We start from the raw sequence: 52422 nt of genomic DNA on the forward strand, positions 1-52422 counted from the left end.
GAAAGTGTCATAAACTCACACAGTTTCACATTTGCAGCCCGTAATTTCTGGGGTTAAAGGCCAAAAATGTGAGCCTTTCCGGCGGCGTGGTTATCTGACCCAGCCTTTTCGATGCCGCCTCCTCCCCCATAGTCACTACCGAGTAGCCACCAAGCCTGCATCCGCGGACTGCAGCTTGCCGTCAACCATCTCCACGATTCGGTCGGCACCGTGGAGCTGCCCCAGGTCGTGGGTGATGTACAGGGTGGCCACACCCATCTTCCGCGTCACATCCATAATCAGTCGCGTCACCGCCCCTGCACTCTTCTGATCCAAAGCCGCGGTCGGTTCGTCGACTAGCAGCACTTCCGGCTCATTCATCAGTGCGCGCGCAACATTGACGCGTGCCTGCTGACCACCGGAAAGCTGGCTCACGCGACGTTCTCCCAGCCCAGCCAGTCCGACTGCCTCGAGCAATTCATCTGCGCGCTTCTCCGCTTCACGACGGCCACCCGCGGGCCACCCGAAAACACGGCCCAATCGCCGCATTGCGATGAGCTGCTGCTTGACCGTCAGCGCTGGCAGAAGATTCGGCTGCTGGAAAACGATGCCGATGTGTTCGCGACGAATCTTGGCAGCATCCGCGCCGCGAGCGCTCAGATCAATGGCCTTCCTTTCCGCACTCTCGTCCGCGCCTGCACCGTTCGCGTCCTGCTTGTTGGAGTACAGCGTGACATGTCCGGTATCGGCACTCTTCAAACAACCTGCGATGGTCAACAGAGTCGACTTGCCGGAACCCGATGGTCCGACCAGTCCCACTACCTCGCCTGCCCGGATCTTCAGCGAGATGTCATCCAAAATGGTGCGTTTGTTGTCGCCATCTTGGACGGTCAGCGAAATGTTCTTCAGAGCGAGTGCCACGGGAGCCTGGTTGTCGATGTAGGTAGTCATTTTGTCCTGAATTCCTCAATTCCTCAGTTGAAGGTTGTGCATGATTAACGCGATGTGAGTGTTCTGTGGGAAGCCGCCGTGCTAGGCCGTACTAACGAGCCACTACGCATTCGCCAATGCGGTGGTCGGATCGACGCGGAATACCGGCACCAGTGCCAGCAGCGCACCAACTACGCCGGTCACGGCCAGAATGAGCCCCGGCACGACGGTCGTGGAAGCATCGACCACAATTGGCATGACGTCGCCGCTCTGCAGAGCCCAGCCCGCCGCTGCAGTCACCGCAACACCGCCACCGACTCCGATTGCCAGCACGGCCAGGACCTGCGCCAGAGAGTCAGCCACCAGCACGGAGCGGGACGCACCGAGCGCCGAGGAAATGGCCACACCACGCAGTCGTTGAACGGTCCACACGGTGAAGAACGCGCCTACCACCAGCGCAGAAATCACATACAGCATCGAGGTCATCGCGTTCAGCGAGGTCTGCTCACCCTGGTAGGAAGCCGACAGGTTATTGCGCTCGCCGTCGCGCAGAATGGTTCCTTCCGAGACATTCGGCAGCTGCGCCGCGGACTCGTCGACAACCATCGCCGCTGGCACCATCTGCCCCGGCGTCAGGTCTTCCATCACGCCGCGCCCGGCATAAATGACCGCTTGGTGGTCCAACCACTTATCTCCCGCCACGCGCGCAACGGTGGCCTCGTGCTCGCCCATCGCGCCAGACAGGGTCAGCGAGTCACCTTCCGCAATGGCGGTTTCACTGACGCCGTCGGTGACGGCCACCTGGTCGTCGTTAAGCGAAAAGTCGGAGATGACGGTGACGGGCGTTTCATCGACGCGCGCACGACTGACGTAGACATCGCGGACATTTGCGCCGTTGTCGCTCGCCCATGTCTGGACGCTCTTTCGCGCCGTCTCGCCGATGCTTGACGACGACAACGACGTAGCCCCCTCGGAGACGACGACGGCATCGTTTTTGCTGTAGACCTCGTCAAGTGCGGAGACGGACTGGGCGGACAGGCCTGCAGCCAAAGCCGAGAGGAACGTGACCATCACAGCAATCATCCCGACGGTGATGGTGATCAGTGCGGCACGGCCTGGAGCGGCTCGAAGTTCTTTCATTGACTGGTACATATTCATTATGGTCGTGGATTCAAAGGCGGATTTAATCGCCATGGAGGTTGAACTTCGTCTCCAACTTTCGGTTGATGTTGACAATTCCGGCTCGTCAGCGGTGTTTTGGCAGGCGGAACTGCCCTAAGCTCGAGAGCGTGGATACTCCTGAGACTCTGAACCGCAGCTGGCAATTACTGCGGTTTGCCCTGGATGTTTTGGTGCTGGTGCTGCTGGCGGTATGCGTGGTTCCGGATCCGCAGTGGCGAATCATCACCTATGCGGCGTGCTTTCTAGCGGTGTACATCGCAGGTTCCATTGGGCCGATTGGGCGGGCTCGGCATGGCAACGTAGCCAACGAGGTCGCGCTGACTAAGCCGCGTGGCCTGCTGTTGGGCTGGCTTGTGATTCTGCTGCTGTGCTGGGCGGCGTTGGCGTTTGCAACGCTGGATGCCTCGTTCCTGGTTTTCCCACTGTTTTTCGTAATTCTGCAGGTAACCGGCGGTCTTACGGCCGTAATCATGGTAGCAGCGACAACGGCGACGGCAATTGGCGCTATCGCTATTCATACTCCGCTGACATTTGGTGGTGTCCTTGGCCCCATTCTGGGCGGGACGTTTGTACTTACGGTGGGGCTGGGGTTCCGGCTCCTGCAGAAGGAGACTATCGAAAAGACCAAGGCGCTGGAGGAGCTCTCAGCCGCCCGCGCCCACTCGGAAGCACTGTCCCGTCGTGCCGGTGAGCTGGACGAACGCGCACGCCTCGCAGCCGATATTCATGACACCGTGGCGCAGGGGCTTTCCTCCATCCAGCTGCTACTGCATTCGGTGGAGTCCCGCATGAAAAGTGCTTCCACTCAGCATGACCAGACCTCGGTGGATTCGCTACAGCTCGCCCGCAAGGTTGCGGCCGACAATCTCGCCGAGACCCGGCGCATCATCGCAGCACTTCAGCCGGCTCCCCTCGAAGGCGCAGACCTATCCGGCGCGTTGGAGAAAGTCTGCTCCTCCACGGTGCTGGGCGATGCTGTCAGCTTCTGCGTCGACGGCACACCCACGCGGCTGCCGGCCACCGTCGAAGCAACCATCATCAGGGTGGCCCAGGCGAGCTTGGCGAACGTCGTCAAGCATGCACACGCCACGCGTTGCCGTGTCACCCTGACCTACCAGCCCGACGAGATTCTGCTCGACTGCGTCGACAACGGCATCGGCTTCGACCCCACCGCACCAACTAACGACGACAGCGTGGGGATCGCCAACGCGCGCCGACGCGTAGAGAAGCTCGGCGGCACCTTCACCATCGAGTCGGAACCGGGGCGTGGCTGCGGTGTCAGCGTCAGCATCCCGCACGAGCTCGCCTCTTAAAGTCCCGCGCCTGGTATGCAGGTAGGAAACGACCATTCACATCACCCGAGGAGTTAGCCAGGTGACCAAGCCCATCGGAGTCCTCATCGCCGACGATCACCCCATCGTCCGCGCTGGTCTTCGCGCAGTCGTTGAATCGGCGCCGGATATCGTCGTGGTTGGCGAGGCGGCCAGCGGTGACGAGGCGGTCGAGAAGGTGCGCGCATCGCTTGACGACGACTCTTGCGACCACATCGATCTGGTACTCATGGACCTTCGCTTTGGTGAGGCCCCTGGCACTGCTACCCGCGCAGGCGGAGTTGATGCCACCGCAGCCATCCGCGCACTGGCCGGGCGCGGCGCAAAGGCTCCAGAAGTGTTGGTGGTGACCAATTATTCTTCGGACTCCGATGTGCTCGGCGCTGTCACCGCAGGCGCAGTTGGTTATCTGCTGAAGGATGCCGCTCCGGAGGAGCTCATCGATGGTATCCGTCGTGCCGTTCGCGGCGAGACCGTGCTGAACACACAAGTGGCCGGGCGCTTGATGGGTCGGATGCGCAACCCCAATACAGCACTAACCCCGCGCGAACTCGAAGTGCTCGAGTTGGTCGCGCGGGGTATGTCGAATAGAAAAATTGCAGAACAGCTGGTGCTCACCGAAGCGACTGTGAAATCGCATCTGGTACATATTTTCACCAAGCTAGACGTCAGCTCCCGCACCGCGGCTGTTGCTCGGGCGCAGGAGCTGGGAATGTTGGGTGATTAGGAAACGGACTAACCCGCGTGGCTTAAATGATGGCCTCACTTAGAGGACATGGACTACCAAGAGCTGGTCTCGTCGGCGTTGCCCTTCTTCCAGGTCTCCCACGGGATGTTCCAGTCACCGAGTCCATCAACACCGGAGAGCGTCTCACCAATCGTATTCTTCACAATCACGATGTCACCGCGCTTAGTGTTGTCCAGGAACCACTTAGCGTTGGCGTCAGTGACGTTGATGCAGCCGTGAGACTGGTTGACGCTGCCCTGTGCCCACGTTGACCACGGTGCACCGTGGACGTAGATACCGGAGTAAGACATCTGCGTTGCATAGTTAACCGGCGTGACGTAGCCACCGTTTTCCAGAGACAGGCCGTAGGTACGAGAGTCCATCACCATGGTCTCGTTGCGATCACCGATGATGTACTGGCCATTCGGAGTCGGGTGAACATTCGACCCCATAGAGATAGGCATGGAGTTTACGACTTCACCGTTCCTCTTAATGACCATGGTCTTCGTCGCGTCATCAGCGATAGCAATGACTTCATCACCGATAGTGAAGCTGGTTTCGGCGGACTCCGCACCGTACATATCGTCACCAAGATCCGTGCCGTAAATATCGGACTTCACGGTAACCTTGGTCCCCGGCTTCCAGTACTCCTTTGGACGCCAGCGCACCTCACTGTTATTCAGCCAGTAGAAAGCGCCTTCCACCTTAGGCTCGGTGGTCACCTTAATTGCTTCCTCAGCAGCCTTGCGGTCCGAAATACTCGCGCTGAATTTCACAGCAATAGTCTGACCGACACCCACGGTGGAACCATCCAGCGGGGACAGGTAACCATTTACCTGAGAAGTCGGCTCGACGGTGGTGAAAGAAGTAGCCAGCTTTTCTGTGCCCGAGGTGGCGTTAATCTCATAGGTCTTTGAGTAGCCCAGGGGTTCTGCAGTGGTCCACTTGGTACCACTGGAGTCGAGCTTGCCCTTGACCTCTTTGCCCTCAGGGTTGGTCATAACAACCTTGTCCAGGCGATGTCCCTCTTCCACCTGAACCGAAATCGGGTCAACCACCGAAACATCGGTGGCGTCGTCCTTCACACTGGCGACAAGACCAACGTCTGGCTTCTCCGCCTCTTGCTGCTCGGCATTATCTCCGCCGACGGTACAAGCAGCTAGCGAGATGGTGGTCGCAAATGTCACCACCGCCATCGACAGGCGCTTAAAAGATTGCCGCATGATCGTGCTTCACTCCAACAGTGCAATTATTAAGTAGTAAGTCCCGGGGACACACTGCGACACACAGCGGAGTCCTGCTACAGCCCCTGGTGCGCCCTCGAAAAAGGTCAGACTGCCCTGCAGCGGCACTAGCCACCGATAAAACGCTCGCCCTAACTGAAAAGCCTTATTGACTGCCCAATCGCAGTCATCAACCCCTCACAGGGCGCAGCACGCAAAGTAGCCCAACGGTTCCTACAGTTAACCCTCTGGAAAATTGCTGTGCAACCCCAAAAAACCGGGGCACTTCAACCGACCTGGGAAAACAGCGCCCCCTTGAAGCTGCGTTACCGAAAAGTAATCAGTTCGCTATTCAAAAGTGCCACCGGACGCTTCCGGACGTTACTGAACACTGTCGAACGTAACTCCGACATCTATGCACACTCCCAACGTCGATGGCATTGATACAGGCCCTACCCCACTTTGAGGATTTCCAAACTTTTTTTGAACTTTTTTCAAACGGTTGCGCAAAACCTTTCAAAAAACATGCAAAAACATCAATTCAAAAACAGCATCTGACCAGCCGATTTTACAAACAATCAGAAACCTGGTTATATATCTTCTCGTTGCCGGCGAGGAGCTCACACAGAGAGCACCAAGCAGGAAACAGTAAGCGCCATTAGCTCAACTGGCAGAGCAGCTGACTCTTAATCAGCGGGTTCGGGGTTCGAGTCCCTGATGGCGCACAAAAGCCCAGGTCAGACAGTGTTTTTGCTGTCTGGCCCTTGGTGTTTTTAGAGGTAACTCCCTGTTCAGGGCGTTTTTCACAATAGCATGCCCAGGGTACATTAATCGCCCGTGTACCCCGGGAAATGACCTCTAAAGGGCACACATTGGGCACGAATTGGGCACAAAACTTCGGTAGTTTACGACTACTGAAAAGCGGACGATACCAAGCTCGGTACACCGCACCGGACGGTAAGCGGTACAGCTCCACGTTTCCGGACAAACTAAGCGCGCTCGCATGGCTAGCCGAAAACAAGAAGGCGATCGACCTAGGCGCTTGGGAATCACCAAACACCGAAAAGGAAACTGTCCCTACTGTCGGTGAGCTAACACACCACTGGCTCCAGCTAATCGCGCCGGGCGTACGAAACACCACGCTCCGGGCTTACAAGGAAGTAGTTAACCTCCGAATACTAGGGCATGAGCGGCTTGCCTCTACCCCGGTGGATAAACTAACCCCTCGCAAGGTTGCCGCGTGGTGGCAGGACACCGTAGAAGCTTTTCCCGATACCGCTTACCGCAATCACCGGGCGTATCAAAAGCTCCGAACAATCATGAATCTGGCTGTCGAATACGGCTATCTCACTTCAAACCCGGTTCACGTCAGGGTTGCGTCTCGCAAACCGCAAAGTAAGCGGAAGGAACTGCCAACCACTGAACAGTTTCGGGCAATCTTGGAACACGTTCCACACCGCTACCGGCTCATTACGGTGTTGTGCCTGTTCCACGGCCTTCGGTTGGGAGAAGCCCTAGCCCTGCACGGCAAACACGTCTTTCCGGACAAGGTGATAATCGAAGGAACCCTAGCCAGGGTGCCTAACGGCAAAGGTGGTGTGAAGATGGAACTCCACCCGCCCAAAACACAAGCGGGCTATAGAACCGTACCGATCATGCCAGAGTTTCAGCACATCATTACCGAGCATCTAGCCACGTATCAGCCACGCCCGGAGGGCTACGCAACAGAGACCGACAACGGTGCTGTGGTGTTTGATACGTCGTACAGATCAATCTTCTATCGAGCCAAGGATAAAGCCGGGATTGAAGACGATCTCACGCCCCACTACGGGCGTGTGTACCTTATCACCCGGCTTGCTGAAGCCGGGGCCACTCCAAGGGAGATTGGTTTAATCCTCGGTCAAGAAGACGTGTCCACCATCGTGAACACGTACATGAGAGCTAGGCAGCGGCGCGCTAATGCGCTTATGTCTTCGGTGAATCTAGAAGACTAGGAGAGACAACCCAGCCCGCCCAAGCGGGCCGGTCTCTCCACTACTGTTTCCTCTGGTAACTGTAGGGATCCTCCGGGGACTCCGCTTATTGCTTCGCCCCCTACGACGGTAACAACCGGCTCCGGTGTTGGGCACCTACGCCGGGAACGAGTTAGACCAACGGAGGCTTTAGAAGCCTCCTTAGAGAAACAACCAAGCACAGAAACAATCACGACCGGGGCTGTTCGCCCCTTTTCAAGGCCCCTAAAGGGCCTCTTATCGTGACCGGGCGGCAATAAGCCGCCCTTTGGTTTCTTCACTCCTCCTAAGAAGGGAGGCCGTAAGCCTCCCGTTAAAAGGAATACTTGCACGGGGTGAGCCTCCATAGGGGGTTCAAAATGCAAAATGCAACCCTGTGACCTGCGGATATGTAAAAAAGTTGCACACGAGTTTGTACATTAAAAATGCAACTCTACACCGCCTCCCAGCTGCCTGTCTCCTCGTTCCACGCAAGCGACTCCGACCGATTCAAGATGTTTCTAATGGAGTCGGCTTTACGTTCGATACCGTGAACGCTCAATAACTGTTCTGTCACCCGACGAGCCGCCTCGGACTTGTTCAATCCCCGGGGTGCCTTCGTTGCAAGGTCACGTACTAGGGCATTTAAGTCTTTGGCCTGTTCACTGCGTTGGCGCTTCTTCGTGGACTCCTTCGGAACTTCGGAATCAACAACCAAGAAGCCGTGTTTATCCTTCACACAGTGAATCGGTTCAACCTCTGCATTATTGGCCTGGAACTCAAGAACTCGCTTAGGAGACTGCACGAGACCGCCCGGCGCGTTTAAAAACACTCTGGCCCGTGCGAACTGAGTTGCAGCCGCGTTCCCCGCCGGTCGCTTAATCTGCTTGCCTTCTTGCCTGGAATCTGTAGAGTGGCCCACCAACACCGTTGGGGCGTTAAACCTTGCTAGGTGCTCGTACAACCTTACCCAGCCTTCTCGGTAGTTGATTTCGCCCTCTACTAGGGCTGTGGCGTGGTCTACGACGACGAGACCGAAGCCGATCGTGTTTGCGTCCCCGGCTATGTCCTCCCAAGGCACCTCGGAGGTCGCTGTATCTAGTTTGCGGATATAGACCCGCTCCGGGTCTGTCCCCAGTGCGTCTAATCGCATCTTGTATTCCAGGTCGCTGCCTGCGTCGGTGGTGAGAATTAGAACGCTGTCTACTTTTTCGTAGGTGCGTAAGTTTAATAAGTCGGTGCCTTGTAAGGCTGCGTTAATGACTTGGGAAACGAAGAAGGACTTTCCCATCTTGGACATGCCGTAAACGTACGTGGTGCCCTGCTTGGCTAATGCCCCTTCGATAATCCAAAAGTCTTTGTGAGATACCTCTTGCATATCTCCGAGCCGCACGGCCCCCAGATTGTGAAGTGCTAGTGAGCGCTCTCCCAGGTCCGTCAGGTTGCCGTCGTTGTCGATGTAGTTGGTGATTGTTTTTCCTTTGGTAAGCCGGGGACTTGCAGCGATGCCCGCTGTAGTTTCCCCGGTGGTGGTGGTGTGACCGCTGTCCGGTCTAGCTCAGGATTGCCTTGGCCTCTTCTAGGCTCATCTCCCGTGGCGGCTGATCGCACCCGTTAGGCTCCCAGGTGACTAACTGTCCAGGGACATCGGGATTGCCGTTAGCGTCGGCTTGTGCAAAGCCGTCTACACAGCCCAGGTAACACGTTGTAGCTTGCAGGTGCTCCGGTGCTTTTAACACTGCGATATGCGCCGGTTGGTCTGCCTTCCATGTATTAAACACTGCACTACAGGGCACAAGGTTGCCCACCCGGTGCATCGACCCCTTTTTACTCAGCGGAACGATGTGCTCTAGGTGCCTGTAGGTCGCCCTGTTGCTGCTGTCCTGGGTCTGGAGAGTCACCCCGGTGTAGTAGCAATTCTCCGGGTCGTGGTTGCGTTGGTTCCGGAGGTGCTTTACTAGCTGTGGCTCGGTGACCCTCCACGCTTTACGCCCCATCGCCTTAGCCCGAGTGAACCCGTTTTCTAACGAGTACCCGAAGCCGTACCCGGACTTAGCCCGCTGCTTCGCTGCTGCGTTGGTGCACCGCTTACAACGGGACATAAACCCGCCTAAGCCCTTCTTGTCCTTCGTGAAGTTGTCTCCACAAAGCGCCAGAACATCGTTGCAAGCGTTGCAGACCCTTTTTCCCTGGAGTGCGTAGAACTCCTGTAGTTGCTTGACTTCTTTCTTAAGTCCCGTCATAATGTCCTTACTGCCTGTTGTGAGGCGATTGGCGCGGTGGCTAGACCGCGTATATTTCCGCATTACTTTGGTGTGCCTTTTTCTATAAATCCATACAATCCTCCCTTGGTTATCTACGTCACCGGGCGCGGTGGCTACACTGTTCAGTTCTTCAAACAACGATACCGAGATACAAAAATCCCAGCCCTACCATCTTACCGTAGGGCGTTTTGTCGTGTCAAAATATAAACCGGGGATTGTGAGGAACGTCACGTTCTATCGACCCTGCAACCCGTACACGGGAGGACACCCGCTATCACGTACGGTGCCCATGCACGGGGCGGGGATAACCCCCGTGGGCCACTACGACACCCGCCTTCTTCGACTCCGGTGGATTGTCCAGCCTCACTACACAACACACGCCGCCATGCTCGCCCCCCGCTGTATACAGACCCTAGGCGCGCGCCACACCCTTGCGTGTAGTCCTGCCTACCTCTAAGCCCCTAGACCTGCCCGGCGCGCCGGGCCTGCCTGCCCAGCTACCTCCTAACGCCCGGACACCCTACAGCGGGGCGTGCCACCTCTAGACCCCCGGCATACCCGGGGGCTGCCCCGGAGACTGCCTGCACACCCTCCGGGTGCCCCGTACTAGGTAGCCACCAAAGACTCCTCACTGTGTCCAAGTAGGGCACACCCATCTGTACGCGCTGACCTGCGGCGTTGTGGGTTGTGCCGAGCGTGCTGCCGGAGTCCCTTTCAGTGTCCCTGGGGTAGGAGCGGCCGCATGAAGGTGCGCTCGTACCGCAGGACGCACTCGGACTCGTCTCGAATCCGGTCAGCGGCGATGAAGTCCGAGTGGGTGCCGAACAAGGTGCGGTACTGCTCGTAGGCAGCCAGGCTGGGGAAGCTGAACAGGGATTCCGCACGGTCACTCACACCTTCCGCGGGTAGGTAGTACCCGTGGTGGGTGCCGCCGTGTTCGTCGACATGCCGCATCCAAGCGCGGGCGAACTGTTCAAAGGCTGCGATCTGGTCGGGGTCGATGGTGTAGTGGACGACACAGGTGATCACATCCACAACGCTAGGCCCACAGGCGCTCATTGGGGAGCCTTTGTCTGTGCGCCTCGTGGTGCAGCACACCAATCTGCCTGGTTTACCTGCGGAAATGCGTCAGTTCGCCAAGTTGGCGCCGAGTTCAACGGTGAGAACTCCGACGGCGATGAGGAGGATGCCGAGGGCCATGGTTCGGGTGAGGGGTTCGTGGAAGATGACCCGGGCGAGGATCGCGGTGAGAGCTACGCCGGATGCTGCCCAGATGCCGTAGGCGACGCCAAGGGCCATGCCGTCAGCCAAGGCGAGACTTAAGGCGACGAACGCCACGAGATACCCCGCGATGACGCCGATGAACCATTTCTTCACCCGGCCACCGTCGGAGGCTCGTAGCGACATGGTCGCGACGACTTCGGACAAGATGGCGCCTGCGAGGAAGATCCATCTCATGAGTTGACTCCTGCTTCCTGGGCTGCGGTTTGCTGAGCTTTCTGGGAGCCGAGTTCGACGGTGAGGACACCGCTGATGATCGCAACCATTCCAAGACCCATCACAGCGGTCAGAGGTTCACCGAAAATCGCGGCGGATAGCACGGCGGCGAGCACGACCCCGCTGGCTCCCCAGATGCCATAGGCGACGCCGATCTGCATTCCTTCGCGCAGGCAGAAGGTGAGGAAGACGAAAGTGCCGATGTATCCGGCAGCAACCACGATGTACCAGGATGGGTGATTGAGCGCCGCCTTGAGAGACAGCGTCGCCGCCACTTCGGTAGTGATGGCACCAGCGAGCAGGAACCACTGCTTCATGGGGTTGTTCCTTCGATCAGGGAGCGAATGCTGGAGACGACGGCTTCGAGATCCGCGCCGTGGAGGGTGGACACACCTGTGGCCTGGGCGCCCCAGAGTCCGTCGGCGGCGAGTCGGGCGGTGGTCAGCCTGGCTCGGGTGGCGGCGTCGAGATCGTCCGGGAGTTCGAGCCAGCGGCCCATCCGCGTAGTCCACGGTTCGGTGAGTTCGGGCCGATACGTCGCTTGGCCCCAGATGATGAACTCGGCGCGCTTGGCGGCCCCGTGGGCGGCGACGTGAACGTAGCTCAGGAGCCGCTCGGTGGCGTTGGCGTTCTCGAGGGGCTTGCCAAGGGTGGCAGTCATGTCGTTCTCGACGTTGGCCGCAGCGTGGTCGACGATCGCGGCGAGCAGTACGTCGCGGTTGCGGAAGTGATATAGCAATCCCGGTTTGGTGAGCCCGGCCTCGTGGGTCACTGCGTCAAGGGTAATGTCGCCACCCTCCGCTGCGTTCATGACGCGGAGGGCAGCTTCCAGGATCTCGGAGCGCTGACTGGTTCGCATATAGCTAACTTTACCATTTGGTAGGTGAAGCCTTCAACTGCGGGCGCTGGTAGGGGCACCTGGGGTACACCCTAGTTGGACAGGCAGACCTCCACCTAAACCCCGTCTAAATAGGGTGGGGTTGTGTATTTATTGACACACGTCCAGGAATGCCTTAGAGTCTATTTTGACACCACGGCATGGCAGACAAAGGGAGTAGGACACAATGACCAGCAAGGCGCTGCGTATCGGGTACAAGCGAGTTAGCACCGTAGACCAGAACACCGATAGGCAACTAGAGGGCGTGGAACTCGACCGCGTTTTTGAGGACAAGGCCAGCGGTAAGGACACCAACAGGCCAGAGCTTCAGGCCGCGATGGGCTTTTGCAGAGAAGGCGACACGCTTGTTGTTCACTCTATGGATCGTCTAGCCCGTAATCTTGAGGATCTTCGGCGCACCGTCAGGGAGCTCACCAGCAACGGCATTCGAGTTGAGTTTGTCAAAGAAGCTCTAACCTTCACCGGAGAAGATTCCCCAATGAACAACCTACTTCTTTCCATGCTTGGCGCTGTGGCAGAGTTTGAACGCTCCATGATTCTTGAGCGCCAGCGGGAAGGAATTGCGATCGCCAAGGCTAAAGGCAAGTACAAGGGACGCAAGAAGGCCCTTGATTCCGAACGGGTTGCAGAGCTCAAGAAGCTCAAGGCAGAGGGCGTATCAGTCACCAAACTAGCTAACGACTTCGGCATTAGCCGCCAATCGGTCTACAACTATCTAGGCTAGACTCGTTCACCGTTGTTACCCGTTGTGACCTGCCCAAACGGTCGGTGACCGAATTAGTATTTCGGTCATCTTCGTGAAGCCTTTTGGCAACCATGTGTGGGGCTTCCATCTCCAGAACGTCGCATACGTCCTTGAGAACGAACCAAGGCTCTCCGTCTTCTAGTACGACACGGAAGTTACACCCTGCTATGCTTCATGACCTGGTAAAACGGCCGGTGACCGCTGTAGTACAGTGGTCATCTCTGCCCCGTTCCCAGCGTAATCACGACAACCAGGCAATAACTTCTTTGCCCGAAGGGTAGTCAGGCGAATCGACAACCGCCTCGAACTTCAGGGCCGCCCCGGTGTGTTGCACAACCTCTTGCACCACGGACATGCCTACCGCCTTCGGGCTTGCTTCAGCGTCACAGGACACGAACAGAACACCGTCATGAATGCGGGCGTGTACGGTGCTTGCAACCTCGATAATGAGACCGTCTTCCACGTCTCCCAGGGTGATGTTGTCATGCTTCATCATGTCCCGGATTGCGATCTTCATTGACTCTACCTCTCTGTAATTGGGCACAAATTGGGCACACGGCTGTGTGCTACTGTTTTCCCTAGAACGGAGAACTCGCTAAAAACGCTTTTACCTGCGCTGATGCGCGTCTGATAGTGGCTTAAAACCTCTCGGGGTTCGAGTCCCTGATGGCGCACAATACAGACCGGGAAGGTAGAAATACCCTCCCGGTCTTTTTGTTGCATAACAAGCGTAGGCGCCAACTTGCAACCCTCGCTCGCACCCCACGCGTGACTCAAACAAGGGTTAGATACGCAAAAGCGCACGACCCCAGGCAACCACCCGAAGCGCGTGCGCTAATTACCGAAAAACTATTTAGCAGCAGTCTCAATCATCTCGCGAATGCGGTCAATTTCCTTGCTGCGATTGCGGTTGCGACGAATGCCCATTGCGATGCCACCAACAACAAGTGCGGCAACGACGCCCAGTGCTGCCTGCACCTTCGGCTCATTCAGAGCATCGAAAACACGGGTCTTTGCGTCATCCGCAACGTTCTTCGGATTCGTTCGCACGGTTAGCTCATCCAGAGTACGGGCGAGCTGGTTACGGTTACGCTCAATATCGCGCTGGATATCTTCAATGCTGCGAGCCACGTAAACTCCCTAAAAAGTTGAATATCTAAAGTGATTGTTCGCCTAAAAGACTAACACTTCCACTACAGCAACGTGGGCGAGCACGGGGAAAAACTCAACGCATTGCTTCAGAGTCGACACGCACCGCTCCAGAGTCGATACGATGAAGCCATGACTACTTCTTCCTCCAGCGACAAAGAATACGGCCAGAACAACATCCGTCTGGAAGCTGGCGACCCTGCCCCAGCGTTTACTCTTCTCAACGACGCCGAAGAGCAGGTTTCTCTGTCGGACTACGCGGGCAAGCCCGTGCTGATTTACTTCTACCCGCGGGCCAACACCCCAGGTTGCACCACTGAGGCATGCGACTTCCGCGATGAATCCGCTGCCCTGAACGATGCCGGCATTCCTGTCGTAGGTATTTCTCCGGACAAGCCGGCGAAACTCGCAAAGTTCCGCGAGGACCACGGCTTAAACTTCACCCTTCTGTCCGATCCGGACAAGGAAACCATGACCGCATTCGGCGCTTTCGGCGAGAAGAAGAACTACGGCAAGATTGTCCAGGGCGTCATCCGCTCGACTTTCCTGGTTAATGCCGAAGGAGAAATTGAAAAGGCCTGGTACAACGTTCGCGCCAAGGGGCACGTCCAGCGCGTACTGCGTGACTTGGGCGTGGAATCACAGGCTTCCGAAAGCTAACTAGCCGCAAGGCCTACTTTGACCCTGGCCCCAAACTCTCCTCCCACATCATCCCGATTAGACGGTTTCGTAGTAGTGACTCAATCCCAGGACGCACCGAATATTCTTCGTCCCCGTCGCACTCCGGCTCAGCAACGCAGCCGAGAGCGGTACGCACGCATGCTCAGCTCGGCACGCACAGTGCTCATCGAGCACGGGTTTGAGTCTTTCACTTTCGACGAAGTCGCTCGCATCGCAGATATCCCCATTGGCACGCTCTACCAATTCTTCGCAAACAAGTATGTGATGATCTGCGAGCTCGACCGTCAGGACACCGAGGCCGTCATCGAGGAAGTCTCACGCTTCGGCGAAACAGTCCCCACCTTGAAATGGCCGGAGTTTCTCTCGGAGTTCATCGATCACCTGGCAAAACTCTGGCGCGAGGACGTTTCCAGAAGAGCCGTATGGCTGGCTGTTCAATCAACGCCCGCCACACGCGCAACCGCAGAAGATACGAAGTCACGCCTGGTCACCGAGATTTCAAAGGTGCTGCGCCCGCTGGTGCCGTCGTCAAGCGATGCGGAACTGAACTTCATCTCCGACCTCATGATTAACGCCACGTACGCCCTGCTGAATTATGCGGTGGACCATCCGGGAAGCGATGCTGAGCGGGAAGCTCATTACGAGCTGACGGTGCAGGAAATCAAACGCATGACAATCTCTTATCTCATGAGCGTCGCGGAGGCCGCAGACTAGAGAGCACCCCTCGCCCACCTCGGCAGGGGCATTTATTGCCCTTATCAATACACGGAGGGTAGGCTTGCCTTAGTTTACGCTTTACTCTGGTCAGCGCGGTGGGGTTCCCTGTTTTTCGCCGCGCCTGCGCCGGAACTCCCAAACAGAATCAGAGGTTCACATGTCCACGACGCAGGGCGCTTTCCGACGGAGCCTGCTTCCCCGCTCTATTGTTTTAGCTTCGGCAATCGTAGTGAGTACGGGATTTTTACCCGCAGTCCCCGCATCGGCACAGTCACTGCCATCGATTGGACAGCTCGGCGGTTCGCTCCCCGGCATCGGCGACCTTCTCGGCGGCAGCACCGATCAGTCTGAGCGCCAGCTCTCCGTGACCCCTGCCACCGATCTGTCCGACGGCGCCACCGTGACCATCAAGGGAGTCGGCTACCCCGCTAACGCAAATATTTACCTGGCCCAGACAATCGAGAAGCCAAAGTCGGGCTACCCTTCGACCTACGGCGAAGCGGCCAAGGTCACGGTTGGCGCGGACGGAAGTTTTACGCAGGAGATGAAGGTCGCGACCAGCTTTGGCGATGTCGACTGCACCTCTACCCAGTGCTACGTAGCCTCCTTTACTGCGTTCCCTAATCTTTCTGACCGCAGCAATGACCAGTGGGTCCCCATCACCTTCAAGGCGGGTGCTACTTCCCAGGCTGCTCAATCGCAGGGTTCCACCGGCGCGGCGCCGAGCGGTGGCCAGAGCGCTGGTTCGGGCTCCCAGTCACAGTCGGGCTCGCAGTCACCGTCGCAGTCACGGGGTAACGCATCGGTGAGCCTGTCCAAGACCTCAGACTTGAACCCGAGCGGCGACACCATTCGAGTCGAAGGCAAGGGTTTCAAGACCTCTGGACCGGGCATCTACGTCGGTATCGCGCAAAATGACCAGATGGATGTGACCAACGCCGATTCCTTCGGCCCGGATACCAAGTTTGTGTCTACCTCTCGCGGCAACCTGAAGTCCGACGGCAGCTTCAGCGTGGATCTTCCGGTCAGCGCGAAGTTCGGCACGGCAGACTGCATGCAGAACGCTTGCTCGGTCTACACCATTGCTGCTCACGGTTCTTCTGACCGCAGCCAGGACACGGCGACCGCGGTATCGTTTGCCGGCGGAGCTGCCAAGCAGGACGCTACCCTGCCCTCCGGCGGTGGCTCCTCACAGTCCGCAGGCAGCGCAAGCTCCGGCACCAGTGGCAGCACAGGGTCTAGTGGAACGAGTAGCACCAGCGCCTCCAGCGGCTCCAGCAGCTCCAACGGCAGCAGCTCCTCGACCGGCACCCCGTCGGTAAGCCTGTCCACCACGGAACTGAATCCATCGGGCAGCACCCCAATTACCGTCTCCGGCACCGGATTCAAGACCAGTGGCAACGGCATCTACGTCGCAGTGGCTGAGAAGAACAAGTTCTCCACCACCAACGCTGATGCTTTCTCCGCCGCTGAGTTTGTCCGCACCTCCCAGATGTCCTCCGACGGCAGCTTCTCCACAACGCTCAATGTCGAGGCCGTCACATCGGCCGCCAACTGCGTCGAAAATGACTGCGCACTCTACACCTTTGCTGCTCACGGTTCCTCCGACCGCAGCCAGGACACGGCCACGGACCTCAGCGTCGGCGGCTCCGCCAAGGAACGCGAAGAAGCTGTGAAGACCGGTGCCTCCAAGACCGGAGAGTCCAAGGCCAGCGGCTCATCCAAGGCATCTGGCAAGGCTTCCGCAAAGTCCAACGCTTCCGGCAATGGCCTCGACGAAGTTGATGTGCAGACTCAGCAGGCCGCGACCAACTCCCCGCTCCAAACCGCCGCAGTCGCCGGAACCGGCGCAATCCTGGGCGCGCTAATCTTCGGTGCCGGCATCTTGGTCGGTCGCCGTCAGAAGTCCGTCGATTAGCACGGCGCCGGGCTAGTCCAAGCGTACGACGGCGATTGCGTAGTCGCCGTCGTGCGAGATGCTTAACGACGGCCCCAGCTGCCACTCCTGATCGTGGAAATGGCGGCTCACAGCCCCGTGGAGACTGATGCTCACGCGACCGTAGGCATCCGGCTGCACCTCTATTTCCCGCCAGTCCAGCTGATCGCGCGCAATCGGCGGTTGGCTGCCGAAGAGAGTCTGCGACCAGGCCTTGATGAAGGCTTCCTTCGCAGCCCAGCGGCCCGCTAAGTGACGCGCCAGAGCGCCGCCGACTGCTCCGCGGCGCCTAGCTACCAGTAGCTCCGCAGGTGTGAAAACAGCCTGCGCGAACTGACTTCCTGGCATATTCAGCTGCTCTTCGAAGCCCGGAATATAGACGAGGTCTACGCCAATCATGGCTGGAGGACACCATCGATCAGACGGGCGCCGTCGGAAAGCAGAACTGCCTTTTCCAATGCAGCGGGTGAACCGAACCGACCACCGTCCGCCAGGTTTCGCTCGCGTGGACGCTCGTAGAGAGCTTCCCCACCGTAAATAGCCTCATCAATGCGACGCAGACCAGCCGCTTCGCGGTTGTGCGCCGCGGACCGCCAACGCTCCGCAGCCTCAGCGCCATCGTGCTGCACTATCGCTTGGTAGAAAGCTTCCGGATGGACGACTGCCACCAGTGCCGAGACATGTCCGAACCCGAGCGAGGTAACAAAGCCAGCCTTCAGCGGCAACGTATTGCCGAAATTGACTGCCTTCGTTGGCCATACCAGACGCGAATGCGCAGCCAATGCGGGATCGACGCAGTCCAGCGATCGATTACCTGGCACAATGCCGCTGCGCAATACCTGGGTCAGACCAATGATCTGGAACGCTGCAGCACCACCCTTAGCGTGTCCCGTCAGCGATTTCTGAGAGACCACCAACAGCGGGTTAGAGCGCTCGCGACCGAGTTCATCTGCAATGCGTTCATGCAGTTCGGACTCATTTGGGTCGTTGGCATTGGTCGAGGTGTCGTGCTTGGACAACACCGCGACCTGATCCGCAGTGACATCGAGTACTGCAAGTGCGCGAGCCAATCGAGACTTCTCGCCGCCCTGAGCGGCCGCTAGCGCACCCAAACCCGGCGCCGGAATGGACGTGTGCGCGCCGTCGGCGAAGGACTGGGCGTATGCGACGACACCGAGCACGGGGAGCCCCATGTCACGAGCGATGTCTCCGCGAGCCAACAGCACCGTGCCACCGCCTTGCGATTCCACAAAGCCTCCGCGTCGACGATCGTTCGGCCTGGAGAAGTACTCATGGTCGATGCCTTTGTCTTCCATGGTGGCGGAGTCAGCTGTGGCGGCCATGTCGCCGAAACCTGTAATTCCCTCTGTGGATAGGTCATCGAAGCCACCTGCGACAACGAAATCTGCCTTACCCAGGGCAATCTTGTCGACGCCCTCCTCCACCGACACCGCTGCCGTCGCACAGGCTGCGACAGGGTGAATCATCTGCCCGTAGCCACCGACATAAGACTGCATAACGTGGGCGGCAATAACATTTGGCAATGCCTCCTGCAGGACGTCATTGGCTCGCGGTTGCCCCAGCAGGCCGTCGATGTAGAGACTGCGCAGCGACTCCATCGCACCAATACCTGTGCCCTGGGTCGACGACACTCGCGCCGGGTTGACCGCTTCCAGCAGTTGCGCTGGGCTGAAGCCCGATGACAAGAAGGCATCGACAGTACAGACAATGTTCCACAAGCTCACGCGGTCCAGATTGTCCATCATGTCTGCCGGAATACCGTATCGTGCCGGGTCAAAGCCCTGCGGAATTTGACCGCCAACATAGCGGCTCATCGCCATTCGGCGCGGAACCTGCACTGGTGTGCCAGCGGCTCGTGTCACAAGCCACTGCCCTGTCTCGGCATCGAAGCTCGCAGTGGTGTTGTCCGGGTTGGAACTGACAAAAGTCTCCGCTGCCGCGCGGTCACGCACAGCAAAGCTCAACGCACGATCCAGGTAGACCGTGGTCAGCTCAGTCATCGTATTATCAACCAAATCGCCATCATCGGCGTAACGACGCACACCAACTCGCGCCAGCACTTCATCGCGGTAACGCGAAGCAATGTCGCTTTCTGCCAACGGTTGCCCGTCGGCGTCGCGCCAGCCACCCTCATAGGAAATCAACCCCATTGACCAGGCTAATTCCACAATTCCTGCTGCAGAAATATCATCGACTTCAGCCTCAAAGCGCGTCCGGGAAGAACCGTACGGCCCAAGCTCACCGGCGCCCACGATGACCACCATGTCCTCCAGAGCCGCTGCGATGTCACCAAAGGTCGGTGTTGTCTGCGCAATTGGTCGGCGAGGGCTTGGCAGGCCGCTCAAAACACGGCTTGACGACGGCTCCTGCGAGCTCGCCCCGCTAGAGATCTCAGAGTTTTGAGCTGCTGGGGCAGCCGCCTGTGCAGCCTCCTGCGCCATTTGCGCAATGTTGAGGTCGACGTCACCCAATCCGCCGGTGAGATCGGCCTGAATCGGGCGGGTTTGTGCCTTCTTCCGAGCCTCCGAGCTCGCGAGCTCAATGAGTTCAGCTGCCATTTCTTCGGTGGAGAAGGTGCGTACTCCCTTTGCTTCCACTGCAGCAACCAATGGGTCGTTTCCACCCATCAGGTTGGTGCCTCGAACCCAACCAATCTGTGCATGAGCCAGAGTGGTGCGGGTGCGCCAAGCGTCCTCCACATTCCAGCGCGCCACCACTGCATCGAGTGCGGCCTTGGCTTCACCATAGGCACCATCACCGCCGAAGCGACCACGGTTCGGTGAACCCGGCAGCACCACATGCAAACGATGGTCCAGATTATTGTCCCCGCCAAGTGCTGACATCCCTGCGATGAGTCGTTCCACCGACCACAGAAGCAGACGCATTTGGGTCTCGGACGCAGGACCGGCGTCGGCAAGCGAACCCGAAACCGTAGGCGCCGCGAACGGGAATAGCAACGTCGGTGACAGTGCAGGCTTGGTCACAACCACTTCCGCACCAATCGTCGTAGTCTGCTCGGTTCCGATCCAGTCGATAAGGGAATCCAGGTCCTGGAAGCTGGACAGGTTCGCCGGTACCACCCACAGCTTCGCCTCGCCCTGCGCATGCATGCGGTAGAGCTGCTTGTAGAAGCTCAGGCGCTCATGTCCCAGGCGTGAGGTAGTGACAACAACGGTTGCTCCCTGAGACAGCAACTGTGCAGTCACAGCGGAGCCAATCGAATTTGGCGATGCACCGGTAACAACTGCGATGTCGGCATTCATCGATAGTTCGTCCACATTCGTGATGGACTCATCCGCCAGCTGTCGGTAGATACTCGCCAACTGTGTTCGCCCTGCCGCGTCTGCCTTGGCAGCCCACCACTGTGCCTGCTCGACTGCGGTTTCGTGGATACTGCCCGGCGCGGTGTCAGCCACGTCTTCATCAGCGGCTGCCCAGAGGCGTGCTAGGTCATCGCGGGAGGTGGCCCAGCGGTCGTCGAGCAGCACTGCCTTGGTGGGCGTAAACGTCGGGGTGACCAGCTTCGGCCAGTCCGCACCGAGTTCAGCAGTGACGAGATTTACCAGGTTGCTGTCGGCGTCTTCGGCATCGAAGTCAATGGCACCGGTAATCTCGTGGCCGAGTTGCTCCAGAATCGTGCGTGCAGCGGTGGCAAGAATTCCTCGTTGACCAGTCAGTTTATCTGCAAACTCAGTGAGTGCAGCCGAGTCGACCATCCCAGCACTACTGTCGCTTGCCGACGGCTTAGCGACAGATACACCTCGCTGCGAGGCGACCGCGAGGATTGCTTCATCGATCAGCTGGTTGAGTTCAGCAGTACTGGTTGGGGCGGCCGGTGCCAGATGCGCAAGATCACCGCCGCGCAGGGATGCGCCCTCGCGAGTACCGAGCATGATCTCGGCGCTAACTGCGGTTGCCCACCCCTTGCCGAGCTGCCATTCATCGACCACATAGTCATCGATGTAATTCGCGCCTGCACCGGCAGGACCGGTAATCCGGCGAATACCGTCGGCAATGGCTTCGGAGAGAATCGGACCGAATGCCGAATACCCACTGGCCAAGCTATCAATCTTGTCCTTTAGATCAGCCAGTTCCGCATCTGCGGCCCCTTCGATTGAACCGAGGTCGAATTCCACTCCGAGATCGAGCAGCAGTTGATTGCGTCGAGATGAGACTCCATCGACCAGAGTCTCAATGGAGTCGGCGGCGCCGAGCTGGTCGGGGCGCACCTTCGTCCATTGGCAAATAAGAACTTCCAGCGCTTCTGCCGGGCTGACTGCGATATCAGCAACTTCGGCAGCCGGAGTGGCAGCACTCGTGATCGTGGTTGCCTGTTCGGTCGCCGCGGATTGGTCTGCGGATACCGCCGGCGCCGCTGATCCTGCTTCTCCCGATGCTCCTGCTGCTCCAGATAGGGTCTGCGCCGCGTCCTGCTCTGGTGTCACCTCCGACTCGGGCTCAGTCTTTTCCGGCTGAATTTGGTCGCGCATAAACGCTGCATCAGCATCACGCTCGAGATTGAGCACTCGAATGTCACGGCTTCGGTGGCGGGGCAACTGGCAGGTACGGGCAGCCAGGTTTGCCAGTGTGGGCGCTGTACCTACACCGACTTCAATAATGCGGCTGACACCGAGATCCTCAAGCAACAGATCCTGAGTTTCGACCCACCTCACCGGTGAGCAGAATTGCCAGGCCAGCAACTCGACCAGCAACATGCGGGCCAGGCGCGCCGGGTTTTCAGCAGCAGTATCAAAGTCGGCAAGGATGTTTTCCAGAATGTCTGAGTCGACGACTGCAGCCATCTGGCGGACGAACTTCTCGGTCAGCTCAAAAGAGGTCGCGGTGAGATTCGGGATATAGCGTCCCACCAGGCGTTCTGGAGCGATTTCCGCTGGCAGCAGCCGCTCCAGGTGTTTACGGAAGGAATCCACACCGTCGCGTAGGACACTGGAGTGGAATGGCACATCAATACCTGGGATACGCACGTATCCCTTGCCGTCCGAGCTGCGGCGCTCGCACTGTTCAGCCAGTGCCGCAAGGCCCGCGACGGTGCCGGCGACGGCGTACTGCTTGCCTGCCAGGTTGAGATTTACGACTTCGAGGAACTCACCGGTTTCCTGCGACAACCGATTAACAAACTCAGTGACCTCGTCCTCGCGTACGCCGATCTTGTCCGGACGCAGGGCGCACAAACCATAGTTGGACCTCCCCTGCTCATCACGTTCGACCAGTTCATGCATGGTCAAACCGCGGCGGTAGACAACCTCCAACACGGCATCTGCGTCAAGCGCACCAGCGAAAGCCGCCAGCGCGTTGTACTCACCGACAGAGTGTCCCGCAAAGTGAGCTGTTTCATCCAGCAGCCCTGCTTCACGGAGCTCCGCAACCTGCGCCAGCCCCAACGTCGCCATCGCAACCTGGGTGAACTGAGTCAGATTCAGGACACCTTCTGGGTGGAAATAGCGCACACCATCCACAACCACCTCTACCGGGTTGTCCCGAACAATAGCCAGTACGGAAAAGCCAAGCTTCTCTCGGGTCATCGCATCCGCCTGGTCCCACACGCGGCGGGCCGCTACGCTGCGAGTCCGGGCAGACAGCCCCATCCCCTGTGATTGAATCCCCTGGCCAGGGAAGACATATGCAGTCGTCGGTGCGGCAATTACAGCAGTGGCAGTCAGTACCAGCTCGCCCTCTACTGTGGCCGTGACTTCACGGACTTCACCGGCGCCTGGACGGTCATCAAAACCACGGCGTTCGACAGAGAATTTCACTTCCTGACCAGGTAGAACCGGACTCAGCATAGTCGCAGTGAACTCAATCACCCGATTGCCAATGCCGGCATCCGACGTGGCAACAGCCGCATGCTCGGCCATCGCCGACAGCCACATTCCATGGACAATAACCCCTGGTAGACCAGCTAGCGCTGCTGCCCGGGAATCGACGTGGATAGGATTGCGATCGCCCGTGACACAGCTAAATGGCTCCATCGCCTTAGGCGCTTCCACGGTCAAGGCACCGCGGAAACTCCGTGGCGTATCCGTGACCGTTGGAAATGGCACAGTATTGGTCCGCGCTGTCTCGCCGCCGTTTCGGCCACGAATGGCAAAGCGTTCACTCAAGGTGGCGAGCAGCGTATCGCCATCACGAACCTCCGCGCGCACCACAACTAGTCGCCCTAAGTCCGTATCAACGGCCTCGTCGACACGCGCACTAATCCGCAACGTTGTGGTTTCCTGCGGCAGAGCTCCAATCATACGAATGTGATGCTCAAGGTGAACAAGCGCGAGCATGCCCTCAACAACATCAATGCCGGTCTCAGTACGCGCCTGCGCGACTGCCGCAAAAATCGCTGGCCAAGCATGCCCGACCAACGCGTCCGGCACCGTCGCCTGTGACTCATCGCCGGCAGCTGCAATAGTGACCGCATCGTAGTCAGCCATCGCCATCGGATCCCACACGGATTCCCACTCCGCGACCCCATCGACGATGTTTGCAAGCTCACCGCCAGCCGCGATTCGCGTCAGCTCCCGCATCGCGGCTGCCGCATCCTCATGCTTGACGACGGGCACTGCGCCCACCGCTGCACTCTGGCACAGGCGAATTCGCAGTTGCGTATTCTCCCCCGCAGCATCGGGCAGCGGAACGGTCAGCTGTGCCCAGACGAGCTCCTCCCCGCCCTCATCATTGCTGCCATCAGCTCCAATGGTCTCCAAAATGGCACCAGTACCTGGGTGCTCCAGGCGTTGTGAACGAGAGACATCACTTGCGTCAGATACACATACCCACTCATGTTCCGCGCCAAGTGCCAGCGCCGGATTCGGCTGCTGTCGACCAGCCCACCAAATCACAGGTGCTGCGAGCATCCGGCTGAGGGCGTCAACAGGTGCCTCCGGCAGGTAGCCGGTATCCGTCAATGCCTGTGCAGTAGCTTTTTCAAACCGACCCAGAATTTCCGCTACTGGCTCATTCGCGCGGGTAATGCCCGAAACAGCCTGCGGCCCTGGGATGATGCAGACTTGATCCGCATCGTAGCGAGAGTCATGCGCCTGCCATAGGGAGTCCGATCGCCACCAGCGACGAACCTCATCATCGATAACCGGAACGAATGGCACAGGTTTGCCAGGTGTGCGGCAGAGCTCAGAGATAAAGAAGGTGACATCTGCTGGGTGGAGCTGGGTATCCAGATCCAGCAGGCCGGACAGTCGCGAGATTTCGTTCTGCGGCTGGGTGTGCAAGCTGTCGCCGTCGGCAAGCGCGTCAAACGTGCCCGCGTCGACTGCATTCAGTCGTGCCTCTACGCGGTCGACGAGTGCGACGAAGCGCGTCGACCACGTTGGATCGAGGAACGTCCCTTCGGGCGCACACAGTTCGAGATAGCGGTTCAGCACCTCGGCATACGTCATGGTGCTGACATCTCCGAAGTACGGCTTCGCGGTGGCGTTAATCGCCTCGATGATCTCTGCGCGTCGTTCAGTCACCTTAGTGAGGTCACCTGCGACTTCGTCAAGCAATCTGCCTGCGCGTGCTGCGGCGTTATCAATTTCGTGGATATCAGCACCCAACTGGCTGCGCCCCGACGCCATGCCATCCATGGCGCTACCAGCGGGAATCCAGTTGTCAGTGCCGACGGTGTCGACCAACATTTGTTTCACGGACTCGGAGGCGGTCGACTCCTTTGCTGCCATCGCAGCTGTGCCGATGATGACAGCATCTACCGGCATCGGCGCCAATCCGCACCGTGTCGACCACGTGCCCATCAGATAATCACGGGCCTGCTCTGGCTTGCCGATACCGCCGCCAACAGCAAGCACCACATCTCGCTTGCGGATCTTTGCGTAGGTGTTAATTAGCAGGTCATCGAGATCTTCCCAGGAGTGGTGGCCACCGGCACGCCCACCTTCAACCTGCATGATGATTGGATACGGCGTGCCCTGCTGCGCCAAGGTGTCTGCAATTTCGAGCACCGACTCGATTTGAGCGATTGTGCCCGGTTTGAAGGAGATATGCGGAATCCCGCCCTCACGCAGCTGCTTTACTAGCTCAACTGCCTCGTCCACCTCGGGGATTCCCGCGGAGATGGTGACGCCATCAATCGGTCGCCCCGCTGCCACTGCGCGCGGGAGCAAACGGCGGCTTCCAATGTGCAAACCCCACAGGTACGGATCCAAAAACATGGTGTTGAACTGTGCACTGCGGCCCTCCTCGAGCAGATCGGAGAGTCGCGCCACATTAGCCTCGAAGATTTCCGGCGTGACTTGGCCGCCACCGGCCAGCTCCGCCCAGAACCCCGCATTCGCAGCAGCCGCCACAATTTCAGGGTCAACGGTTGTCGGGGTCATACCGCCGAGCAGAATTGGCGAGCGCCCGGTCAACTTGGTGAACTTCGTCTCGACACGGGGCTTGTCTCCAGTGACCAGACGCGGCGCAAACTCCAGCCACGATGTCGGGTGCTCAATGTCGCTCTCAGACAGGACGCCCCTCCCCGCAGCTGTCGCCGCAGGAATCACCGCCACGCCATAGCCTTCAGCGTTGCGTTCTGTCAGCTTGACGACGCCTGTGTTCGGCCCCAGATCCAAAATGGTGGTTGCTCCTTGGTCGATGAGCCCCCGTACCTCGGCGCTCCAGTCACTGGGGTCAACCAAGATTGCACGCGCAAGCCGGTCCGCCGTTTCCGCATCTAGCCCAATGCGCTCAGCTCGCTCCACTACCCATGCCACAGCAGGTACCAGCGCTGGGTGATGGAATGCGCCACTAACTGGCAGAACTGTACATTCGACTTTCCGACCCTTCGGCTGCTGCGTTGTGAGCTGCTCTGCCAGCTGGTCTAGTTCATCCTGCTTGCCGATAACTACGCTGGTAGTCTGCGTATTCTTCAGACCGATGACACAGCCCTGGGGGAGGAAAGGCTCCAACTCCTCGACCGTCAGGCCAGAGATACTCATCATCGGCGCGTGCCCAAATCCGGCTACTCGGCTTCCGCGCGCACACGCCACACCGATGAGGCGAGCTAGCGCCAGAAGCTCTGCTGCCTTCTCTGGGCGAGCGACAATCTCAGCGGCAAGAACACCTTGCGAATGACCGGTTACCGCTACCGCTTCGGTGATATTAATTCCCTGCTTTTCCAGCAACTCGACAATGCCCAACTGTGCCAAGACGATGCCCGGGACGCTGACCGCAGGGTTGGTTGTATCTCCGGTAAATGGCTCGTCTGTAACGAGTGAGATTGCCCAGCCAAAGGGGTCGAAACCTGCGGGAAGCTGGCCGATGAGATCGTCGTCAAGCGGTGTGAGCAGTTCCTCAGCGCGAGTGAAAACTTCCCGTAGTTTCTTTGAGTTGCCACTGGCCATGACGCTGGAGAGAGTGTCCAGCCATGGTTGCGATTGACCGGCGAAAGTGACTGCAAAAGTGCCCAGGTCTGGAGCAGTTACGACGTTGGTCTGCAAAGTGGCGAGTTTTTCGTATTTCACGTGGCTGAGGTCCTTGTCTTGTGGAGTACGAAATGAAAACATCTTTTGTTTCCAAATCCTTGCCAGGACACTATGCCATAAATCATGAGGAATCCATCATGTTTTTCTCGCGCAGTTTCGCGGCGCCATCAACGCGAAGATAATTTGCAGCCCCAAAACGAGAGGCTGAACACGGCTGCGAAATCAGCGAGTACAACGCTTCGAAAGCGCAAGAACTTCGCAGGTAGGAAACAGTGTTCCCCTGTCGAAAAGTTGCTTGCGCTTCACCACCCTGGCAGCGCCGGCGGTGGAAAATAAAACGCGGAAGACCGAGCCAATTTATGCCCAATCGGTGATGAACATCACACCCGGAATGCGTGTCAATGGGCGCCGAGAACGCTCAATCTTTCCTCGATTAATCGCCTAGCATATCCAGAATTGTGGACTCCGCTTCTTCTAAGCGCCGCTCTGACTCTTCAAGATCCTGCTGCGACTTACCATCGCGCTCGACCTTGCCGTCGAAGATTGCGCAGGGATCATCGTTGACCACAGTGTCGTCGGGAACTATGCCACGACGCGCCATGTACTCATCCAGATGCATCGAGATGCTCATGTTGCCTCCCTGCTTCCACCTTACGATTCAAGATACGATTCGATCAGCGTCATTGTATCGACAGATTCGATTGCCCTACGCAGTGGAATGAGCGAACAAAGGTTTCCCAGAATGGCACTCACGCGCGCTGTGCGACTGCCCCGTCTTGCGTTCCCGCTAAAAGAGGCAGGACTGTCGCAGGTCTACAACTGGTCTGGCGGCCAGGGTTTTCCATCGGGGAAATACCGGTCAAATTTCCAGCCCAGACGGAAGGGGAGCACGAACTTTGGCGGGCAGTTGTTGGCCTCCCACATTGTCTTGGGTTTTGCCGCGTGTTCAGCCACCTTGCGGTCGGTGTACACCCCGTGACAGATGGGGTCCCAGAAATTGCTATCGGTGATTTCAAGAGTGGGGGTACCACTAAACACTCCGTAGAGGAGCTGGTCGCGGCTTTCAACCTCGACTTCGAAGTCTTCCCAGGTGCCAATCATGTCGCCGGGTTGTGCGCGCCACCAGTTGTCAATCGCGAGGGCGGTTTCTTCAGACTCGACGAACCCGCCGAGAGGTTCAGTGTTATCTGGGTAGCGGGGATAAACGACGCAGACAACAATTTTCATAGTCATGGTTCTACACCGTGCACGGGAGATTAGCGACCTTGGAATAGCTTCGGGCGGGAAATGGGCCAGATTTTGGGCACGCGGCCTAATGAGGGCGGAAAATCTGACGGGGTGGAGAACGAAGATACCCCGTGACCTGCATAGTCACGGGGTATTTATGTGTGCGCCTGGGGAGACTTGAACTCCCACGCCCTAAGGCACTGGAACCTAAATCCAGCGCGTCTGCCAATTCCGCCACAGGCGCCCGTCGCGAATCCGTGACAGTTACGTACAGTCCCCGTAAGCATGGACTACTGATAAGCCACCTACAGGCGCAACGAACTTTCACAGCTCATTTGGACTGTACACACTTTAACGGGTTTGCCGCAGATTTCCTAATGTCCTAGCTGAATTCCTAATGTCCCATCCCCTGCCTTATCCAGCGAGCGCGCTAGCTTGGCAGGTCACGGACTAGCTATGGTGGTTATGTGTCCACTTCACAGCATCCCAATACCACTGACAAGCCAGCGAAGATTCCCACTCGTACCCGCGTGGTGCAACTAATCTTCTTGGCTCTTGCAGTCGGCGCCACTCTTGTACTCGCCTACTGGCAGCTCATCAGGTGGAACACAACCAGCTCATTCCAAAACCTGGGCTACGCACTGCAGTGGCCAGCTTTCGGCCTGTTCTTTATTTGGGCCTACCGCAAGTACATGGAGTACGAACGCGAACGCCTGAGCGGCAATAGCGAGGCCGCATTTGAGGCTAAAGACGATGTCATGACGGAAATTCCAGACGAATTCCTGCCGACCAACCCGGATGGCTCGCGAAAGGTGCAGCGTGTGGATGAGACACAATCGACGGATTCTGGCACCAACGCCTAGGCGATAACTGCTTATTCGAGAAAAGGACTTTTAGTGACCAACATCAATCCAGATCGTCAAGAGCGCGTAAGGAAGGCACTGACGTACTTCTCCGTCACCGCCTATTTCACGGGTGTGATGCTGCTCTTGCTGTGTGCCGAGATGATTTACAAGTACCTCATCCTCGACAACTCCGCCGACGCGCCGCGGTGGTTCTTCTACACCGCCCAGATTCACGGCTTCGGCTACATGGCATTCCTCATTGCCACCGTAAACCTGGGCACCAAAGCCCGCTGGGAACCAGCAAAGTGGATCATCACCGCGCTCGGTGGCGTGGTCCCGTTCCTCTCCTTCTTTGTCGAGAAGAAGCGCCGTGAGGAAGTCGAGACCGCTTTCCAGCTGAAGTAGCGGGCTCTCGGCAGCCCGAGGGCTCGCCCCAGGGCTACCCCTTAGCCTCAACCTCAGCCAGAATTTTCAGCGCCGGAGTCAAGGCACGCAGTGCACGCCCCCTGTGGCTAAAAGCGTCCTTGTCTTCGGCGCTCATTTGTGCCGCAGACAAGGCCCCCTCAGCTTCGTTGCCCTCCCCAACTGCGGGCGCGAACACCGGATCGTAGCCGAACCCATTGTCCCCAACAGGCTCGCGCAGAATGGCGCCAGGCCAGCGGCCCTCTACAACCAGCAGCAGATTACCGGCTTCATCGAGGACCGCTGGGAAACCGCCGTCGGCAAGCGCGGACGGCACCTCCTTGGCACCGGGGACGACCAACGCGCAGGCGGTACGGAAGGACGCCGTACGACGCTCATCTGGGCAGTCCCCCATCTGGGCGAGCAGCAGCTCGTAGTTAGCGACATCGTCGCCGTGAGTGCCCGACCAGCGCGCCGAGAGCACACCCGGCATGCCGTTTAGCTCATCGACGCTGAGCCCCGAATCGTCTGCCAAACACGCGTAGCCGGTGTGTTTCGCACCATCGAAAGCCTTGATGTAGGCGTTGTCCGCAAAAGTGCGACCGGTTTCGGGGCGCTCTGGGTACTCCGGGACGTCGCTAAGCGAAAGAAGTTCCACCGAATCAATACCCGCCGCACGCAGGATGCGGTCGAGCTCGACTAGTTTTTTAGAATTTCGGGTAGCGACGAGGAGCTTCACGGCAGCTCACCCGGGTACGGCGCACGCAGAACTTCCTGCTGCAGGGCAACGAGCTCACGCAGGCCCTTTTCCGCCGAGTCGAGCATGTCATTCAGCTGATCGCGGTCGAAGGTGCCTTCCTCGCCAGTGCCCTGGATTTCGACGAACTTGCCCTCTGCGGTCATCACCACGTTGAGGTCGACCTCAGCGCGAGAGTCCTCCTCGTAAGGCAGATCTAGACAGACACGGCCGTCAATAATGCCAACCGAAACAGCTGCGACTGGTGCCTTCAGCGGGGTGCCCGGAACAGCGCCCACTGCATGCAGGTAGGTCAGGGCATCAGCCAGCGCGACGTACGCACCGGTGATGGAAGCGGTTCGAGTACCACCATCCGCCTGCAGAACATCACAGTCGATGTTGATGGTGTTCTCACCGAGTTCCTTCAAGTCGATAGCAGCTCGCAAGGAGCGACCGATCAGACGGGAAATCTCGTGAGTGCGACCCTTGACCTTGCCGCGCATTGACTCGCGGGGCATGCGCTCGTGGGTAGAGGCCGGCAGCATGGAGTACTCAGCGGTCAACCAGCCCTCGCCGGAGTCACGCTTGAATCGTGGCACCGACTGTTCGACGGAAGCGGTGCACATTACACGCGTATTACCGAAAGTAACCAGCACAGAACCGGCCGGATTGTCGGTGAAGCCACGAGTGATGGTCACCTTGCGCATTTCATCAACCGCGCGTCCATCGGCACGGCGAAAATCGGAATTAGCTGTAGTCATGCCAACTACCCTACCGCCCGGCGCGAAAGCGGTGCGACAGCTGTACGGAAACCCGATAGTCGCTGAGACTAGCCGCCTAGCTCCATGCCCAGGTAGGCCAATTCAACGTCACCGGCAAAGGTACTCTTCGCAGCACGTAGTGCTTCTTCACCGTCGGCGTATGGCGGAATGTGAGTCAGCACCAACTTCTTAACCCCCGCCAGCGTCGCTGCCTTTCCGGCCTCGTAGCCCGTCAGGTGCATATCCGGTGGGGTGCCCTCTTCGTTGCTGCACCATGTGGCTTCACAAATGAAGATATCCGCATCCCGCGCCAGCTCCACCAGTTCATCGGTCCACGCAGTATCTCCGGTGTACGCAATGGTCAGACCATCTGCTTCAATGCGATATCCAACAGCTGGCACCGGGTGGACCATGTTATACGGCGTGACGACGGCGCCTCCGTCCGCTTCGCCCCCACCGACTAACAGTGGCTCACCTGGGTTACTCACAACCTGGTCAAAAGTGTCTTCCAGGTTGGCATCTTCTTCACTTCCCAGTGCTTTGCACATGGTGCCTATCCGGTCGTGAATGTCTCCGGGGCCAACCAGGAGATTCCGGGAACTCGCCGGGGCTGTCGGGTGGAAGCGACGCCAGACGAGCAGCCCTGGAATGTCTGCAGTGTGGTCTGGGTGCACATGAGTTAGTAACAAATCACAAGCTGCAGGATCAGAGATCTTCTGCAATTCGGCGAGGACACCGGGACCCAAATCAATGACAAAGGTTCGACCGTTATCCAGCTCAATGAGGTAGCCAGATGCTGGCGCCGATGGGCCACCCATGCTGCCTGTACATCCCAGAACCTTCAATCGCATACTTCAAGCTTGCCATGTAATTGATCAAAAACGAGCAAAAAACCAATGGAGTGTCTGGATTTAATAAGAAAGGTCACATTTGGGAATGCATAGTGACCTGGCTAATACCCGGCCCAAGGAAGCGCTTTGCCAGGGATGCAAAAACTTGCGGATCTCCAGTGGATTCGAATGTGCGCACAGGGTTCGGATTACTCTCCGGGTCAGCGAGCATGTCGGTCTTTGTGAGGATGCGCAGAACATCCTTCGACGTCTCCTCCGCCGACGACACTAGGGCGACGTCCTCCCCCATAGCCAGCTGAATCACACCAGACAGCAGCGGATAATGGGTGCAGCCCAGAACGAGGGTGTCTACACCATCGGCCTGCAATGGCGCGAGGTAGCCCTCCGCAAGTCCCAGAATCTGGCGACCAGAGGTGATTCCTCGCTCGACAAAGTCCACGAATCGCGGGCAGTCGACCGCAGAGACATCCACGCCAGGCACTGCATCAAAGAGATCTTGGTAGGCACGGGAGCGAATCGTGGCGGCGGTACCGATTACGCCGACTTTTCCATTCCTGGTAGTCGAGACCGCACGGCGCACAGCGGGCAGAATGACCTCGACTACTGGGACTGGGTAGCGCTCGCGGGCATCACGCAAAAATGCGGCCGAAGCCGTGTTGCAGGCAATGACAATCATCTTGCAGCCGCGTGCAACCAGTTCATCGGCAATCGCTTCCGCGTGCTGACGAACCTCGGCGATGCGCAACGGGCCGTAAGGGCCGTTGGCAGTATCGCCGATGTACATAATCGACTCGTGCGGCAGCTGATCCATGATGGCACGTGCCACTGTCAGCCCACCGACGCCGGAGTCGAAGATGCCAATCGGCGCTGTTCGGTCGGGGAAGCCGCTATCCTGCGCTGTCAGCTGATTGACTACCTGAGTTTCTGCTCCTGCTCCCACCGCTATCTGGACTCCTCATATCGTTGGTCAAACACCGAAGCTCCTATTCTAGGCCGATTCCGCCAGGAGCTGATGCCACGTACCTCGGGCTCTTAACCACGTGCACTCTTAGCCACGCGCACGACCACGCTTAAACATCACCGCAGCCCAGATGCCCGCAAGCCCGCCGAAGAGGTGCATCTGCCAACTAACAGCCATCTGTGTTGGCAGCACTCCCCAGATAAGACCCGAATACATCGATGCCAGAATTACGCCCAAAATAATCTGCATCACCCGACGATTCACGAAACCGCGTACCACCAAAAACGCCAGCCAGCCGTAAATCAGGCCGGACGCACCGATGTGGACGGTATTTACACCGCCGACCAGCCATGTCAGACCGCCACCAACGACCGTAATCAAGAGTGTGACCTGCCAAAATAGCCGCTTCGACGACATTGCAATCAAACCGGCGAACAACGCCCCGGGCAGAGAGTTCGCCACAATGTGCCCGTAATCTGCGTGCAGCAGCGGTGCGGTCAAAATTCCCCACAGCGTCGAGGTTTCGCGTGGGCGCACACCGAAGTTGTTCAGCGCCCCACCAAAGATGAATTCGTTGACAAGAAAGACCGTCCAGATAAGTGCCAGGTACCCAATAGCCGTACTGATGGCCGCCCCGAGCCCGCCGTCGCGATCCTGTGGAACAATCTGATTATTCCGCCGCGTCTGCACGGGACCGCCCATCGGGTACTGCGCATAGTTCTGGTAATTCTGCTGTTGTCCCGAGCTCCATTGCGGATTCATTGGCGAACTTCCTTCACTACTTGTCCAGCATCTCTGACAGCGCGGCTACTTCCGCGCGTCCCGTTGCACTCATCACGGCATCGACAATAGCCATCTGCACCGCATCGGCCGCCATCGCAGCCAACAGGGCCACCACATCCGAGCCCACGGGTTCAGCGTTTCCGCTATCCGCCGCCTCGGCCGAGCTGAGGGCAAACAGCGTGTCACCGTCCATCGGCGCATGGGCCGGCCGAATCGCTCGTGCCAGCCCATCATGACCGCACATCGCCAACCGCTTCAACTGCGCAGTTGTCACCGGCGCATTGGTTATCAACGTGCCAATCGTTGTGTTTCGCGTGCTTGCCGACGATTCCCCGTCGCCAGCCGCATCGGCGAGAATCTTGGTTCTACCGACGAAAACCTGGTCCAGCTGGGCCAATGCCTCCTTGCTGGCACCGGCAGCCGCCGGCATTCCGTAAAGGTGTCCCTCCGGGTCAATGACCGCACCAAAGGAGTTCACCACCATTGCGGCAGCCACAAAGTACTTACCATCGGCGGAGGTCACACGGGCTTGTCCAAAACCACCCTTGATTGCCCCAGCCATAGCGCCGACACCGGCACCTACTGTGCCGGAGGGAGTGTCCTCCGGGACGTCGTCAAGCGCGTGAGACAACGCCTCGCGCCCTAGCGCAGCGGTGGGCAGCGTCGGCTCCCCCAACAGCAAGTCGAAGATGACAGCACCGGGAACGATGGGCACGAGGATATCCGGACGAGTTGGGGTGACCTCAAAGCCAATGCCGCGGTCGCGCAGTTCACGCATAACTCCGTCGGCAGCTGCGAGGCCGTACGCGGAGCCGCCAGCCAAAACGACAGCGTGGGCGCGTTCGACCGTATTCTCCGGTGCGAGCAGGTCGGTCTCGCGGGTGCCCGGACCGCCGCCGCGGACATCGACAGCGCCGACAGCGCCGCCTGGAGCGGCGATGACGGTGACTCCGGTATCCCCCTCAGCAGCATGGCCGATGGAGATGCCGTCGATGGAGTCGAGACAGCCTGCGCCGATGTCGATGCTCGTGCCCAGCGCAGCACTGCTGGCTTGGTGTCGAATGTCGGTGGGGCTGATTGCGAAGATCTCAGAATTCATTGTCGACCACGGCACCTTTCACCACAGTTCATGGCAGCTAACCTCAGTTGATTACTGCATCTTTTCGGGGTTTTGCTCGGATTCGCTACTCACCCATGAGCTGGTCCAACAGTGACTCTTGGTTGTAGGACAGCCACTGGTACATCGCGTCGGTCTGCTCAATCTGTTCGATGGAGCCATTGAGGTTCTCCATGGAAACATGCAGGTAAATACGTAAGTCATTGATACCCGCTACCCAGGCATGGGCATCACTTTCCGAAATGGATACCTGCCCCGACTCGGCGGGCTCCAGGGCATCGATAATCGCACGCAGGGAATGGAGCTTGCTCTCTACAATCTCCGATTCATGCAGCTGGCGCATGAAAGCGTTTTCCCCCTCCACGCTCTCCTCACCCGGCTTGGTGAAGTCCGGCAACAGTCGCGCAAGCTTCGGATCGGATGGGGCTTCGGAGTGTCCGACAGGCATTCCCGTCATTTCCGCGAGCTCATCCTTCGGCGCCGACCGGGCTCGCTCCATCAGCGAGTCCGCCACAGTAGCAGCCAGATTCAGCAGCAAATCCCGCTCCGTGCCTTCAAAAGCCGTGACGTACTTGACGCCACCGCCGAGAAGGGATCGCTTGCGCTTCCAAGGACGCATGTAAATTCTCTCCCGCTGTCGAATATCGGCTTAGTCAGCCTGCTCCATTGTTGCCCACAAGCCTGCCTTGTGGAGCTTCTTCACATCGGCCTCCACCTTGTCACGCTCACCGGAAGACACGATTGCCTTGCCCTCCGTGTGAACCGTCATCATTAGCGCGTGCGCCTTCTTTCGGTCCATGCCGAAGAGCATCTGAAACACGTAGGTGACATAACTCATCGAATTAACCTGGTCATCCCACACAATGCACTGCCAGGGTCGGTTCGATTCCGTCACGACATCGGCATCCATAGTGGGCATCGGTGTTGCTGCTGGCATGCTCATAGGCACCAGGATAGTACGGAGTGGCGCGCGCTCGCCGGAACCGACTGCCCCGGCCCGCTTCAGCCGACTAGACTATTGACCGTGATTGATAAGCATTCCTCCACCGCCCTTCTCACCGATAAGTACGAGCTGACGATGCTGCAGGCATCGCTTGCCGACGGATCCGGCGAGCGCCAGGTCGCCTTCGAGGTGTTTGGCCGTCGCCTGCCGAATGAGCGTCGCTATGGCGTTGTCGCTGGTACAGCGCGTGTGTTGGATGCTATCCGCAACTTCCGCTTCACCGAGGAACAGCTGGCTTCGCTGGACTTCCTCGATGACAGGACGCTGGATTACCTGCGTAACTATTCCTTCAGTGGCCAAGTCGACGGCTACCGCGAGGGAGAGCTCTACTTCCCCGCCTCGCCCATTTTGACGGTGCGAGGCACCTTCGCCGAGTGCGTCATTTTGGAGACTGTTATTCTCTCCATTCTCAATGCGGACTCCGCCATCGCCTCGGCAGCAACCCGAATGGTCACGGCTGCCGGTGGGCGCCCGATTATTGAAATGGGTTCGCGTCGCACTCATGAAGAAGCAGCTGTGACTGCTGCCCGTGCCGCCTACCTGGCAGGTTTTAGCGCCACCTCCAACTTGGAGGCAGCGGCACGGTACAACATCCCAGCTTCCGGTACCGCTGCGCACGCGTGGACTCTGTTGCACACCAACCCAGATGGCACGACGAACGAGGCTGCGGCCTTCAAGGCTCAGATTGACACACTGGGAACCGACACCACTTTGTTGGTGGATACCTACGACATCACCGAGGGCGTCAATACGGCTATTGAGGTCGCGGGTCCGGAACTCGGCGGTGTACGTATTGACTCCGGCGACCTCGGAGTTCTCGCTCGCCAGGTGCGTCAGCAGCTCGACTCGCTGGGGGCGCACAACACCAACATCGTAGTGTCCTCTGACCTCGACGAGTTCGCCATTGCGGCGCTGAGGGCAGAGCCGGTCGATGTCTACGGCGTGGGCACCTCTGTAGTCACTGGCTCCGGCGCACCGACTGCGGGCCTGGTCTACAAGATGGTCGAAGTTGATGGGGTGCCCGTCGCCAAGCGCTCGTTGGACAAGCGAAGCCACGGTGGCGTGAAGGCGGCTATTCGTACCTGCCGTCGTTCCGGTACCGCCGTGGAGGAAATCGCTTTCCCGCTCGGCTCAGAAATCCCGGATGTGGGCAACCTGCACTACCGCGATCTGACCATTCCGATGATGCGCGATGGCGAGGTCGTCGATGGTCTACCGACCTTGGAGGAGTCCCGCGATCACTTGGTTAAAGCGCTGGTCAGCCTCCCGTGGGAGGGACTTGCACTTTCCCGTGACGAGCCGGTACTGTCCGTCCGTTTTCACGGCGTTTAGGCGGCGGGGGAACTGTGTCGGACAGTATCGGGCACGCAGATTTTGCTGAGCTATCGGACGACTTTGAGGACTTTGACGATGTTGACGAGCTAGCTTCACCGAGAGCCAGCGTCCATAACGCGGATAGCATCGAAGCTCTTCTCGATGCGGCAGTGAAGGGACTCGGCGGAACGACTCGACCGAATCAGGTCAAAATGTCCCGGTCGGTGGCCTCCGCCTTTGCGCGCGAGCGGCACCTAGCGGTACAGGCAGGCACCGGTACGGGTAAGTCGCTGGCCTACCTGGTGCCTGCCATTGTGCAAGCAATGGAGTCCGACGAGTCTGTAATCGTTTCCACGGCGACCATTGCGCTGCAACGCCAGCTGGTCGAACGCGACTTGCCGCGGCTAGTCAGTTCGCTAGAGCCACACTTGTCCCGCACGCCAACCTTCGCAATCCTCAAGGGCCGCTCGAACTACCTGTGCAAGTCCAAGGTCGGAAATGTCATCAAAGATCCCGTCATGGACGGTGATGAATCCGAGCAGGCCAGCTCAGGTGACGCCGTTGGCCCCACTGCCCTCCTCAGCGAAGCGCAGCTCAGCCGAACCGCTGCCGAGGTCATGCGGCTACGCGAGTGGGCCAATGACACCGACACCGGCGACCGCGACAGCCTGGACAAGGGCGTTTCCAACGAAGCCTGGCGGCAGGTCTCCGTCACGGCTCGCGAATGCGTCGGTGCCATTTCCTGCCCTTTCGGCGAGGAGTGTTTCGCCGAACAAGCCCGCCGCGAGGCCTCCAACGTTGACATCGTTGTCACCAATCACGCACTGTTGGCCATCGATGCGCTCTCCGACGCCATGATTTTGCCGCAGCACGACTGCGTTGTCATTGACGAGGCTCACGAGCTCGACGGTCGAATCACCTCTGTTGCCACCGACGAGCTCTCCCCTGCCGGTATCACCATGATGGCCCGGCGCGCCCGCAAATTCGGAGCCGCAGAGCAGGTGGATGATGTCACCGATGCCACGGATCTACTCGGCGAGACCGTCGCATTGCTTGCCGACGCCTACAGCGGCGCACTCGAAGAAATTCCCGGTGAGCTTGGAGCGGCGCTAGCTTCGCTCCGCGATAGCCTGTGGCAACTACAGACCACGCTAGGCACCTCTAGTTCAGGCAGCTCTGGCGGGTCGGGCTCCGGTGGTTCGAGTTCTGACTCTGACAACACTGAGCGCCAGACCGTCCGCGCTGCCGTGGAGAATATGCACGACACAGTCGTGCGAATTCTAGAGTTCAGTAGCGACGATGTCGTATGGCTTGGCGAGAACAAGACAGTTTATGTCGCTCCCCTGTCCATCGCAGCACTGCTTCGCGAACGCCTCTTCGGCGAATCCACCGTCGTTTTGACCTCAGCAACACTTGCTCTTGGCGGCAAGTTCGATGCCATGGCCGCCGCTTGGGGGCTTCCCTCCGGTGGGTGGGATGGCTTGGACGTCGGCACGCCCTTTGACCCGCAGAAATCTGGCATCCTCTACGTCGCACGCGACCTGCCACGACCTGGACGCGACGGCGCCACACCGGAGCAGTTCGCGATCATGGAGCGCCTCATCCGCGCCGCTGGTGGGCGAACGCTCGGGCTGTTTTCTTCTCGCCGAGGCGCCGAGGCAGCGGCGGAGGAAATGCGCAAGCGCCTGCCTTACGACGTGCTGTGCCAAGGCGATGACTCTATCGGTGCTCTGGTTGATCGCTTCGCAGCTAATCCGCAGACATGCTTGTTTGGCACGCTGACGCTGTGGCAAGGCGTCGATGTTCCTGGCCCATCGCTATCGTGTGTCATCATCGATCGCATCCCGTTCCCCCGCCCCGACGACCCGCTTTTGTCCGCGCGCTCCGATGCGGCTAATGCCGCTGGCCGAAACGGTTTTATGGAGGTCTCAGCGACACATGCAGCGCTGCTGATGGCGCAGGGTTCTGGTCGTCTGCTACGCCAAGTCGATGACCGCGGGGTTGTTGCGGTACTGGATTCACGGTTGGCTACTGCACGCTATGGTTCCTGGATTGCCGCGTCGATGCCTGACTTCTGGCGGACGACCAACCTGGATATTGCGGCTGGAGCGTTGCAGCGGCTGACCCAAAGCTGATTCAGAGGGGGCTGTCTGGGCTCACGAGGTGACGCTGGATTAGGCATAGTTTCTGGAAAAAATCCCACGCTTTTCTATCCAATACATTATTGTGATGTGAAACACAGCACTGCTACAGTGCCCGAGCTAATGAAGCAGGACACTTGGCAGCCGTGCACGAGATTAGAAAGGCGATTTCCTGCATGCCCCTTTCCAGCAACCTCCCCGACATCGACATCCCGGAGACCTCACTCTTTGAGTTCCTCTTCGGAGAAATTGAGCCACGTCACCAGGACAAGCTTGCAATCGTTGACTCAGGCTCCGAGGTCACCTTCGGTGATCTGAAGGCCAGCATTGAGAAGTTTGCGGGTGCGCTGGCAGCACGTGGGATTAAGAAGGGCGACGTTGTGGCTCTCCACTGCCCCAACTCGACAACCTTCGCGGTCGCTCTTCACGGTGTCCTACGCGCGGGGGCTGTCTGCACGACGGTCGCATCGCTGGCAACTGCGGAGGACATTGAAAACCAACTCCGGATGTCTGACGCGAAGATGATGCTAACGACCTCCTCAATCGGTTGGGCTGGCGCCCACGGCGCTGAGGCTGCTGGTCTGCCGGAAGAGATGATTATCGGCCTGACGGGTCTCCACGGCATGGGCGAGCTGCTTGCCGAGGGGCACGGCGCCCCGGACGTCGACGTATCACCCGATGACGTTGCCGTGATTCCGTTTTCCTCGGGAACCACCGGTGTACCGAAGGGCGTCCAGCTCACTCACCGCAACTTGGTGGCCAACGTCGCTCAGGCGGGTGGAGCTACAGTCAACGCGCTGACCGAGGACACCCCGGCTGTCACTATCCTGCCGTTTTTCCACATCTACGGCCTGACTGCGCTGCTGAATCTGTGCCTGTGGCGCCGCACGACGCAGTACACCATGGGCAAGTTCGACCTCGTCGATTTCCTGTCCATCATCGCCGAGCACAAGGTGAAGTTCGCGTTCATCGCACCACCTGTAGCTGTGGGCCTGGCCAAGCACCCAGCTGTCGATTCCTTTGACTTGTCCAGCCTGGAGACAATCTTCTCGGGTGCCGCTTCTCTCCAACTTGACCTCGCGGAACAGGTGGAAAAGCGCCTTGACTGCGTGGTCGCACAGGGCTTCGGCATGACCGAGTCCTCGCCAGCAGCCCACATCCGCATCGGCCACGATAGTCCGCTGGACTCGATCGGTCGCGCAGTCCCCAACACTCAGTACAAGATTGTCAACCTCGACTCCGACAGCTTTGAGGAAATCCCGGTTCCCGCCGAGGGGCGCTCGGAGGCAGGTGAGCTATGGATTCATGGTCCACAGGTGATGAAGGGCTACCTCAACAACCCGAAGGCGACGGCAGAGACGCTTGTCGACGGTTGGCTGCGTACCGGCGACGTTGCGGAACTCGACGAACACGGGAATGTGTACATCGTCGACCGCTTCAAGGAACTGATTAAGTACAAGGGCTACCAGGTTCCGCCGGCCGAGCTCGAGTCCCTGCTGCTCAGCCACCCGGATATTGCCGATGCCGCCTGCAGTGGTGTCGTTCGCTCCGACGGCGAGGAGATTCCTAAGGCTTACGTCGTCATCAAGGCGGGCGAGCAGGTGACTGAAGACGAGATTATGGACTACGTCGCCGACCGCGTCGCACCGTACAAGAAGGTGCGAGCAGTCGAGTTCATGGATGAAATCCCGAAGTCGGCGACGGGCAAGATTCTGCGCAAGGATCTCAAGGCCATGGAGGCAGCACGCGCTCAGTCGTGAGTTACTGCCCCAGGGGTCACCGCCACGGTGACTGAACCGGGAGCAATCTCGGTAAACCCGGCATCCTGAACCTCAACCGCGCGGAGCTCTGGCGCTGGCCACTGCTCCCGCGGTACTTCTTTCACATCTAACGCATAACCACTTTGCGCCCACGCCCAAGCGTCCTCGACCGACAGACTGGCCGCATAGAGCATTGAGCCGTGTCCAACTTGCGCGGCCACCTTTCCTACGGACATATTCAGGTTTTTGTCCACCCAAATCACTGGCGGAGCAAAGGTGTCAGCGCTCTCATGGTCGCCCGGGGCGCCGGGAGATGTGTTCTCCGGGTCGTCGTAAGGCAAATCGGTGCCGGAAATTTGTAGTTTGGCAATCTCCGGGTAGGTTTCGTCGACAGGAGTTGGCACTAGTGCGCGAGCTTGCGCGCCGTCGACGTCCACGGTGACACCCGGTGCAAGCTGAGCGCGTTGCCAGCCGATATTGCGAGCGCGACGTGTGAGCTTGCGGATGCGCGCACCGTACCAAGACGCCAGACCTTGTTGATAGGCAGAAGTGTCATCGCCTGCGCGTTCGTCCAGGCAACAAGCAACAACAGCCATCGCGGCAGCGCGGAGCAGCGCAGTGCGCGAGGGGCGTTCCTTCTTCGGAACCTCAAGCACAATAGCCATTGCCCACGGCACATCCTCGCCGTGGTCTTCCCTATCAGGTTGCGGCAGGAGATTATGGGCGATACGGAACCACTCCGGTACCGATGATGCGTCCGTGACAGCTGGATCCTTGTGATCCTCGCGTTGCACTACTGCTCCAACGGCACGCGGCGGAAGGTGCCATCTTCGCGGTCGGCATCGTCGATTTCATCGCGGGAAATGCCCAGCATGAACAGAATCGAGTCCATGAATGGAACGTTGACGGACGTGTCAGCGATTTCCTTCAGCGCCGGCTTGGCATTGAAAGCAATACCAAGGCCTGCGACCGACAACATATCGATGTCATTGGCCCCATCGCCGACCGCAACGGTCTGATGCATCTGAAGCCCCGACTCTGCGGCGAACGTCTTGAGGCTGCGGGCCTTCTCCTGCCTATCGACGACATCGCCGACCACGCGTCCAGTCAGCTTTCCGTCCTCGACCTCGAGGGTATTCGCCTTGTAAAAGTCCAGACCGAGATCCTTTGCCAGCGGCTCCAAGATCTGGATAAAGCCACCGGAGACAGCACCACACTTGTAACCGAGGCGCTTCAGCGTGCGGATCGTGGTGCGGGCGCCTGGAGTCAGCTCGATGGAGTTAGTGACTTCCTCTAGGACACTGACCGGCAGGCCAGCCAGAGCCTTAACTCGCTCATGCAGTGACTCGGCGAAGTCCAGCTCACCGCGCATAGCGCGCTCTGTAACCGCTGCAACCTCCGCCTCGCGACCAGCATGGGCGGCCAGCATCTCAATGACCTCACCGGTAATCAAGGTCGAGTCCACATCGAAACAAATCAAGCGCTTGGAGCGGCGTTGCAAACCAGCGCGTTCAATTGCGATGTCAATGTCCTGGTCCTGTGCAAGCTCGGCCAGTGCCTTACGCAGCGGAATGCCCGCACCCGGCTTCGGGTCCGGAATAGAGACCAGCAATTCCAGGCCAGTGACTGGGTAGTCAGCAATACCGCGAATGGAATCGATGTTTGCACCGTAATCAGCAAGAGTGCGGCCGATACGGGAAATATCCTCAGCGTTGACCGGATTGCCCAACACGACAAGTGCGTGGGTGGAGCCATCGCTGCGCTCAATCGGGGCATCCAGCTGGAAACTGACAGTCATGCCGTGAGGCTTCAGTGTTTCAATGAGTCCCTCACGGAGAACACCGACCTTTTCTTCTGTGACACCAACAAGCGCACCGAGGCTCAGATTAGAGCGGAACACCGACTGTTCCACATCCAAAATTTGAACTCCGTGGGCCGCGAGCACGCGGAAGAAAGCTGCGGAGACACCCGGGCGGTCTCGGCCAACAGCGGTAATAAGCACCGGAGCTAGTCCCGGTGCCAACGAAACCGATAGAGCATCGGTATCTACAGACTGACTGGGAGAGATAATTACCTGTTCATTCACCAATCCAGTATCGCATGAAGCCCCGGCAGAGTGCTCATCGCATAGTGGGATTCCGCACTTCAGTGGGTGGCCAGTGACAGGCGCTAGCCATCGCCCTGCTCTCTTGCCCTTCTGGCGCTCCCTGCCCCCCCCCTGCTCTCCCTGCGCTCTCTTACTGCCTCTTCCCTAGGAAAGACTCTCAAAGACAAGACTAAGGCCCCATCACGGAGAACCGTGATGGGGCCTTAGCTTCGCGTAGTTATTAACTCAGAGTTGCATCAGCCATGTAGCCACTAGCTCTTAGAGCTGACGACCAACGTGGGCCTCTGCGCGCTGACGCTCAACCATGTGCGGGTAGTGCAGCTCGAACGCCGGGCGCTCCGAGCGGATGCGCGGCATCGAGGTGAAGTTGTGGCGCGGCGGCGGGCAAGAAGTAGCCCACTCGAGGGAGTTACCGTAACCCCACGGGTCATCAACAGTGACGACCTCACCGTAGCGCCAGGACTTGAAGACGTTCCAGACAAACGGGATAACAGACAGACCCAGGATGAACGCACCAACGGTGGAGATCATGTTCAGGGTGGTGAAACCGTCAGTCTCGAGGTAGTCGGCGTAACGACGCGGCATACCCTCGTTACCCAGCCAGTGCTGGACCAGGAAGGTCAGGTTGAAGCCGATGAAGGTCAGCCAGAAGTGAACCTTTGCCAGCTTCTCGTCGAGCATACGACCAGTCATCTTCGGGAACCAGAAGTAAACGCCCGAGTAGGAAGCGAAGACCAGGGTACCGAACAGGGTGTAGTGGAAGTGCGCCACGACGAAGTAAGTATCAGAGACGTGGAAGTCCAGCGGTGGGGAAGCCAGCATAATACCGGTCAAACCACCGAACAGGAAGGTCACGATGAAGCCGAGAGCGAAAGTCATCGGAGCCTCGAAGGTCATGTGGCCACGCCACATGGTGCCCATCCAGTTGATGAACTTAACACCGGTCGGGACCGAAATCAGGAAGGTCATGAACGAGAAGAACGGAAGCAGAACGCCACCGGTCACGAACATGTGGTGTGCCCACACAGCCATGGACAGACCTGCAATAGACAGGGTTGCGAAGACCATACCTGCGTAGCCGAACAGCGGCTTACGGGAAAAGACCGGAACGACCTCGGTGATGATGCCCACGAACGGCAACAGCAGGACGTAGACCTCTGGGTGACCGAAGAACCAGAACAGGTGCTGCCACAGCATTGCGCCACCGTTTGCCGGGTCGTAAATGTGACCGCCCAGCTTACGGTCGTACAAAACACCAAGAGCAGCTGCAGTCAGAATCGGGAAGATCAGCAGAGCCAGGATCGAGGTAACCAGGATGTTCCAGGTGAAGATTGGCATACGGAACATGGTCATGCCTGGTGCACGGAGGCACAGGACAGTGGTGGTCATGTTAATGGCGGAAGCGATGGTACCGACACCACCAACACCGACACCGACAATCCACAGGTCAGAACCGACACCCGGAGAGTGAATCGGGTCAGACAGCGGGGAGTACATGGTCCAACCGAAGTCAGCAGCACCACCCGGGGTCAGGAAGCCCGACAGCATCAGAATGCCACCAATGGTGGTCAGCCAGAAGCCGAAAGCGTTCAGACGCGGGAAAGCCACGTCCGGAGCACCAATCTGAAGTGGCAGAATGTAGTTAGCAAAACCCCAAACAATCGGGGTACCGAACAGAAGCAGCATCACCGTGCCGTGCATGGTGAACATCTGGTTGAACTGCTCGTTAGAAAGGAACTGAAGTCCTGGGGCGAAGAGCTCAGCACGGATAAGCAGAGCCATCAGACCGCCGACAAAGAAGAACGAGAAGGACATAATGATGTACATGATGCCCAGCTTCTTGTGGTCGGTCGTGGTCAGCATTTCCCACGCCCAGCTGCCCTTACGCTCATGTCCGAACGGCTGCGGCCGTTCCGGCGCTACAACGCCATGATCTGGACGAGGCGCTACTGCAGTCATTCTTCCTCCTTACTACGCGAAGATTTCCTGTAACTCACTACAGGGATTTTAAGTTTTGTCCTTGTGAGAATAGTGCAGGCGAGTACGCGACGGCGAACCCACCTACCGCTATGTGCCAGATTCTAGTCTGAACCTTGGAAAAAGTTAAGGCTAAGGGATTTTCCGGCTCACTTCCCCACTCAGCTAAGCACACTATTAGTTTCCTGAGAATTGTCTTAACCTGGGCTAACGCCTATTTAGCAGGAACCGTCGAGGCTAGGACTACTACCCCCGTGTGTGTGCTGTCACCAGAGTGAGGCTCGATGCGGAATGTTCCCTACACCTGTGCTTTTAGAAGTCCCAGTCCTCATCCTCGGTTACTTCAGCCTTACCCATGACGTAGGAAGAGCCGGAACCCGAGAAGAAGTCGTGGTTTTCGTCAGCATTCGGCGACAGGGCCGACAGGATCGACGGCGAAACGCGAGTCTCGTCGGCCGGGAACATACCCTCGTAGCCCAAGTTGTTTAGAGCCTTGTTGCCGTTGTAACGCAGGAAACGCTTGACATCCTCGGTCCAACCGAGTTCGTCGTACATCTCTTCGGTGTACTGAATCTCGTTGTCGTAGAGATCAAACATGAGGTCGAAGGTGTAATCCTTCAGCTCGTCACGTTCGGCCTGGGTCAGACGCTCCAGGTTGCGCTGGTACTTGTAACCGATGTAGTAACCGTGAACTGCCTCATCACGAATGATTAGGCGAATAATGTCCGCGGTGTTAGTCAGCTTGGCGTGGCTGGACCAGTACATCGGCAGGTAGAAGCCCGAGTAGAACAGGAAGGACTCCAGCAAAGTGGAAGCGACCTTCTTCTTCTGCGGATTATCGCCCTCGTAGTAGTCGAGGATAATCTTGGCCTTCTTCTGCAGGTACTCGTTCTCCTCGCCCCAACGGAACGCATCCTGAATTTCAGGAGTCGACGCCAGCGTCTGGAAAATCGACGAGTAGCTCTTTGCGTGCACCGATTCCATGAAGGCGATATTGGTGTACACAGCTTCCTCGTGCGGAGTCAGCGCATCCGGGATGAGCGATACTGCACCAACCGTGCCCTGGATGGTGTCCAGCATGGTCAGACCAGTGAACACGCGCATCGTGGTGCGCTGCTCCAGTGCGTTGAGCGTATTCCAGCTCTTGATGTCATTCGACAGCGGCACCTTTTCCGGCAACCAGAAGTTACCGGTCAGACGATCCCAAACCTCGAGATCCTTGTCATCAGGAATCGTGTTCCAGTCAATAGCCGCAACTGGGCATGCACGCGACTCTGGATTCTTCTCACGGTGGGCCGGAGTCGAGGGTGGGCAATCATCGAAACTCACGTGGAAACCTCTCCCTTTTTCATTGATATTGCCGTTTTCCGAACACACCTTATATATAAGGAACGTCCTTCACTCTTTACGAGTTCAAACAGCGGCTGCAGCGGTGGCTATTCCAGCCTTGTCCCACTACAAAACGTCAGGCTCCCGATGAAAGGAGCCACTACCCTTAGCAGCTTACCCACACCCGCATTATTAAGCACGCGGCCTAGAAGAAATCGCCCCACTTGCCGAGTCTTGTTCCCGGTGCCCCTCCCCTAACCCCACGTCACACAAAGAACAAGGTGCTTGACGACGCAATGTCCGTCGTCAAGCACCAAGCGCAAGATGTTGCGCGAACCTAGGCGTGAACCTTCTCTCGGTTTTCCGCCGTGTCGTTGATGATGCGGTCGGAGATGACGTACACCAGCAAACCTACGACAGCCATGAGCGCGAGCAACCAAGCGATGGTAGCGGAGACCCCTTCTGCTTCAGACTGCGCGATGGAGAGGGTGCTGAAGAAGGCCGGTCGAGAATCAACAAGCATGGCCGTTAACGCGATGCCAACCGGTACGGCAATGTTGATCGTCAGATTGTAGAAACCGATTGCAACACCGGACTTGGCGGCAGGAATGTTCTGCAGTGCGGTCGCGACCAACGGCGCATACATGAGCGCGAACCCTGATGGGAACAGAATCATGGAGACGATAACCGTGGCAACACCGGCCCCCGGCAGCACTGCGGGGATGAGCAACGCCACGATGATGATGCTGATAGCCGCGACAATGGCCTGCTTCGAGGGCAGGAACTTGGCAACCTTGCCAGACATTACACCGACGATGACAGCGCAGAGGTAGCCCGGCGCGAGGATATAGGCAGCACCGTCGAGGTTGATGCCATAGAGCTCGTCGACCATATACGGCAACAGAATGGCCGAATACCCCAACTGGACCATGTAAACCACGAGCACAACAATCAGCGCGCAAACGTAGCGAGCATTGGTAAAGAACGACGGGCTGACCACGGCGTTGTCATGTGTCCGGATGTGCCAGACAAAGAGCGCGACGCCCAGCGCAGCGGCAACCAGCCACCACCATTGGAACTGCTGCATGAACAGCATCACCGCAGTGGCGATGACCGCGATGAGGAACAGGCCAAAGATATCCAGGTGACTCTTCTGCTGCTGCTCCTCCGGAACTGTCTTGATCAGGAACGGAATGGCAACTATCAGAATGAGCGAAATCAGGAACATAGCCGGCCAGGAAATGTAGGTAGCCACGATTCCCGAGGTCAACGTTCCAATCAGCAGCGCGGCTTGGAAGGCCGCGGTGGAAAAGCCGAGGTAGGTTTTCTGATCTTCTGGGCTTAGGTACTTGGTGACATAGATGACGTAGAGTGTCTCAGCCGCCGCCAGGCCGGCAGTTTGAATAATGCGGGCAGTAAGCACGATTGGCCATACTCCCTGGAAGAAATAACCCAGTAGAGAGCCCACGGCGACGAAGCCGATACCGACAATCATCAATTTGCGGATACTGATGCTGTCCGCCAATGCGGCGTACACCACCGCTCCAATGCCAATCAAGATACCGGCGAGTGTCGCCTGCAGACTGGCCGTGGAGACACTGAGGTCCAGAGATTCCGCAATCGGCTTGGTCATGAACTTAAAGCCATTGTCCAAGACCAAACAGAATACAAAGGAAAACAGCAAGACCGGGACTGCGGCCTTAGGGTTTGGCGCGGCAGCCTTGGACGCTGCGCTTTCACGGGGATTCACGTTCAAGCTGGTATTGCTGGCGGGATTGCTCATCGCACTGTACCTATTTCACACTTCAAGCCAATTGATTGCGGACCAGGACACTAGAGTCGAGCCAGCGGCAATGCCAGCTCCATCATCGTCGTGAAGGCCTTCTCACGTTCTTCCGGAGTGGTCTTTCCACCGGTGACGATGTTGTCCGACACAGTGAAGATTCCCATGGCCTCCACACCGGCCTCGGCGGCGGTGGCATAAAGGCCAGCAGATTCCATCTCCACCGCCAGCACACCCATGCGTGCCCAACGGTCGTTCACATCATCCTGGAAGTTGTAGAAAATATCGCTGGACAAGATGTTGCCGACGTGTGTAGTGATGCCCTGCTCGCGGGCACGATCGCGAACATCTTCAATCAGACGGAAAGATGCGGACGGGGCGAACGTTCCCGGCAAGTTGTACTGCGATAGAAAATTGGAGTCCGTCGATGCCGTCTGGCCGATAACCACGTCATACAGGTCCAGCTCCGGCTGCAACGCGCCGCAGGAACCGACGCGAATCAGCTTCTTGCAGCCGAAAACATGGATAAGTTCCCAGGAGTACAGCGAGATAGACGGAATGCCCATACCGGATCCCATGACGGACACTTCCTGCCCCTGGTAGGTGCCGGTAAAGCCCAACATGTTGCGAACTTTGTTGAACTGAACGACATCGTCCAAATAGGTCTCCGCAATGAACTTGGCACGCAGCGGGTCACCTGGCAACAAAATGGTTTCTGCAATCGGCGCACCCTTTGGGTTGATGTGTGGAGTGCTCTTACCAGTGGTATCGGACATGGCTTCCAGCCCCTTCCCCCACTAGCCGTGGGTGAAAATTATGCGAACATTGGTGTACCACTGCCCAGGTTAATTACCTGGATTACAACCGTCAATAGTGATATTTACATTTGTTCCCAATTGGGTGGAGTGACGAAAAAGGCGCGAGAATCTCCCGGCAAAACTCGGGGAAATTCTCGCGCCTTCAATGCGCTACAACTGAAGCACTAGATGCCTAGCCCTCAAGCACGCTTGCTTAAAGCATGCAGGATACGCAACCCTCGACCTCAGTACCCTCCAGCGCAACCTGACGCAGGCGGATGTAGTACAGAGTCTTAATACCCTTGCGCCATGCGTAAATCTGCGCACGGTTGAGGTCACGAGTGCTCACCGTGTCCTTGAAGAACAAGGTCAGCGACAGTCCCTGGTCAACATACTTGGTAGCGACCGCGTAAGTGTCAATGATCTTCTCGTAGCCGATTTCGTAGGCGTCCTGGAAGTACTCACGGTTGTCATTGTCCAAGTGCGGAGCCGGATAGTATACGCGACCGATCTTGCCCTCCTTGCGAATCTCAATCTGAGATGCAATCGGGTGAATCGACGAGGTCGAGTTGTTGATGTAGGAAATCGAACCGGTCGGCGGCACTGCCTGCAGGTTACGGTTGAACAGGCCGTACTCCATGACGTCGGCCTTCAGTTGCGCCCAGTCCTCAGCGTCCGGAATGTGCGCGGTGGAGTTCTCGAAGATCTCCTTGACGTGCTGAGTCTTCGGCTGGAACTCTGCCGGATCGAAGTTATCGAAGTACTTGCCGCTGGCGTAGTCAGAGTTCTCAAAGTTGACGAACTTCTGACCGCGCTCGCGAGCAATCTTGTTGGATGCGCGCAGGACTGCGTAGAGCACTGCTGCGAAGTAGGCGTTGGTGAAGTCCAGGCCCTCTTCCGAGCCGTACATAATCTTCTCGCGGCCAAGGTAGCCGTGCAGGTTCATCTGCCCCAGGCCGATGGCGTGAGATCCGTCGTTGCCCTTGCGAATCGATGGCACCGAGTCAATAGAAGTCTGCTCACTGACCGCAGTCAGGCCACGGATGGCAGTCTCGACAGTGCGACCAAAGTCCGGCGAGTCCATGGTCATCGCAATATTCAGCGAACCGAGGTTACAGGAAATGTCCTCACCCACGTGCTCGTAGGACAGGTCCGCATTGTAGGTCGACGGGGTGTTGACCTGCAGAATCTCCGAGCAGAGGTTCGACATGTTAATGCGGCCCTCAATCGGGTTCGCGCGGTTAACCGTGTCCTCGAACATGATGTACGGGTAGCCGGACTCAAACTGAATCTCAGCGATGGTCTGGAAGAACTGACGCGCGTTGATCTTCTGCTTACGAATACGCGGGTCCTCGACCATATCCGCGTAGTTCTCAGTGATATTAATGTCCGCGAACGGCTTACCGTAGACACGCTCGACATCGTACGGGCTGAAGAGGTACATGTCGTCGTTACGCTTGGCCAGCTCAAACGTGATGTCCGGAATGACAACGCCAAGCGACAGCGACTTGATGCGAATCTTCTCGTCCGCGTTCTCACGCTTGGTATCCAAGAAGCGCATGATGTCCGGGTGGTGCGCGTGCAGGTAGACAGCGCCAGCACCCTGACGAGCACCCAGCTGGTTAGCGTAGGAGAAGGAGTCCTCCAGCAGCTTCATAACCGGGATGACACCGGAAGACTGATTCTCGATGTGCTTAATCGGAGCACCCTGTTCACGCAGGTTGCTCAGCAGCAGCGCCACACCACCGCCGCGCTTGGACAGCTGCAGCGAGGAGTTAATGGCGCGACCAATGGACTCCATGTTGTCCTCGATACGCAGCAGGAAGCAGCTCACCGGCTCGCCGCGCTGGGCCTTACCGGAGTTGAGGAATGTAGGAGTAGCAGGCTGGAAACGTCCGGTGATGATCTCATCAACCAGGTGCTGCGCGAGCCCCAAGTCGCCGTCGGCAAGCGTGAGAGCAACCATGCAGACACGGTCTTCGTAGCGCTCCAAGTAACGCTTGCCGTCGAAGGTCTTCAGTGTGTACGAGGTGTAGTACTTGTAAGCACCCAGGAAAGTCTGAAAACGGAACTTGTGGGCGTAGGCCTGCTTAAACAGTGCCTTGACGTCCTCAAATTCGTACTTCTCCAGAACCTCGGCCTCGTAGTAATGGTTCTCTACCAGATAATCGAGCTTCTCCCGCAAGTTGTGGAAGAACACAGTGTTCTGATTGACATGCTGCAAGAAGAACTGCCGCGCAGCCATGCGGTCTTTATCGAACTGAATCTTGCCGTCTTCACCGTACAGATTCAGCAGCGCATTGAGCGCGTGGTAATCCAGCTTGTCCTCACCCACCGGCTCCGCGACCTGCTTGCCCATTTCCGACACGTTGACTCCTTTAATATTCATTTGCCTGCACAGGGTCTGTTCCAACACTGCCCAGAGCAATCCAATCTAGCTATTTTCCTCGCACACCGCTTTACGACGGCTTCCGCGAGCGTATCCATTCGGTTGTCCTCAGTGCCCCTTCCCTCGACACTGAGGCTTGCCAACTTAGGCGCTGGCTCTACCGTGGAAGAATTCCTCTAGCCCTTCTCGGACTCGCCGCACATCGTGGTCGGTTCCCATCAGCTCGAAGCGATATAGATATGGAACCTTGCACTTGTAGGAGATGACATCCCCTGCTTTACAGAAGTCCTCACCGAAGTTGAGATTGCCGGCAGCAATCACACCTCGGATGAAAGAGCGGTTGTGCTCATTATTAAGAAATTTGATGACCTGCGGAGGAACTGGCCTTGAGTTACCACCGCTGATGGAAACGCCACCACCATAAGTCGGACAAATGAGGACATAGGGCTCATCGACGATAAGCTCCGGCTCATTACGACGGATGGGAATGCGGGCATTTTTGATACCTAGCTTTTCAACAAACTTGTGTGTATTCCCCGTCGCCGAGGAGAAATACACCACCAGCATGAGAGCTTCACCCTTTACATCGCAAAACCCCCGCAATCTTCGCTTCCCGGGTGGTCAACGAAATCTGCGGAGAGGTGTGTGATTCTTACGCTGCCTGGAGAGCCTTGATGCGATCCGGACGGAAACCCGACCAGGTCTCAGTGCCAGTGTCAACGACCGGCGCCTGGAGGTGACCGAGAGCCATGACGTAGTCCCGAGCCTCATCGTCCATGGTGATGTCGACGATATCGTAGGCAATTCCAGCCTTATCGAGGGCACGAGTGGTAGCGCGGCACTGGACACATGCAGGCTTGCTGTAAACGGTAACCATGACTCTCACAAACTTTCTGGCTTTGGGTAAGACCAATGAATCGGATCGACTTCGTACAAACAACGGAAGCGGCCGAGGAATCAGCGGATTGGTTGAATGACCGAAAGCTCCCAGGGTTCATGAGAAACCGAGTACGGGTGGCAGACAGGTCCTTTTAGCTCTCCTTGGCTCGACATCGAAAACACTACACTTGGTGCCTAGAAAACTCTAGTCATACTAGATGTAGTACTCACAACCATGGTATTCCCTGTTCGGAGATCTCTGGCGCACAAGATGTTGTACACAGACGCACCACAACCTTGTAATTTCACGCTAAAAATTCTAGAAAATCGTAGAAAAACAACTATCGGTGGATTTTGGTTAAACCAATTACTGCATGACGCCCCGCAGCCGACCGCACCGATTCCAGGCGCCGCAGTGTCCCCGCCCTGCCTTTGTCCCTCCCCTACCCAACTTCGGATTCCGCAGCGATCTCAAAAATCGCGGGCTGCACATATGAACACGGGCTGCACATATGAAACTGTGCGAGTTTATGACACTTTCAAGCCGGTAGGTTCAGG

Annotated in this window: 45 protein-coding genes and 2 tRNA genes; 13 read left to right on the forward strand and 34 right to left on the reverse strand. The window is 58.0% G+C overall.

Translation table 11 applies throughout. The features are described from left to right. Window positions 1–135: 135 nt before the first annotated feature. Together HMPREF2849_RS04210 and HMPREF2849_RS04215 are read right to left on the reverse strand one after the other, a co-directional pair. Window positions 136–930 (reverse strand): ABC transporter ATP-binding protein, encoded by a 795-nt coding sequence (locus HMPREF2849_RS04210; protein WP_049172923.1) that lies wholly within the window; start codon window positions 928–930, stop codon window positions 136–138. A gap of 102 nt (window positions 931–1032) precedes the next feature. Continuing rightward, a complete protein-coding gene (locus tag HMPREF2849_RS04215) occupies window positions 1033–2049 on the reverse strand; it encodes an FtsX-like permease family protein (RefSeq protein ID WP_242458717.1) in 1017 nt (338 codons plus the stop codon). Between the two features lie 149 nt (window positions 2050–2198). Here HMPREF2849_RS04215 and HMPREF2849_RS04220 point away from each other — a divergent pair, with 149 nt between their 5' ends. Together HMPREF2849_RS04220 and HMPREF2849_RS04225 are read left to right on the forward strand one after the other, a co-directional pair. Continuing rightward, the gene (locus HMPREF2849_RS04220) at window positions 2199–3404 is read left to right on the forward strand and encodes a sensor histidine kinase (RefSeq protein WP_070827483.1); all 1206 of its coding nucleotides are present in this window, start codon (window positions 2199–2201) and stop codon (window positions 3402–3404) included. 61 nt (window positions 3405–3465) lie between these two features. Then, window positions 3466–4149 (forward strand): LuxR C-terminal-related transcriptional regulator, encoded by a 684-nt coding sequence (locus HMPREF2849_RS04225; RefSeq protein ID WP_080969579.1) that lies wholly within the window; start codon window positions 3466–3468, stop codon window positions 4147–4149. Between the two features lie 53 nt (window positions 4150–4202). Here HMPREF2849_RS04225 and HMPREF2849_RS04230 read toward each other — a convergent pair whose 3' ends face one another. After that, a complete protein-coding gene (locus HMPREF2849_RS04230) occupies window positions 4203–5372 on the reverse strand; it encodes a L,D-transpeptidase (protein ID WP_049172917.1) in 1170 nt (389 codons plus the stop codon). Between the two features lie 652 nt (window positions 5373–6024). Between HMPREF2849_RS04230 and HMPREF2849_RS04235 the strand changes: the two genes are divergently transcribed. Beyond that, a tRNA-Lys gene (locus HMPREF2849_RS04235) sits at window positions 6025–6097 on the forward strand. A gap of 483 nt (window positions 6098–6580) precedes the next feature. Next, on the forward strand, window positions 6581–7366 hold the full coding sequence (locus HMPREF2849_RS04240; RefSeq protein WP_160310001.1) for a tyrosine-type recombinase/integrase: 786 nt from the start codon (window positions 6581–6583) through the stop codon (window positions 7364–7366). 451 nt (window positions 7367–7817) lie between these two features. Here HMPREF2849_RS04240 and HMPREF2849_RS04245 read toward each other — a convergent pair whose 3' ends face one another. The 6 genes from HMPREF2849_RS04245 to HMPREF2849_RS04270 all read right to left on the reverse strand — a co-directional run bounded on the left by HMPREF2849_RS04245 (window position 7818) and on the right by HMPREF2849_RS04270 (window position 11983). After that, complete coding sequence (locus HMPREF2849_RS04245) at window positions 7818–8756, reverse strand: AAA family ATPase (protein ID WP_141764538.1); 939 nt, start codon at window positions 8754–8756, stop codon at window positions 7818–7820. A 160-nt stretch (window positions 8757–8916) separates the two neighbouring features. Next, window positions 8917–9606, reverse strand: coding sequence for a hypothetical protein (locus tag HMPREF2849_RS04250; RefSeq protein ID WP_141764539.1), 690 nt, complete (start codon window positions 9604–9606; stop codon window positions 8917–8919). Window positions 9607–10341: 735 nt separating this feature from the next. Continuing rightward, window positions 10342–10656: an NIPSNAP family protein gene (locus tag HMPREF2849_RS04255; protein ID WP_174232238.1), complete on the reverse strand. Its 315-nt coding sequence runs from the start codon at window positions 10654–10656 to the stop codon at window positions 10342–10344. A 99-nt stretch (window positions 10657–10755) separates the two neighbouring features. Beyond that, on the reverse strand, window positions 10756–11085 hold the full coding sequence (locus tag HMPREF2849_RS04260; protein ID WP_003849969.1) for a DMT family transporter: 330 nt from the start codon (window positions 11083–11085) through the stop codon (window positions 10756–10758). Next, window positions 11082–11441, reverse strand: coding sequence for a DMT family transporter (locus HMPREF2849_RS04265; RefSeq protein ID WP_048733039.1), 360 nt, complete (start codon window positions 11439–11441; stop codon window positions 11082–11084). The genes HMPREF2849_RS04260 and HMPREF2849_RS04265 overlap by 4 nt, the downstream gene beginning before the upstream one ends. After that, window positions 11438–11983: a TetR/AcrR family transcriptional regulator gene (locus HMPREF2849_RS04270; RefSeq protein ID WP_034997557.1), complete on the reverse strand. Its 546-nt coding sequence runs from the start codon at window positions 11981–11983 to the stop codon at window positions 11438–11440. Before HMPREF2849_RS04270 ends, HMPREF2849_RS04265 begins: the two co-directional genes overlap by 4 nt. 205 nt (window positions 11984–12188) lie before the next feature. On the opposite strand from HMPREF2849_RS04270, the gene HMPREF2849_RS04275 reads away from it, so the two are divergent. Next, on the forward strand, window positions 12189–12746 hold the full coding sequence (locus HMPREF2849_RS04275) for a recombinase family protein (protein ID WP_191620923.1): 558 nt from the start codon (window positions 12189–12191) through the stop codon (window positions 12744–12746). On the opposite strand, the gene HMPREF2849_RS11530 is transcribed toward HMPREF2849_RS04275, so the two are convergent. The 3 genes from HMPREF2849_RS11530 to HMPREF2849_RS04285 all read right to left on the reverse strand — a co-directional run bounded on the left by HMPREF2849_RS11530 (window position 12712) and on the right by HMPREF2849_RS04285 (window position 13898). Beyond that, on the reverse strand, window positions 12712–12936 hold the full coding sequence (locus HMPREF2849_RS11530; RefSeq protein ID WP_082149772.1) for a BRO-N domain-containing protein: 225 nt from the start codon (window positions 12934–12936) through the stop codon (window positions 12712–12714). The two genes, HMPREF2849_RS04275 and HMPREF2849_RS11530, sit on opposite strands and share 35 nt — an antisense overlap. 72 nt (window positions 12937–13008) lie before the next feature. Then, window positions 13009–13284, reverse strand: coding sequence for a hypothetical protein (locus tag HMPREF2849_RS04280; RefSeq protein ID WP_048733034.1), 276 nt, complete (start codon window positions 13282–13284; stop codon window positions 13009–13011). A 332-nt stretch (window positions 13285–13616) separates the two neighbouring features. Continuing rightward, entirely contained in the window at window positions 13617–13898 is a 282-nt protein-coding gene (locus HMPREF2849_RS04285) for a DUF3618 domain-containing protein (protein ID WP_038628049.1), read from the reverse strand. Between the two features lie 150 nt (window positions 13899–14048). Here HMPREF2849_RS04285 and bcp point away from each other — a divergent pair, with 150 nt between their 5' ends. From bcp to HMPREF2849_RS04300, 3 genes are all read left to right on the forward strand, one after another. Next, window positions 14049–14576 (forward strand): thioredoxin-dependent thiol peroxidase, encoded by a 528-nt coding sequence (gene bcp / locus HMPREF2849_RS04290; protein WP_049172881.1) that lies wholly within the window; start codon window positions 14049–14051, stop codon window positions 14574–14576. 75 nt (window positions 14577–14651) lie between these two features. After that, window positions 14652–15311, forward strand: a complete 660-nt coding sequence (locus tag HMPREF2849_RS04295) for a TetR/AcrR family transcriptional regulator (protein ID WP_049172878.1) — start codon at window positions 14652–14654, stop codon at window positions 15309–15311. Window positions 15312–15471: 160 nt separating this feature from the next. Beyond that, window positions 15472–17232 carry a neocarzinostatin apoprotein domain-containing protein gene (locus HMPREF2849_RS04300; RefSeq protein ID WP_080971516.1) on the forward strand — a complete coding sequence of 587 codons (1761 nt, stop codon included), beginning with the start codon at window positions 15472–15474 and terminating at the stop codon, window positions 17230–17232. Window positions 17233–17244: 12 nt separating this feature from the next. Here HMPREF2849_RS04300 and HMPREF2849_RS04305 read toward each other — a convergent pair whose 3' ends face one another. The 5 genes from HMPREF2849_RS04305 to HMPREF2849_RS04325 all read right to left on the reverse strand — a co-directional run bounded on the left by HMPREF2849_RS04305 (window position 17245) and on the right by HMPREF2849_RS04325 (window position 28173). Next, window positions 17245–17649 (reverse strand): holo-ACP synthase AcpS, encoded by a 405-nt coding sequence (locus tag HMPREF2849_RS04305; RefSeq protein ID WP_016422272.1) that lies wholly within the window; start codon window positions 17647–17649, stop codon window positions 17245–17247. After that, a complete protein-coding gene (locus HMPREF2849_RS04310) occupies window positions 17646–26783 on the reverse strand; it encodes a type I polyketide synthase (protein ID WP_246822099.1) in 9138 nt (3045 codons plus the stop codon). The genes HMPREF2849_RS04305 and HMPREF2849_RS04310 overlap by 4 nt, the downstream gene beginning before the upstream one ends. Before the next feature lie 352 nt (window positions 26784–27135). Next, on the reverse strand, window positions 27136–27333 hold the full coding sequence (locus tag HMPREF2849_RS04315) for a hypothetical protein (protein WP_016422270.1): 198 nt from the start codon (window positions 27331–27333) through the stop codon (window positions 27136–27138). Between the two features lie 182 nt (window positions 27334–27515). Beyond that, window positions 27516–27935 (reverse strand): hypothetical protein, encoded by a 420-nt coding sequence (locus tag HMPREF2849_RS04320; protein ID WP_049172875.1) that lies wholly within the window; start codon window positions 27933–27935, stop codon window positions 27516–27518. 156 nt (window positions 27936–28091) lie between these two features. Continuing rightward, a tRNA-Leu gene (locus HMPREF2849_RS04325) sits at window positions 28092–28173 on the reverse strand. Window positions 28174–28396: 223 nt separating this feature from the next. On the opposite strand from HMPREF2849_RS04325, the gene HMPREF2849_RS04330 reads away from it, so the two are divergent. Then, entirely contained in the window at window positions 28397–28792 is a 396-nt protein-coding gene (locus tag HMPREF2849_RS04330; RefSeq protein WP_070862638.1) for a hypothetical protein, read from the forward strand. A 33-nt stretch (window positions 28793–28825) separates the two neighbouring features. After that, the gene (locus HMPREF2849_RS04335; RefSeq protein WP_005511118.1) at window positions 28826–29179 is read left to right on the forward strand and encodes a DUF3817 domain-containing protein; all 354 of its coding nucleotides are present in this window, start codon (window positions 28826–28828) and stop codon (window positions 29177–29179) included. A gap of 34 nt (window positions 29180–29213) precedes the next feature. Here HMPREF2849_RS04335 and HMPREF2849_RS04340 read toward each other — a convergent pair whose 3' ends face one another. The 8 genes from HMPREF2849_RS04340 to clpS all read right to left on the reverse strand — a co-directional run bounded on the left by HMPREF2849_RS04340 (window position 29214) and on the right by clpS (window position 35328). Then, on the reverse strand, window positions 29214–29915 hold the full coding sequence (locus HMPREF2849_RS04340) for a non-canonical purine NTP pyrophosphatase (protein ID WP_049172870.1): 702 nt from the start codon (window positions 29913–29915) through the stop codon (window positions 29214–29216). Continuing rightward, window positions 29912–30673 carry a ribonuclease PH gene (gene rph / locus HMPREF2849_RS04345; protein ID WP_016422266.1) on the reverse strand — a complete coding sequence of 254 codons (762 nt, stop codon included), beginning with the start codon at window positions 30671–30673 and terminating at the stop codon, window positions 29912–29914. Before rph ends, HMPREF2849_RS04340 begins: the two co-directional genes overlap by 4 nt. 68 nt (window positions 30674–30741) lie before the next feature. Further along, window positions 30742–31524 (reverse strand): MBL fold metallo-hydrolase, encoded by a 783-nt coding sequence (locus HMPREF2849_RS04350; protein ID WP_070549691.1) that lies wholly within the window; start codon window positions 31522–31524, stop codon window positions 30742–30744. 73 nt (window positions 31525–31597) lie between these two features. Further along, window positions 31598–32464, reverse strand: coding sequence for a glutamate racemase (murI, locus tag HMPREF2849_RS04355; RefSeq protein WP_370551064.1), 867 nt, complete (start codon window positions 32462–32464; stop codon window positions 31598–31600). 108 nt (window positions 32465–32572) lie between these two features. Next, window positions 32573–33247 (reverse strand): rhomboid family intramembrane serine protease, encoded by a 675-nt coding sequence (locus tag HMPREF2849_RS04360; RefSeq protein ID WP_016422263.1) that lies wholly within the window; start codon window positions 33245–33247, stop codon window positions 32573–32575. Window positions 33248–33263: 16 nt separating this feature from the next. Beyond that, window positions 33264–34367, reverse strand: coding sequence for a P1 family peptidase (locus HMPREF2849_RS04365; protein WP_070601156.1), 1104 nt, complete (start codon window positions 34365–34367; stop codon window positions 33264–33266). An 85-nt stretch (window positions 34368–34452) separates the two neighbouring features. Continuing rightward, complete coding sequence (locus tag HMPREF2849_RS04370) at window positions 34453–35004, reverse strand: DUF2017 domain-containing protein (protein ID WP_070546264.1); 552 nt, start codon at window positions 35002–35004, stop codon at window positions 34453–34455. A gap of 30 nt (window positions 35005–35034) precedes the next feature. Beyond that, window positions 35035–35328 carry an ATP-dependent Clp protease adapter ClpS gene (gene clpS, locus HMPREF2849_RS04375; protein ID WP_005511165.1) on the reverse strand — a complete coding sequence of 98 codons (294 nt, stop codon included), beginning with the start codon at window positions 35326–35328 and terminating at the stop codon, window positions 35035–35037. A gap of 81 nt (window positions 35329–35409) precedes the next feature. Between clpS and HMPREF2849_RS04380 the strand changes: the two genes are divergently transcribed. From HMPREF2849_RS04380 to HMPREF2849_RS04390, 3 genes are all read left to right on the forward strand, one after another. After that, window positions 35410–36720 (forward strand): nicotinate phosphoribosyltransferase, encoded by a 1311-nt coding sequence (locus HMPREF2849_RS04380; RefSeq protein ID WP_016422259.1) that lies wholly within the window; start codon window positions 35410–35412, stop codon window positions 36718–36720. Between the two features lie 128 nt (window positions 36721–36848). Next, complete coding sequence (locus tag HMPREF2849_RS04385; RefSeq protein ID WP_172954634.1) at window positions 36849–38837, forward strand: ATP-dependent DNA helicase; 1989 nt, start codon at window positions 36849–36851, stop codon at window positions 38835–38837. Between the two features lie 182 nt (window positions 38838–39019). After that, window positions 39020–40603, forward strand: a complete 1584-nt coding sequence (locus HMPREF2849_RS04390) for an AMP-binding protein (protein ID WP_070862639.1) — start codon at window positions 39020–39022, stop codon at window positions 40601–40603. Here HMPREF2849_RS04390 and HMPREF2849_RS04395 read toward each other — a convergent pair. The 9 genes from HMPREF2849_RS04395 to nrdH form a co-directional block, all read right to left on the reverse strand. Next, the gene (locus tag HMPREF2849_RS04395; RefSeq protein WP_048732996.1) at window positions 40594–41397 is read right to left on the reverse strand and encodes an aminoacyl-tRNA hydrolase; all 804 of its coding nucleotides are present in this window, start codon (window positions 41395–41397) and stop codon (window positions 40594–40596) included. The genes HMPREF2849_RS04390 and HMPREF2849_RS04395 overlap by 10 nt on opposite strands. Next, the gene (serB, locus tag HMPREF2849_RS04400; protein WP_049193346.1) at window positions 41397–42689 is read right to left on the reverse strand and encodes a phosphoserine phosphatase SerB; all 1293 of its coding nucleotides are present in this window, start codon (window positions 42687–42689) and stop codon (window positions 41397–41399) included. The genes HMPREF2849_RS04395 and serB overlap by 1 nt, the downstream gene beginning before the upstream one ends. Window positions 42690–42968: 279 nt before the next feature. Next, window positions 42969–44669: an aa3-type cytochrome oxidase subunit I gene (gene ctaD, locus HMPREF2849_RS04405; RefSeq protein ID WP_005511131.1), complete on the reverse strand. Its 1701-nt coding sequence runs from the start codon at window positions 44667–44669 to the stop codon at window positions 42969–42971. A 330-nt stretch (window positions 44670–44999) separates the two neighbouring features. After that, complete coding sequence (nrdF, locus tag HMPREF2849_RS04410; RefSeq protein ID WP_016422253.1) at window positions 45000–46016, reverse strand: class 1b ribonucleoside-diphosphate reductase subunit beta; 1017 nt, start codon at window positions 46014–46016, stop codon at window positions 45000–45002. Window positions 46017–46353: 337 nt separating this feature from the next. Then, window positions 46354–47799 (reverse strand): MFS transporter, encoded by a 1446-nt coding sequence (locus tag HMPREF2849_RS04415; RefSeq protein WP_016422252.1) that lies wholly within the window; start codon window positions 47797–47799, stop codon window positions 46354–46356. Window positions 47800–47849: 50 nt separating this feature from the next. After that, window positions 47850–48575, reverse strand: a complete 726-nt coding sequence (gene deoD, locus HMPREF2849_RS04420; RefSeq protein ID WP_016422251.1) for a purine-nucleoside phosphorylase — start codon at window positions 48573–48575, stop codon at window positions 47850–47852. 235 nt (window positions 48576–48810) lie between these two features. Next, window positions 48811–50955, reverse strand: a complete 2145-nt coding sequence (gene nrdE / locus HMPREF2849_RS04425) for a class 1b ribonucleoside-diphosphate reductase subunit alpha (protein ID WP_187400023.1) — start codon at window positions 50953–50955, stop codon at window positions 48811–48813. A gap of 174 nt (window positions 50956–51129) precedes the next feature. Next, entirely contained in the window at window positions 51130–51552 is a 423-nt protein-coding gene (gene nrdI, locus HMPREF2849_RS04430) for a class Ib ribonucleoside-diphosphate reductase assembly flavoprotein NrdI (RefSeq protein ID WP_049181994.1), read from the reverse strand. An 85-nt stretch (window positions 51553–51637) separates the two neighbouring features. Next, entirely contained in the window at window positions 51638–51862 is a 225-nt protein-coding gene (gene nrdH, locus HMPREF2849_RS04435; protein WP_005511161.1) for a glutaredoxin-like protein NrdH, read from the reverse strand. Window positions 51863–52422 lie beyond the last annotated feature (560 nt).

This window comes from Corynebacterium sp. HMSC073B01, from assembly GCF_001838255.1.
GTDB classification, from domain to species: domain Bacteria; phylum Actinomycetota; class Actinomycetes; order Mycobacteriales; family Mycobacteriaceae; genus Corynebacterium; species Corynebacterium jeikeium_D.

Excerpts from the sequence above, each read along its gene's own strand:
- bcp (WP_049172881.1), top strand. The coding sequence starts at position 14,049 with ATGACTACTTCTTCCTCCAGCGACAAAGAATACGGCCAGAACAACATC.
- nrdH (WP_005511161.1), bottom strand. The coding sequence starts at position 51,862 with ATGGTTACCGTTTACAGCAAGCCTGCATGTGTCCAGTGCCGCGCTACC.
- HMPREF2849_RS04320 (WP_049172875.1), bottom strand. The coding sequence starts at position 27,935 with ATGACTATGAAAATTGTTGTCTGCGTCGTTTATCCCCGCTACCCAGAT.
- nrdI (WP_049181994.1), bottom strand. The coding sequence starts at position 51,552 with ATGCTGGTGGTGTATTTCTCCTCGGCGACGGGGAATACACACAAGTTT.
- HMPREF2849_RS04390 (WP_070862639.1), top strand. The coding sequence starts at position 39,020 with ATGCCCCTTTCCAGCAACCTCCCCGACATCGACATCCCGGAGACCTCA.
- HMPREF2849_RS04370 (WP_070546264.1), bottom strand. The coding sequence starts at position 35,004 with ATGCGTCCTTGGAAGCGCAAGCGATCCCTTCTCGGCGGTGGCGTCAAG.
- HMPREF2849_RS04310 (WP_246822099.1), bottom strand. The coding sequence starts at position 26,783 with ATGTTTTCATTTCGTACTCCACAAGACAAGGACCTCAGCCACGTGAAA.
- HMPREF2849_RS04350 (WP_070549691.1), bottom strand. The coding sequence starts at position 31,524 with ATGCGATTGAAGGTTCTGGGATGTACAGGCAGCATGGGTGGCCCATCG.
- HMPREF2849_RS04215 (WP_242458717.1), bottom strand. The coding sequence starts at position 2,049 with ATGAAAGAACTTCGAGCCGCTCCAGGCCGTGCCGCACTGATCACCATC.
- HMPREF2849_RS04260 (WP_003849969.1), bottom strand. The coding sequence starts at position 11,085 with ATGAGATGGATCTTCCTCGCAGGCGCCATCTTGTCCGAAGTCGTCGCG.
- HMPREF2849_RS04415 (WP_016422252.1), bottom strand. The coding sequence starts at position 47,799 with ATGAGCAATCCCGCCAGCAATACCAGCTTGAACGTGAATCCCCGTGAA.
- HMPREF2849_RS04265 (WP_048733039.1), bottom strand. The coding sequence starts at position 11,441 with ATGAAGCAGTGGTTCCTGCTCGCTGGTGCCATCACTACCGAAGTGGCG.
- HMPREF2849_RS04210 (WP_049172923.1), bottom strand. The coding sequence starts at position 930 with ATGACTACCTACATCGACAACCAGGCTCCCGTGGCACTCGCTCTGAAG.
- HMPREF2849_RS04250 (WP_141764539.1), bottom strand. The coding sequence starts at position 9,606 with ATGACGGGACTTAAGAAAGAAGTCAAGCAACTACAGGAGTTCTACGCA.
- rph (WP_016422266.1), bottom strand. The coding sequence starts at position 30,673 with ATGACTACAGCTAATTCCGATTTTCGCCGTGCCGATGGACGCGCGGTT.
- HMPREF2849_RS04300 (WP_080971516.1), top strand. The coding sequence starts at position 15,472 with ATGTCCACGACGCAGGGCGCTTTCCGACGGAGCCTGCTTCCCCGCTCT.
- HMPREF2849_RS04305 (WP_016422272.1), bottom strand. The coding sequence starts at position 17,649 with ATGATTGGCGTAGACCTCGTCTATATTCCGGGCTTCGAAGAGCAGCTG.
- nrdE (WP_187400023.1), bottom strand. The coding sequence starts at position 50,955 with ATGGGCAAGCAGGTCGCGGAGCCGGTGGGTGAGGACAAGCTGGATTAC.
- clpS (WP_005511165.1), bottom strand. The coding sequence starts at position 35,328 with ATGAGCATGCCAGCAGCAACACCGATGCCCACTATGGATGCCGATGTC.
- HMPREF2849_RS04230 (WP_049172917.1), bottom strand. The coding sequence starts at position 5,372 with ATGCGGCAATCTTTTAAGCGCCTGTCGATGGCGGTGGTGACATTTGCG.
- HMPREF2849_RS04365 (WP_070601156.1), bottom strand. The coding sequence starts at position 34,367 with ATGAATTCTGAGATCTTCGCAATCAGCCCCACCGACATTCGACACCAA.
- HMPREF2849_RS04360 (WP_016422263.1), bottom strand. The coding sequence starts at position 33,247 with ATGAATCCGCAATGGAGCTCGGGACAACAGCAGAATTACCAGAACTAT.
- HMPREF2849_RS04315 (WP_016422270.1), bottom strand. The coding sequence starts at position 27,333 with ATGAGCATCTCGATGCATCTGGATGAGTACATGGCGCGTCGTGGCATA.
- ctaD (WP_005511131.1), bottom strand. The coding sequence starts at position 44,669 with ATGACTGCAGTAGCGCCTCGTCCAGATCATGGCGTTGTAGCGCCGGAA.
- HMPREF2849_RS04270 (WP_034997557.1), bottom strand. The coding sequence starts at position 11,983 with ATGCGAACCAGTCAGCGCTCCGAGATCCTGGAAGCTGCCCTCCGCGTC.
- deoD (WP_016422251.1), bottom strand. The coding sequence starts at position 48,575 with ATGTCCGATACCACTGGTAAGAGCACTCCACACATCAACCCAAAGGGT.
- HMPREF2849_RS04275 (WP_191620923.1), top strand. The coding sequence starts at position 12,189 with ATGACCAGCAAGGCGCTGCGTATCGGGTACAAGCGAGTTAGCACCGTA.
- HMPREF2849_RS04280 (WP_048733034.1), bottom strand. The coding sequence starts at position 13,284 with ATGAAGATCGCAATCCGGGACATGATGAAGCATGACAACATCACCCTG.